This window comes from Mycolicibacterium frederiksbergense (assembly GCF_012223425.1).
Lineage (GTDB): Bacteria > Actinomycetota > Actinomycetes > Mycobacteriales > Mycobacteriaceae > Mycobacterium > Mycobacterium frederiksbergense.
Window position 1 is genome coordinate 288,243 of sequence record NZ_CP038797.1, and the last position, 53,195, is coordinate 341,437.

Consider the following 53,195-nt stretch of genomic DNA (forward strand, 5'->3'; position numbering starts at 1 on the left):
TGGCCGTACACCGTGCCGGCCAATGCGAGTCCCAGGCCCAAGGTGCCGCTGGTGGATTCGATAATCCTTGCCCCCGGGAGCAGGTCACCGCGGGCACGAGCGCGCTCGACCATGTGCATCGCGGGACGATCCTTCATGCCGCCGGGATTGAAGCCTTCAAGCTTGGCCCAAAAACCACGATTATCAGCGGTGAATGGGGCGGTGATGCGCAGCACCGGAGTGTTGCCCACCATCGTGCCCGGCCTGTCGTAACGGCCGAGCTGCTGTGAGTATGAAGTGTGTGCATGACGGGTAAGAGCGGACAGGACGTTGTTCATGGTGGCGTCGCTTCTCCAGGGATTGCCGCGACACACCAACGCGCCGGGGCTTACGGATACAGGGCGGCTATCAGCCGACCGACTTCACACACGGTGAAGCGGTCTACTGGTGACACCCTCAGCAGCGCGCGATACACAACCGGATCAGCAGCTGCTGTCCGGGAACGATCCATGGATGCGGACGCGGTGGCCCTCGCACCGCCGCCCAGACCCCCGGCCAAGACGCCATGGCGGCACCGGCAAGCACAGCGGCCAGCCCGATGGCTACCAATGGAAAGGCAGCTCGAGACAGCACAGCCTCGGCAAAGGTGTCAGGCAGCACCGGCGCGGAGGAGTCCTCCAAATGCGGGTGATCCAACGGGACAGCGAACTCGCCGTGCGCGCCGTCTACGGTCGCATGCGAGCCGTGTGCCGTCGCGTCGCCGGCCGCAGACCACGCCCACTGGGCGCCGACAACGCCTACCCACAGCGCCAACACCAGCGCCACGCAGGCGCGGTGTCGTTTCACTGCAAGAGCGTCGTTGTACCTCACAATGTTGCCGACTGTAGCAGCGAGCACCGGCACGAACGGGCGCCTGTGGACTTGACGCCATGTTGTTATCGCGCCGAAACGGGCGGTTGGGCAGTTGGCAGACTGGCCGTGCCCCGTCCCACCCATCAACGAAATGAGCTGCAAGACAGATGGTTCAAGGATTGTCCGGCAAACCGTGGCCAGACATAAGCGCTGCTCACCTACGGTCAGCCACGGAGATCGGAACGTCTAAGCGTCCCAATCAATGCGCGCAAGGACCAAGGGGCTGCCGCCGCGCACGCTTCGCCAGCAGCCGTCCGGCCCGTCCCGCGACACAGTCGGCGGCACATAGTGATGCTCATCACAATGAGTAGATCGTGCGTCTGTTCGCGTGCTGCGATGGCCTTCATCTCGATGTCAGGCGTGCGCAGGCCGTCGCAGCCCAACTATGTCGGCAAACGCTATACAGACACCCCTGCATCAGTGGGGGATCAAAAGATCGATCAGCGCTTGGGGTGCACGCCGTCACAGTGATGGTGGCGGGCACCATGAATGTTATGGAGCACCCCACAGGTTCGCAGACGGCCCGCACGATGGGATATCGCGCACTAGTCGTTGACGATGAAGTGCCACTGGCCGAAGTGGTTGCCAGTTATCTGGAACGCGAGCAGTTCGAGGTCGTCGTGGCCGATAACGGTGTGGACGCGATCGCCGTCGCACGCGAACTCGACCCTGATGTTGTGGTCCTCGATCTGGGCCTGCCAGGCATCGACGGTTTGGAAGTGTGTCGGCAGTTGCGCACCTTTTCTGACGCCTACGTGGTGATGCTCACCGCTCGTGACGCCGAGATCGACACCGTCCTCGGCCTCACCGTCGGAGCCGACGACTACATCACCAAACCCTTTAGCCCGCGCGAACTCGTTGCGCGCATTCGAGCAATGCTCCGCCGACCTCGTATCCAGCAGATTGTTCCCGCGAGTGCCGAGCGCATAGCTCCAGCACCTCGGTCCTTCGCGGCGCTGAGCATCGATGTCGCTGCTCGCGAGGTACGCGTCGATGGCGATCCGATCCTGTTGACCCGTACCGAATTCGACATTCTCGAAGCTCTGTCTGCGCGCCCGGGCATCGTCCTCAGCCGCCGTCAACTGCTCGAAATCGTTCGCGACGGCCCATGGGTGGGCAACGAGCACCTCGTAGACGTCCACATCGGACATCTTCGACGCAAGCTCGGCGACGATGCGGCCCAACCACGCTACATCGCCACGGTGCGCGGAGTGGGTTACCGGATGGGCACCGGCCAATGACCGCACCAGGACCACCGCCGCCGCGCTCACGCCGCCCCGGCATCGGGCTGCGACTGCTGGCCGCGCAAGCGATCGTGGTCATCACCGGCGCGCTGACCACGACCGCCGTGGCGACCATCGTCGGTCCCCCATTGTTTCGCGAACACCTCCACCGTGCCGGAGTTGCGGCGAATTCGATGGAAGAGGTACATGCTGAAGAGGCTTACGGCTACGCCACCGTCATATCGATTGGGGTCGCGGTAGCGGTATCGGCCTTGGTCGCTTTAGCGGTCAGCTTCTACGTCAGCCGGCGTTTGCAGCGATCGGTCACCGAGGTCGCTTCAGCGGCCAAGGCAGTCGCCAGAGGGCAATACGACACCCGAGTGTCACCACCAGACCTTGGAGAAGATTTCGACGCACTCGCGGTGGCCTTCAATCAAATGGCTTCCCAGCTGCAAACTGTCGACTCGACGCGACAGCGATTGTTCCGTGACCTGGCACACGAGATCCGCACACCCGTAGCGGTATTGGAGGCCTATATCGAGGCACTCGAAGATGGCGTGCGCACCCTGACACCGGAGACCGCGGCCATGCTGCGCGACCAAACACGACGGCTCGTGCGCTTCTCTGAGGACGTCGCCGCACTGGCCAAAGCGGAAGAAAGCTCATTCGCGCTGGCCCACAACGTGATCGACGTCGGCATTGTCGCGCGCCGCTGCATCGCCGCAGCCCAAGAACGATACGACAATAAAGGTGTAGCAATCAGGTTCAACCAGACCCACGAACTGCCGGCGCTGTGGGCAGACGAGCAACGACTGGCCCAAGTACTCGGCAATCTTCTCGACAACGCGCTCCTGCACACCCCAGCCGGCGGCTCCGTCGAACTCAGATGCGCCCACAACGGCGACAAGGTGACCATCGTCGTGACCGACGACGGCGAAGGAATCTCAGCAGAACACCTGCCCAGAATCTTCGAACGGTTCTACCGTGCCGACGCCGCTCGCGACCGTGGACACGGAGGAGCTGGCTTGGGTCTGGCCATCGCCAAGGCCCTCGTCGAAGCGCACGCGGGCACCATCGCTGCTACCAGCTCAGGGCCGGGCACCGGCACCACTTTCACAGTAGAACTACCTGTCACACCGCGTCCCGGTGCGACAGTTGGCGCCGACACCGACCTTTAACTGCGCTACCTACACAGTCCTACTTTTCCAACAGTGCACGCATCTCGTCTATCTCGCCCTGCTGAGATGTCACAATCGTTCGCGCCATGCCGACCGCGTCCGGAAACTGGCCCTTGTCAATCTCCTGCTGCGCCATGGTGATCGCACCCTCATGATGCTTGATCATCTGCTCAAGGAACAGCTTGCCAGCTTCAGCGCCTGGGGCGTTTTGCAGCGCGGCCATATCAGCTTCCGACATCATGCCGTGACCGCCGCTGCCCATGCCGGGCATGTCGCCCATGCCTCCGCCGGACATGTCATGACCAGGCATGAAGGTTCCAGGCGTGGAGGTGCTGCTTGTCGCAGGTGCGGAGGATGCGCCCCACTGCTGCAACCAGCCCTGCATTTTCTCGATCTCGGGTGCCTGCGCAGCCTTTATTTCCTCGGCCAAAGACAGCACGGCCGGATCCACACCCTGCTTACCGAGCAGCATGTCACTCATCTCAATCGCCTGCTCGTGATGGGGAATCATGCCCTGAGCGAAAGCCACGTCGGCCTCATTGTGGGAACTGGCATCAGCCGAGGTACTGACCGAGGTCGATAATGCCGGCGACGAGGCCGCCGACGAGGACTCGCTCGTGGTTGATCCGCCCGAACAGGCCGTAAGAACCACGGCGGACGCAGCCAGCGCCACAAACCCGTACCCATATCGATTGCGCTGCATCGCACACCCTTCCTCGAACTCTATTTGACAACGCACGTTTGCAGAGCACCGATAGGCACCCGCTGCTCCAGCGTGAGACTTGCGAGTATGAGTCTCTTCGACTTCCCATAAAGATCTGATGAAGACACGCTGGGGCTCAGGTCATACGTCGATGCAAGGACGGGAGCTGACAGAGGAACGATTTCCCGAGCGATCCTTTTTAACTAACTCATAGCCATCGGCCAGGCTCCCCGCTGCCGCCTGCTGATAGGTCCACAGCTCCACTGTGGTCGTCATTGGCGGGGGCGGCGGCTGTCGATCGCGTGCGCTGCACCTGTTCGTGTCACCCTCAGTTACCCGACAGCGACCGCCACGACTACGGCTTCGACTGCGTCTGCAGGCGAACCCTCGAGCACCGACGCGACTCCCTCCAACGAGCGCTCAACGAGATCCGCGACGCCGGGCAGTCAGCGGAGGACGAACAGGCGCGGAACGCCAGCCAGGCTATCGTCCAAGACTGGGTGGCCGAGCACCCAGGAGTCGCCGTTCGAAGTCACGGTGGCCCGGTGCCCGAACAATGGCGCGGCGACGTCGACGGGCACAGTTTTTACTTCCGCGAACGCCACGACGTCTGGCACATCGAAATCGACCTACGCCCCACATTGATCGACGTGCTCGACGGCCACAACGACGACGGCAGAAGCCGCCTCCGGCAACGTCTGATCGAGCAAGGCGAGGTAATCGCCACCGGCACCATCGACGCCGCGGACTACGGAAGCACCGTCGTGCAGCGAGCACAGTTCATCGTGACCACCATTCGCGATCACCTCAGGCGGAAAGCATGCACGCACCACCTCGATAACCTTGATGCGATCACCGCTGCCCTTGGAACGACGATCGACTGGTGTCCAACGTGCGGAATCCGCCTGCCCGCGAGCTGATCCTGGTACCGCCAAACTTGCCGCCTGATCACTGGGACCGTGCAACAAGCCGCAGAATGCCGCCGCGAAAGGGCACCCCCTCCCCGCGGCTTTCTGCAACGTTGGGATCGATGTGCCGATGTTGTCGCCGGCGCGTCGCACGAGCCGGCCTATGACTGCGGCTTGTTCCGAAGCGGGCTTGAGTACCAGCGACCAATATCACCGCAGCACCAACGCAGCTTGCGGTGGCGGCCCCACTGGCGAGCAATCTTTCCGTTCCTCACCTTGCTGGAAGAAACTCATCGGCACGGCCGGGTCTGCTGCACGAATAGGTGACATCTGAGTTGGCTTCCCCAGACGGGCGAGCTGGAAGGATGTCCTTGTGCCCAGGCCCTACCCCCGTGAGTTCCGCGACGATGTTGTGCGGGTCGCTCGCAACCGCGATGACGGTGTGACGATCGAGCAGATCGCCAACGATTTCGGTGTACACCCGATGACGTTGCATAAGTGGATGCGCCAAGCCGATATCGACGAAGGCGCCAAGCCCGGCAAGAGCACTGGCGAGTCCGGTGAACTGCGTGAGGCGCGGCGTCGGATCAAGTTGTTGGAGCAGGAGAATGAAGTCCTGCGCAGGGCCACGGCGTATCTGTCGCAGGCCAATCTGCCGGGAAAAGGCTCTACCCGCTCGTAAGTGAGCTCGCCGCCGACGGGATCCCCGTCGCGGTGACGTGCCGGGTACTCAAGCTCGCCCGCCAGCCCTACTACCGCTGGCGGGCCAATCCCATCACCGACGCGGAGGTTATCGAGGCCTATCGCGCCAACGCCCTGTTCGACGCGCACAACGACGACCCGGAGTTCGGCTATCGCTATCTGGTCGAAGAGGCCCGCGAGGCCGGCGAATCGATGGCTGAGCGCACCGCCTGGCGGATCTGCTCGCAGAATCAATTGTGGAGTGTGTTCGGCAAGAAGCGGGGTAAGAACGGCAAGGTCGGCCCGCCGGTACATGATGATCTTGTCGAGCGCGACTTCACCGCCAGCGGCCCAAATCAGCTGTGGCTCGGCGATATCACTGAGCACCGCACCGATGAAGGCAAGCTCTATCTCTGTGCAATCAAGGACGTGTTCTCCAACCGCATCGTCGGGTACTCGATCGACTCCCGGATGAAGTCCCGGCTGGCCACTACAGCGCTCAGTAGTGCGGTGGCACGCCGCGGTGAGGTGGCCGGTTGCATTCTGCACTCCGACCGCGGGTCTCAGTTCAGGTCAAGACGATTCGTCCACGCCCTCAGCCGTTACGAAATGGTCGGATCGATGGGCCGCGTCGGAGCGGCCGGCGACAACGCGGCCATGGAGAGCTTCTTCGCGCTACTGCAGAAGAACGTGCTCGATCGCCGCCGCTGGAGCACCCGAGAAGAGCTGCGGATCGCGATCGTCACCTGGATCGAACGGACCTACCATCGACGCCGGCGCCAAGCCGGACTCGGGCGGTTGACCCCGATCGAATTCGAAGCGATTATGACCACACCGGCCAGTCAGGCCGCGTGACCGAAACTGTCACCTGATCGTGCAGCAGACCCGTCCCGATGATGTGCACTTTGGATGCAGAGCCGGATGAGCGATCTACGGAACAGTCCAGTCGCACCGCTGACAGTTCTGCGCTGCAGCCGCCGCATCGCAGTGACCCGTCCCGGCGTTTCCGGAGACTTCCGATCTTGGGAGGATCTGGGTTATGGGACGTGTCAGCAAGTACCCCGAGGAGCTTCGTGAGCGTGCGGTGCGCATGGTCGCCGAAGTCCGCCCGCAGTACCCGTCGCAGTGGGCGGCGATCACCGCGGTCGCGGGCATGTTGGGAATCGGCACCCCGGAGACGTTGCGGACCTGGATACGGCGTTCGGAGGTCGATACCGGCCAGCGGCCGGGGGTGACGACTCAGATCGTCGAGGAGAACAAGGCGCTGCGCAGGGAGATCGCCGAGCTGCGTCGGGCCAATGAGATCTTGAAGGCAGCGGCGATTTTCTTCGGGGCCGAGCTCGACCGGCCCGGGAGACGGTGATTCGGTTCATCGCCGAACACAAGGACCAGCAGGTGGCCGGCCCCGACGGCGGGGCCGGACTGCGCTGGGGTGTCGAGCCCATGTGCGCCGTGCTCTCCGAGCACGGCATGCCGATCAGCCCGTCGACGTTCTACGAGTGGATCGCCAAGACACCGACACGGCGCCAGGTCCGCGACGCCGAGTTGGTCGAGATCATCACCGCGGCAAGGGAAGACCGCAAGACCGGGAAGTTCGTGCAGACGTTGGGATCGCGCAAACTCTGGATCTGGTTGCGTGGTCGAGGTCACGATGCGGCGCGCTGCACCGTGGAGCGGGTGATGCGTGAAAACGGTTGGGAGGGTGCGCGTTACGGATCTAAGCACCGTACGACCGTCGCCGACGACACCCACGTCCGATACCCCGACCTCGTCGACCGCCGGTTCTACGCGGCTGCACCGAATCGGTTGTGGGTAGCCGACTTCACCTACGTCTCGACCTGGACGGGGTTCGTCTACGTCGCGTTCGTCATCGACGCCTACAGCCGTCGGATCCTCGGGTGGCGGGCCGCCCGGACGATGACCACCGACCTGGTCCTCGACGCCGTCGAGCACGCCTTCTTCACCCGCGCACAGGACGGAACCACCAGCCTGCACGGGCTGATCGCCCACAGCGACGCGGGCAGCCAGTACACCTCGGTGGCCTTCACCCAGCGGCTCATCGACGAAGGCGTCGATCCCTCGGTCGGCTCGGTCGGCGACGCGCTGGACAACGCCTTGGCCGAGACCACCGTCGGGTCCTTCAAGAACGAGGTCATCCGGCGCCAAGGCCCCTGGCGTGACGTCAACCAGGTCGAGTTGGCGACCGCCGAGTGGGTGATGTGGTTCAACACCGAACGCCCGCACGAGTACCTCGACGACTTCACCCCCGAGGCCGTCGAGAAGCTCCACTACGATCACAGACGCATCCCACCGAAGGCGGGATGAATCAACGAATGCAGTCTCCGGACTCGCCGGGACGGGTCACGGTGCTCCGGCCGTGGGCCGCGGCTCTGACCGAGACAGAGGCACACCTGCTCGATGATTCAGACTTCACCGAAGGATGCGCGGTGCTGCTCGTCACCGCCGTTACCCGGACCGCCGGTCGGCTTGCCCAGCTTGTCGCCGCATCGTTTACCACCGACGAGGTAGCCCGCGGCCTTGGCGCAAGTACAACGCAGGTTCATCGCAAGCGGCGCACTGGCGAGCTTTGGGCTGTCCCTCGCGGGCACACATGGGGATTTCCGGTGGTGCAGTTCGACGTGGACATGAACGGTGTTCCGCGTCGGCAAGTACACGGGCTGAGTCGGGTGTTCGCAACGCTGCCCCGGGATCTTCATCCGGTCGCCGTAGCGGAGTTTTTACACACGCCGCAGCTAAGCCTGTTCACCGACCACGCGGTCGCAGCTGTGGAGTGGCTGCGCGGCGGAGGCCCGGTTGAACACGTTATCGCTGCGGCCGCAGGCTACGACTGGCACTCCGCATGACCGCGGACGATTCCAGCGATATGAGGCGAATGACTGAACTCTATGTCGTGGTGCCTGCGGCGCCCGATGAAGCCTGCGGCCGGATTCCTGACAGCCTGACGGTGAACGATCCCGAACGCGCTCTGTTGGAGCGTGCCCTCCGCGAAGCCGGCCTGATATGTAGGGAAGTTTGTCAATAGGCAGGGTGAGGCGCCGCCGGGAAAGTTATCCCCGGCGGCGCCTCGTTGCTTCCTGGGTCCGTGTGGTGAGCGTGTCGGTTGGCGACGCGCGGTCAGACTGATATGCGCGGATTGGTTACCGCAGGACGGTGTTTCGGCTGGATCGTATCCGCGTGTCTAGAATCGAGCGTCGGCCCCCTTTCAGGGGTCTGCTCATAGGCCGGTCGCGGGTCGATCCACGCGCTGCCACCACCGTGACCAAGGAAGCAGCTTGGGTGGCGGTTAGTCGTCCATGACCGCCAGCGACCAGCACCAGCCGGCCAGTTCGCGGGCGACCGCAACATTGGCCACCGTGGACCGCTTGCGGCGGGCCAGAAAGCCCACCCACCGGTGATGCAAGCGTCGGTTGCCCTCGTCACCACGGGCACGGGCGGCGACCGGGGCCAGGTCCCACCGTGACCGCATCACCGGTCCGACACGATAGCGAGGTCGGTGATGCCAGGCTGCTTCGACGAGCAGGCGGCGTACGTGGGTGTTGCCGGTCTTGGTGATCGGTCCCTGCACCCGTGCCGAACCCGACGAGTGTTCCGAGGGCACCAGTCCGACGAAGGAGCCGATCGTGTTGCCGGTGAATCTGTTCCAGTCGCCGATCTCAACCGCCAGTGCGAAGCCGGTCAAGGTGCTTACGCCGCGAAGACACGACACCCGACGCACGATGGGGGTGAACTCGCTGTCGGCGGCGACTTCGTGGATCGCTGCGTCCAAGCGGTCGCGTCGGGCCTGCAGCATCAGTACATGCTCGTAATCGGCGTCGAAGGCCATCCGTGTGGCTGGCATCTGCAACCGGGTCACAGCATCAGTGCGCAGCCAGCGATCATGGGTACCCGTCCAGGCGTGGCCGCCGTAGTAGACGATGCCGTGGCGCAGCAGCAGCTTGGACAGTCGATGACGGGCCCGCATCAGATCACCGCGGCAGTCTTCGCGAGCGCCCACCAGATCGCGGCATGCTTCCTGGTTCAGGCTCGGGATCGCCACCGAGGTGACCTCGTCTAAGCGCAGCAGCCGGGCCAAGTGCAAGGCGTCGCGAGCATCGGTCTTCACCCGATCTCCGGCGGGTTTCTGCAGCTTCGATGGTGCGAGCACCTCGCACCGAATTCCTGCACTGGTCAGTGCGCGATACAGTCCAAAACCCGTGGGGCCGGCCTCGTAGGCAACCGCCACCGGACCAGGCATCTGTTTGATCCAGTCCTGGATGTGCTCGTAAGACGGCGTCAACCGGGTCTGGGTCACCTGACCGGTCATCCCATCGATTGCTGCCGCCGCGACCGAACGTGCGTGCACGTCCAGCCCAATACTCGTACGCTCAGTGAACACCGGGGCCTCCCACCACTGTTGGATAGACCGGGCGGGCCCACTACCCACCCGGTAACCCACGAACATGGGTGAGCGAGGCCCCGGCCCGCAACCCCCGACAACAGCCGACGGTCACCTCATACCGTCTAGCGATTCTGGCGGTGGACTCTCACATCCCCCCATCGGCATCCGTCGACGATCGCCCGCCTTCACGGGAGGTGATAACTGCGGTGGTCAACGCTGCCACCGAAGACGAGCTAAACAGGCTGTGGCCCGCGGTGGCAGACTTGAACGACGACGATTTGGACTCGACGTTCTGGGGGCTGGCGCCGGACTCTGCCACAGTCGCCCATGCTGCATTCTCAGACCTGCAGGATCAGTTCGCGGGGCGCCGCGTTCTCTCGGACGCAAGCATCAGTCGGGAAGAAGCCGCCCGGTTACTTGACGTGGCGCCCCAAACGATTACCGCCAAGCTGGGCGCACACAAACTGGTGGGCATCAAGGTCGGGCGGGAATGGCGACTGCCACTGTGGCAGTTCGATCCCGACTCCCCTTCCTGCGTTCTGCCCGAACTCGACGTGCTGCAATCGGTATTTCCCGGCGGAGTCGTCAGCCTGTCGGTCTGGATGCAGCGTGAACAGCCTGAGTTTGGTGGGCGTCGGCCTCGGGATGAGATGGCGCTGTGCGGCGCCGCCGCCGTGATCGCTTTCGCACAGTCACTGACCGCCGCCGCGCGCTGAACCAACTCGACCCGTCCACCCGCCGGCGGCGTGGGGATCCCATGCAGGCCGCGTGCATGTCAACACACTGGTCGTGTGGCCGCGCCTTAAACGCCGCACCAGAAGAACGAAAGGTTCCTACTGAAGTTCTCTGCAGAGCAACATATTTGGATTCGGCGACGATCAGAGTCACTACGAAGGCGCGGCGACCGGTTGGTGCTGGCAGCACGAAGGCGCAGCAACCGCAGCCTACCGAGCGTGTCGGTCTGACGACCCCAAGGTCAGCTACATAACTTGTCATCCAGATGGCAACGTTGCCATCGGTTGCCATCTCAAATGACAAATTGCCAACCACTTTGACAATCGACAATCAGATTTGCTGCTACCCCCTTGACAGGGGGCTTACGCTGGCTGTGCAGCGGAGCGATAAGGCCAGCGTAAATCACCGATGGGACCGTTGCTGGCGCTATTTTCGCAGGTCAACCGTGTGAATGTGACCTCACAAGCCGCGCCAATAGCGTCTACGCAGGTCGTGCACATGAATTGTGCGTACCCGCTCACGGGCCGCGCACATCTCACGTGACCAGCTATCGGCGGACGCGCGCACGTTCCGCGCACATGCCGCGCGCGCCGCGGCGCACATCCGCCGTTCATCGCCGCGCACGTTGCGCGCACGTTCCGGACAGTGTGCTGCGCACGTGAGATCTGGCCGAAATTTTTTCCGTCGCGTGAGAACTCAGATCGCCAATCGCGCACCCCTCAGGCAAGCGATGCACGCAGGTCCAGCGCGTGTGACGACTCAGACTGTGATGCAGGTCATAGTCGTGAGGATTGGATGGTTGAGGGTTTCACACCCCTTCTCACGTAGTAGCTGACGGGTAGCTCACAACCCATTCAGAAGCTGTGGTCATCAGCTGCGCCGCACCGGCGCCCCACGACTCCTCCAGGAGACCGGCGATGACCATCGAACCTTCCAACCTCCCCCGGCCGGCCGCTGCGCTGCGCGAGCACGCGCTCCGCACGGCCGCTCAGCCCTCGCACCGTGTTCAGGTGTCGGCATGGATGCGCGCCGCGAACGTGACATCCGTTGAGCAACTCTTCGACGCGATCGGGGGCCGCGACGCCATCTCGACCTCCGTGCTGTTGGCCGATCACCGGCGCGGGGTGGCCCTGGCGTCGACCGTGCTCCTGGGCGCCAAGGCAGTGATGTTGTCCTCGGTCGCGCGGCACGCCCCGGGCGATTCGCGGGATGCGCAGTACGTAGTCACCGACGAGCGCTTCCAGGCCACGGTGGATGCGTTCCTGTCGCGCGCTCTGCCGGCGGTGAAGCCGAACCATAGACACGCCGATGCGCAGCTCTACTGGATCACGCTGCGGACGATTACCAAGCTCCATGAGGCGCCGCTGTATACAGCGGAGCCGTCGTTCGATGATGTCGCCGGCGAGGACGTGTGCGCTGAATCCGACGACTACTTGACGGGTGCCGTACTGCTGGATTGGGCACTGTCTCGCGGCGTTATTGCCGAGCAGGATCACCGGGCGTTGAAGATCCGCTTCGGTGGTGACACCGCTGTGCCCGTGCGCGAAGTTGCGGCCATCTTGGGTGTCAGCGAGGACAAGGTGGAGTCGCGGCTGCGGCGCGCCGTGAAGCGGATTCGCGATGCAGTGACGGCCGACCGTGCCGACCTGGAGCGTGCATGCATCGACGCCCGGTGGGCCTCTGGCGATCGCCGCGGTCTCGCCGGTGCGATCGCTGAGAATGGTGCAGCCGCGTGAGCCAGTTCCCTCCCTCTGACGGGCTAAAATTTACCGAGGCTGGTAATGCCCTCGACTCGGAGTGGCGCGCAGCGCCGCACGCGGAAAGTGATGTCGACATGTCCGATCTGTATCACCGTCACGCAGATGAGATCGCTGACGACTTGCTCGCCGACCCGGAGCTGTTTGAGCCCGTGAGTGAGGACTTCGCGGTGAACTCCGACGAGGGCTACGGCGCATGGATGCCCAGTGGCGACGACGGAGATGGCAACGAGTTCGACGCGGACTACGACGCGGCCTACGACGTCGACGAGCACCGCGGCCGGACCCTGACCGACGACGAGCGCTCCGACCTCAATGAGATCGACCGCGTCCTTTCCGGCCCTGCCAATCACAGCCTGCTGGCCGGCACCGGGCGCGGCGCTTATGTCCACCGCGACGACGACGACCTGGCCCCCGATGTTGATGTTCCCGGCGCCGATTTGGGTGCGCTCGGTGCGGACTTGGACAAGCCGTGGTGGCGATTGGGGTGGGTCGACATGAGTCGACGGCCGCACCGATTGGCCGCCATCGGCGTCGCGGTCGTCGTCGTTCTTGTCGTCGTCGCGTTGGTGTTGCCCTCCGGTGAAGACAAAGACCCATCGAGCACTGCGGCCTCGACTCCGGCGTACACGGTGCCGACAGTGGTGCAATCTCAGCCACCTTCGGCGCCCCCGGGGAACCCCGCGGCGGCAGCGGACGGGCCCATCGGCGTCAAGCGTGCCGACAGCCGGTGCACAGCGGGATCGACAGATCCGATGCAAGCCTTCGACAACGACGTCAACACTGCGTGGATGTGCCTTCCGGCCTACGGCGTTCCGGGCACGGTGCTGCGCGTGGAATTCGACAACTGGTACGTCGTCACCGGCATGTCGATCGTCCCAGGGTGGAACCGCGTGAACCCCGATGGATCCGACGAATGGCTCAAGCACCAGACGGTCGCGGTCGTGGAGTACCAGTTCAACGATCCCGAAGAAACACGGCTGACACAGCAGACGAACAACGCCCGCGACGAAGTCGTAACGCCCGTGCAGCCGCCGGTCCTCGCCTCCGCCATGACGATCACCATCACCGAATTCGGTACGCCGACCGGACCGGTCGCCGACACGACGACCATTCCGGGCCAAGGCGGTGTGATCGCCTCCGACACTCCCAAGACCGGCGACCTGAAGGACTTCGCGGTCTCCTCGATCAGCATCATCGGCCACCGCGCCGCATAGTCGAAGGCGTCGGGCGGCCGGTTCTAGTGTTGTGGGATGCGCCGCGCATATGTCGAATCTCATGAACCTTTTACCGAGGCTTTGCGGCTGGCTCTGCGTTGGGCCGGCGACACCGCCACAATCCATGCACCCGATACCGGCAGCATCAAAGAGAACCGCCTCGACCAGCTCGGCGTCCCGCTCACGTGTGCCTCACCGCGGTCGAAGTTTCACGGCCGCCCACAGGGAACCGTCGTGGGGACCTTCCTCAATCTGACGGAAGTCCTGGAGGTCGAGCGCGCCTCGGGCGTGGACGGTCTGGTGGTGGTCCAGGCACACGGCCCGTCACGCTTTCCCGGCGTCTCCCATCACGGACCGTGGGTGACAGCCTTCGGCGCTGAGCACCTCGGTGGTCAGGAGATCGCGGCAATCGCGGCGGCGGAACCGGCGCTGCGCGCGGCGATTCGTGGCCTCACCGGCTTGGCTGTGGGCAACCAGGGACTTCTCGACAACCGCGAGCGCTCTGAAGTGATCCACGCGCTGACCTTTCTGCGGAGCCGCGGCTTTGGACTAGATCCGGACGCGTTGATGGTGGAGGCGCTGCGCAACGAGTGGGGCGGCACCGGCGCCGAGGACCTGCGCAAGATCGCCATCGACCTGAACAAGGGAAAGCAGTTGCGCTTCGACAAGGGGCGGCTTCGGCCGGAGCGACTCGAGGAGTGGGCCGCCGCCGGCAACTGAGTGCGCGGGGCTGGGCTGGAAGAATTGAGGGCGATGTCGGCATCCAGTCCACCCATGCGACACGGTGATCGCGCGGCCGAGGTAGCGGCGGGGAAGCCGCCGAGTGCCCGCCCGGCGACCCAGCTTGCCGACGCCGACGCGTCCGTGTGGTGGCAGTCGGTACACCAGCTGATCGACCGCCCTGTGCGCGACCTTCTCGACGGATTCGACGAGATCGCCGCTGCTGCTATCCCCTATGACTGGTTGCCTGGGCGCGCACGTACGTTCTACGGCCCAGACTTCGCCACCTGGTCGGATCTCGGCCCCGAGACGATCTACTCGTTGGTCAACCGGCCCAAGGGAGGAATCGGCACCGTCCGCGCCATTCTCACCGCCGGGTGGGAAGCCGTCAGGAATCGGCGGGCTCTGGACATCGCCAGCTCCGACGCTCCGAGCGCTGTGGGTCGCCTGTTGGATCGCCTCACCGCCTACGACCGCGCTGCGCTGGCCGGATGCAGCTGGGCGCTGCAGCCCATGACCCGCGCGGCGATGGCCGAGCTGCTCGGCGTCCACCCCATCAACTTGCAGCGCAACTATCCCCGCGCCGCCGCCCGATTTCAGGGCTTGCTCGCTGATCCCTCCCACGCCGCGGTGCGCCGACACGCCGCGGAGCTGCGCTACCGGCTGGGGCCGTTGACGCAGATGTCCAGCGCAGAAGCTGCTCTTGCGGATCTCGATTTGGCGCTCTCCGATGACACCGCGACGATGCTGCTTCACCTGGCCGGCCCGTACACGCCGGCCGATCACACGTGGCTTGAAGACGCCTCCGCAGGGGGTCTGCAGTCTGCTGAGACCGCACTCGAGACTGCGTTCACCCAGTGGGGAGCCCCAACAACGGCAGTGCTCGCCGAAGCCCTGGCCGAACTCGGAATTCCGTACCCGACGGCTGTTGAATTCGTGGCAAGCCGGCCGGGCCTACGCCGTTTCGACCAGAAGTGGGTGCGGTGGGGAACCACGATGCTCGACAAGGTGGAGGCGGCGCTGCACCTTTCGGGTGCGCCGGCCACGGGCTCGTTGATCGCTGCCCTCATCGGCGAGGATTGCTCTGAATCGGCGGTGCGCCACGCCTTGAGTTACGACTCCCGCTTCGTCCGGACCACGCGCCAGACCTGGGCACTCAAGCAGTGGGGGCTGTCCGAGTACACCGGCCTGTTCGGCGAGATCGCCACCCGCATCGACGCTGCCGGCGGGATAGTCGGCACCGGGGCCGTCATCGCCGACATCTGCAAGATGTTCCCCGACGTCTCCGAAACATCGGTGCGCTCCTATCTGGGTGCGCCGGCCTTCGTCGTGGACAAGCAGAAGGTGCGCCGGCGCACCGACGCTGACGGGTGGCCGCCGGTGGGCCCGGCCGCGTCGGTGCGTGGCGTTTTCCACAAGGGAAGGCACGAGATCCGGGTTGCCCTGCCGGTGACCGTCGATCATGTGCGTGGTTCCGGTCAACCGCTGCATCCTGCCGTGGCTACGGCTCTGGGCCTCACACCCGGCAGCGAGCGGCTGTTCATTGGCGCGGCCAGCATCAATGCCTACTGGAGGACTTCGTCGATCACTGGGGGCAATGTTGGTTCCCTGCGCGCGGTGGCCGCCGGCGTCGGGGCGGAGCTGGGCGACACCTTGGTGCTGTCCTTCAATGTGTCGGATTCCACGGTTGCTGCTGTGCGGGTTCCTTCGGATGCTGGCCCGCGGCAGCGGATGAAGGGGCTGGTGGGTCGGCTTGGTGCTGTTCCACGCCTGGATGTGGCCCGGGCGCTGCGTTGTCACCCCAACGAGGTCGACGCGCTGCTGAGGAAGCGTGGCGACGAGGCGGTCCTGGTGCTGCTCGACGACATCGGGCCGTGACCCCGACAGGCCGGTCTCTCCCCCGCTCCCCCCTGGCTTCCCGTGTACGCCCCTCAGCGGCCGGTTTTGAGGTCGGCGGTGATGAGGTCGGGCTCCAGCCACAGCTGCATCGTCACCGCTGTCTGTCCGTTGGGGCTTGAGGCGGTGCACTCCAAGACGGCCAGCCATCCTCCGTCGCTTCGTCTGACCCAGGCGGTTTGACGCGCGGGCATCCATGGCTCCAGGCGCACTCCGAAGGCTCGAACCCACAGCGGCAGCTCGTCCTGGCGACGGGTGGTGCTGCCCAGCCCCGGGAAGGCGCGGGCCATGTCGATCAAGACCGGCCGATCAACGGAAAAGACCACCGGCGGAGTCGCAGGGGATGCGGGCCAGTTGCTAGGCATCGCCGGCCTCGGCGCCTCGGCCCGGGGTGCGGGTCGATCGGCGGCCGTCGAAGGCGCTCAGCTCGCACCGGTCGGTGAGGTCTGGGCTGTAGATGGTGTACCAGCAGGCTGCTGGTGGAGTGTACGTATTTCGTGCGTGCACTATTCCTTGCTTCTTAGGGCAGTCAGTTTCCTTCGAGTCCGCAACTATCGACGACTAACGAGTTTGTGCGAAGTACCTCTTGTGCTGTGAGCCTTGATGCGCGGAAGAGTTGCCGATCGAGGCCGCCTTGGCCCGCCGTGCTCCGGCGTACTCGACTGTCCTAGGTGAAGGACCATCTCACTGTCCTCCTACATCGAGGATTCGAGACGCGCGGTATCAGACAGGAAATGAGGCACGGCAAACCAGGCGCGAAGTAACCGCAGCCGGGCCGCGTGAGGAGTCTCGTTTCTCTAGAAACGAGACGGCGGGCTCGTGCAAGGCAAGGCCCCGTCTCGGTCTTGTCTCATTGGCTTCGTTAGTCGTTGACCTGCGAGTCTGCGGGCATGGGCAGTTGGTCATTGACCACGGCTGCGCACAGTGCCTGGGCGAGGCTGTATTGGGTGGGTAGCCCAGCTGGTGAGGGATGAACACGACAAGCTAGTCCGGGTTCGCTGCCAGATTGCGCCCAAGGATCGACGCCGTTGATCCTGATGGTGGGCGATCCCACGAAGGTCTGGTGAATCGCTTCGGCGGTGGTCTCAATCATGTTGATGTATACCGGTGTTCGAGTGAGACCCAGTTCGTCGAGCGTCACCCTCAGCAGTGCCTCGGCGAGCGTGGCGTGAGGGCAACCGGCAATCACGAGCAGCTCCACCCGAGGGCCGAGGTAGGTCGCTCCACCGTCGTGTTGTGTCGTCTCGTTGGGTGTGTTCGACGCGTCCCGAACAACGCGCCCCTCGTTCGCATCGCTGAACGCTGTTTGGTCCGACAACTTGGTCACCCTCTTTCTCGTTGGCCGATCCGGGCGCGCCGGGCCCCGGAGCATCATCTACTATCTCGGTACCGACATAGTAGATGCTTGATGCTCGGCGGGCCGATCGGTCGGCGGCCGCAGCAATGTGAAAGAAGGAGCAAATGTGTTTCGCGGACTCGGTGTGATGGTGGCGCTGGTGGCGGTGGCGGCGCTGTTTGGTGTGGGACTCGCCGCGACGGCGTCGGCTTCCGATGACTGTATGCACCGCTTTGGGTCTCAGCAGCAGGCCGAGATGGGGGGTGGCGTACAGGAGTGGTCAGTCACCAACCTCACGAAGAGCGCGGATCCCGCGCCTGGATATCCGCTGGCCGGACAGCTATGGGAGGCGACCGCGTCGGTCACGGCGACCTCAGGGGGATCGACGCCCATCATCCCCAATTTCAACGCCTCCACTGCTGATGGCGGCAGCTATCGCGTGCTGTGGCAAATGGCGAGCCCGCAGGGGATTTCTGGCGCCGCACTGGCTCAGGGCCAGACCGCTACGGGCAAGATCTACTTCGACGTCACCGGTGGCGACCCCGTCGCCGTGAGCTACGACGCTGGAGGTTCTGAACCGCTGATGTGGTGCTGCAGCGAGGCGATGATGTGCTGTAGCGGAGCGATGATGGCGATGCAGCCAATGCCGATGGATGACTGCGCCTGTTGTACCGATCCGGAACCGTGCCCGTGTTGTGCAGGAAACATGTAACCGTCAAACCCAAGGAAACCGGCCCGTCAGAACATGACGTGGTGGACGCATCGTCGGAGGGTCATGCCGCCGTCGGCGCGCAATGTCGGTTCTCCGTACCGAGGCCGTAGGCTGGTGCAGGAGGTGTGCTTATCGCACGGCAACCCCGGCAAGGACCGAAGACGAGGTAGGTGAGAGTAGCGGTGCGGGTGTTCGGTGAACTCGAGACCGTAGTCATGGCGCGGTTGTGGGAATCCGGCGGCAGCGGTACCGCCCGGGAGGTGGTCGAACAGCTTCGCACCGATCGCGAGATCGCCTACACCACAGTGCTGTCGACCATGGAGAATCTCTACCGCAAGGGTCACCTCCTGCGGGAACGGGAGGGCAAAGCGTTCCGCTACCGCACCGTGCTGAGCCATCCCGAACACATCGCCGCGCTCATGCGCGAAGCGTTGAGCGGCGGTGGCGAACACGACACAGCCGCGGTTCTGGCGCATTTCGTCGGGGAGATGAGTGCCGACGAGCTGGCAGGGCTCAAAGAGGTCATCCGCCGCCGGGGCCGGACATCGCCGAAACCATGAGCATGGCCGTCTGCCTCGCGGTTTACGCGCTGGCCTTGAGCGTTTTGGCGCCGCCATTGCTGTTGCGTGCCAATCTCCACGGTGCTGCCCCCCGCCTCGGTGTCAGCGCCTGGCTCGCCGTGATGGCCTCCGTGCTCGCGGCCTCGATCGGGGCGTTCACCCTGCTGGTGACCCATGTCCTCACCTCGGAAGGTGACATTGGTCTGATGGTGACCGGGTGCCTGGCCGGCTTGGGTTTCATCGTCCACGGCGGTTATGGCGAGTTGTTGCAGGTCAGCTTTCTAGCGCTGGCCGCGATGAGCACCCTGACGGTCGTGGTTCTGGGCAGCCGCGTGGTGCTCGCAATACGCCGTTCGCATCGGGGCAGTAGAGACCACGTCAGCGCCGCCCGGATCGCCGCCGGTGACACCTTGCCGGGGCCTGGAGGCGCCCTGATCATCGACAGCGCTCAGCGCGGGGTGTATTGCCTTGCTGGGCGACCCCACACCATCGTCATGACCCGCGGCGCGCTCGACGCCCTCGATGGCGCCGAACTGGCCGCAGTCCTCGCTCATGAACGCGCCCACCTGAGCGGACGCCACCATCATGTCCTGGCCGTCACCGCCGCTCTGGGCGCGATGCTGCCGCGGGTGCAGCTCTTCGCCAAGGGCGCCAGCGAGATCGCTCGCCTTTTGGAGATGTGCGCCGACGACGCCGCCGCCCGACGACACAGCTGCGACACCATCGTCGACGCACTTGTTGCCCTCAGCCTTCCAGGCCCCACCTCGACATCACCGATGCCGGCCGCGGCGCTTGGTGCGACGGGATTGGCCGTCACTCAGCGTGTGGAACGACTTCTATTTCCGCCGAACCGGATTCGCGCCCGCCTTTACCTCACTGTGGCGACGGGCGCGGCCCTGCTCGGACCACTCCTGGCCGCCGCGCTGATGCTTGCGCCATCGATATGCCTCTGACCCGAGGCGCAACCCGAACAGCTGCTGCGGCAACCCCAACGAGCCGACGAGCGGATCGGGTGGTCGCTGGAAGCCAGCCGCATGTAGACACCCTTCAAACGAAAGAGGTGGCTCCACTCGTCGTGCGCCTGGGTCAGTCGTCGTAGTTGGCGCGGCGGGTTCGCCCTCCTTCAGGTTGTTTGCCTTCATTAATGGCCAAGAACCGTTCGGCGCATCGGCCGGAGCAGAACCATATGTCTTGATCGTCGTGCCGCACATGGTGGCTGGTTGTGCGCGGATCAATTCGAACCCCACACACGGGGTCAACGGGATATCGGGGCGGTGGGAGCGACACGCGATACACCGCCATAGGAGATGCGATATTGCGGAGCGCGGTGGCGCCCAAAGAGTGGCTGTGTCAACCCGATCTGGGACCACGATGACGGCCTGACTGGGACCCACCTGGCACCGGCTAATCACGCCCTTGGTCTCGGTGGTCACTGCCGAGTGGCGAGGGCTATAGGTATCTGCAGACCTGATCGGGGCTACAGGTTTCGGGCTCTGGGAGGGCTGCATCGTCGCGGAGCGCAGCCACGTTGTCGCGAAGTGTTGTGAGGTCGGCGATCTGCGCGTCGATGTCGGCAAGGCGCGCGTCCAGCAGGTCACGTACGTGGCCGCAGGGAGCTTGGCCGTGGTCGCGGATGTCGAGGATCTGCTTGATCTGGGCGAGGGTGAGCCCGGCCGCTTGGCCGCGGTGGACGAAGTCGATCCGGCTGACCGCGTCGGGGGTGTAGTCGCGGTAGCCGGCCGGTGTGCGTTCGGCCGGGGGCAGCAGCCCTTGCTCTTCGTAGAACCGCAGAGTCTTGGTGGTCGTGCCTGCCGCCTCGGCGAGTTCTCCGATCCGCATCCCGGCCTCCATCGTGTCGCAGGTCTCGCTTGACCTTCCCCTTTACTGGAAGGTCCAGTATCGCTGCATCAGGAGCGTTTCCCAACAGTTCTGGGAGGAATCGGGATGCAGACCAGGTACGACCTCGCGATCATCGGATCCGGCGGCGGTGCGTTCGCGGCGGCCATTCGTGCGACCTCTCTGGGCAAGTCGGTGGTGATGGTCGAGCGTGGCACGTTCGGCGGCACGTGTGTGAACACCGGCTGCGTGCCGTCGAAGGCACTGATCGCAGCCGCGGAGGCCCGGCACGTGGCCGCGGACGCGCCGACCCGGTTCCCGGGCATCGCCAGCGTCGCGGGCGCGGTGGACATGCCGGCCCTGATCGGCGGAAAGCAGGATCTCGTCGAGGCCCTGCGGGGTGAGAAGTACGTCGACGTCGCCGACTCCTACGGTTGGCAGGTCCGCCGCGGCAACGCCGCGTTCGCCGGCACTCCGGATTCGCCCCTGCTCGAGGTCGCCGCGGCGGATGGCAGCGTCGAGACCATCGAGGCAGCGCAGTACCTGGTGGCCACCGGGTCCCGTCCCTGGGCCCCGCCGATCCAAGGGTTGGAGGAGGCCGGGTACCTGACCTCGACTACGGCGATGGAGTTGACCGAGGTCCCCGACTCGCTGCTGGTGCTCGGTGGTGGCTACGTGGCCCTGGAGCAGGCGCAGCTGTTCGCCCGGCTCGGGTCGACGGTGACCCTGCTGGTTCGGTCCCGGCTCGCGTCGAAGGAGGAGTCGGAGGTCTCCAAGGCGCTGCAGGAGGTCTTCGCCGATGAGGGCATCCGGGTGGTCCGCCGAGCGGTCCCGACCCGCGTGACCCGCGACGCCGCCACCGGCCAGGTGGTGGTGACCGCGGACGTCTCCGGTGGCGCGCAGGAGTTCCGCGCCGACGAGGTTCTGGTCGCTCTCGGCCGCCGACCGGTGACCGACGGGCTCAACCTCGACGCGGTCGAGGTGAAGACTGGCGAGGTCGGCGAGATCGTGGTCACCGACCAGCTGCAGTCCTCCAACCCGCGGATCTGGGCGGCCGGTGACGTGACCGGGCACCCCGAGTTCGTCTATGTCGCCGCCCACCACGGCACCGTGGTCGCCGAGAACGCCTTCACCGACGCCGAGCGGTCGGTGGACTACATGCGGCTGCCCCGGGTCACGTTCACCAGTCCCGCGATCGGCGCAGTCGGGATGACTGAGGCCCAAGTCCTCGCGGCCGGGATCCGCTGCGACTGCCGGGTGCTCCCGCTGGAATACGTGCCGCGAACGCTGGTCAACCGGGACACCCGCGGCTTCATCAAGATGGTCGCCAACGCCGACACCGGCGAGATCCTCGGCCTGACCGCGGTCGCCAAGGACGCCGGCGAACTGGCCGCCGCGGGCGTCCACATCATCGGCAAGACCATCGCCGAGGTCGCCGACGCCTGGGCGCCTTACCTGACCATGACCGAGGGCATCCGGATCGTCGCGAAGGCCTTCACCACCGACGTCTCCAAGCTCTCCTGCTGCGCCTGACCCGCACCCACCCCACTCAACGAAGGAGGCATCCGCGATGTCGGACCTCAGCACCCAACTGCCCCAACGACTCACCCGACCCGAGGAGACCGGCCTTGACGCCGGCCTGCTGATCCCGCTGCTGCGGCTGCTCGTCGACGGCGACCCCGTCACCGTCGAGCAACTCGCCGCGGCTGCGAGCCGCACCCTCGATGACGTACGGCGCGGTCTCGCGGCGGTGCCGGACACCGAGTACGACGATCAGGGCCGGATCATCGGCCAGGGCCTCACCCTGCGCCCCACCCCGCACCGGTTCACCGTGGCCGGTGAGGAGCTCTACACCTGGTGTGCGCTGGACACGCTGATCTTCCCCGCCCTGCTGGACCGCCCGGCAAAGGTGGAGTCGGCCTCCCCGGTCAGCGGCGAGCCGGTTCGGGTCAACGTCGACCCCACAGAAGGTGCAACCAGCGTCGATCCGCCCACCGCGGTGGTGTCGCTGGTGAACCCGGAGCAGATCACCTCGATCCGTTCCTCCTTCTGCAACCAGGTGCACTACTTCACCTCCCCCGAGGACGCCGCGGGCTGGCTGGCCGAGCACCCCGGCGCGGAGGTGGTCCCGGTGGCCGAGGCGTGCCGGATCGGGGCCGCCCTCGCCACCGGCCTGCTCAACCGCCTCCAGGCGCCCGCCGCGGCCGACGACAGCCACAGCTGCTGCTGACCCATACCCACTGAAGGGAATGAGAACACCGATGATGTCCAACCACGACGATCGCCCGGGAGGCAGCGGCCTGCTCCTCGGAGCCGGCGCCGCGCTGCTCATGGTCGCCTGTTGCGCCTTGCTCCCCATCCTCATCGCCGGTGGCGCGATCGCCGGTATCGGCGCGTTCCTCCGCAACCCGTGGGTCATCGGCGCCGGGATCGCCCTGGCGATCCTCGCGCTGATTGCCATCTCCCGCCGCGGCGGCGGCACCGCCGGCCACGGCTGCTGCCCGCCCATGCCCACCAACGAAAACGTCGACCCGAAGGACGAGCAGAACCGATGAGAATCACCCGCCGCCACCACGCCGCGCTCTCGATCGCCGCCGTACTCGCCGCCGGATCGCTGACCCTGACCGCCTGCGGCAACAGTGCCGACCCCGCGACCGCCGGTTCCGGTTCACCCGCCACCGTGACCAGCGTCGATGGCCAGCAGATCAGCCTGCCCGCCAACGGGAAGCCCACCGCGGTGTTCTTCTTCTCCGTCGGGTGCGGCGAATGCGTCAACGGCGTCCGGTCCCTCGGCGAGGCCGCCACCACCGCCGAGAACGCCGGCACCGTGGCAAGCTTCCTCGCCGTCGACATGGACCCCGGCGAATCCAAGGCCCTGATCGGCGACTTCATGGAGTCCGTCGACGCCGAACACGTACCGGCCGCAATCGACGATGGCGCGGCACTCTCCCGGCGATTCGAGGTGGCCGCTCTGTCCACCCTGATCGTCGTCGACGCCGACGGCACGGTGACCTTCCGCGCCACCGACCCCGACGCCGCGACGATCACCGCCGAACTGGCAAAGGCCGGAGCCTGACCCATGGGCGGACTGCTCACCCTCGCCTTCGCGGCCGGCATGGTCGCGCCCGTGAACCCGTGCGGGTTCGCGCTACTCCCGGCCTGGATCACCCACACCCTCGGCGACACCGATGCCTCAACGGTCCCGGTGCGGCTGCTGCGGGCGCTGCGGGCCGGTCTCGTGTTGGCGGTGGGGTTCGCCGGCACCCTCGCGGCAGCTGGCCTGGTAGTCAGCGCCGGCGCCCGAGGGCTGATTCGCGCCGCGCCGTCGCTTGGCCTGGCCGTCGGCATCCTGCTGGTGGTTCTCGGCCTGTGGATGCTAGCCGGACGCTCGGTCTCGGTGCGGGTGCCTCGGATCCCCGGCCGGGCAGCCGCGGGACTCCCACCCACTGCCCGGATGGCTGCGTTTGGGGTCGGCTACGCGCTGGCTTCGCTGTCGTGCACGTTCGGGGTGATCCTCGCGGTCATCGCGCAGGCGCAGGCCACCTACAGCTATGCCGGGCTCCTGCTCGTCTTCGGTGTCTACGCTGCTGGCTCGGCGACCGTCCTGCTGCTGCTCGCCCTGGCCACCGCCGCGGCAGGCAGCGGACTCACCCGCCACGTCGCGCGATTGGCCCGCCATGGCCCACGGGTCACCGCTGTCGTCCTGCTGCTCACCGGCGCCTATCTGGCCTGGTACTGGTACCCGGCGGCCACCAGCGACGCCCCGGTCGCCGCGGGCCGTGGTGGCGGACTCACTGACGTCTCCGCGGTGGTCTCCAGCTGGATCCAGACACGGGCGACACTCATCGGCGCGCTCGCTGCCGCGTCTGCGCTGGTAGTGCTGGCGCTCGGGGTTCTCCAGCGACGCCGCCGGATCCTTCGGGGGCGCCCGATGACCACGCGGGACAGCACGCAGTGACAGCCCACCGGGTGCGGCGTGCGCACGAAACAGGCTCGGTTGATTGCGTCACCGCGACGCGTTCCCTGACCGGGTCGACGCCAGCCGGTAGGAGTCGGTACCAGTTTCGATGATGTTGCCGCCGAAGGTGAGGCGGTCGACGATGGCCGCGCACAGGCGCGGGTCCGTGAAGGTCTTGGTCCAGCCGGCGAAGCCCTCGTTGGACGCGATTGCCACGCTGTTCTTCTCCTCTCGCTCGGTGAGGACCTGGAAGAGGAGTTCGGCGCCGCGGCGGTCCAGTTCCATGTAGCCGAGCTCGTCAATGCAGAGCAGGTCGACGCGGCCGTAACGAGCGATCGTGCGGGCCAACTGCTTCTCATCGGCTGCTTCTACAAGCTCGTTCACCAGCCTCGTGGCGAGGGTGTACTTTACCCGGAATCCCTTTTCCGCGGCTGCGGTCCCCATGCCGATGAGCAGGTGAGACTTGCCGGTGCCGGAATCCCCGATCAGGCACAGCGGCTGGCCCTTCCGCACCCACTCGCCGGTCGCCAACTGGTGGATGGTGGCGGGGTTGATGTTCGAGTTGGCGTCGAAGTCGAAGTCCGCGAGGAACTTGCTCCGCGGGAACCCGGCGCCGTTCACGCGCCGGATGGTGGACCGACGGTCGCGGTCGTCGCACTCGGCCAGGAGCAGCTCGGCGAGGAATCCGGTGTAGGTCAACTGGTCCTTGTTCGCCGCCGCGACCGCGTCGCCAAGCAGGGCCCGCATGGTCGGGAGCCGGAGCCTCCGGCAGGCCTGGTCGACCGCCGCTACGGCGGCTTCCTCGGTCAGGCCGCGGCGGCGGCGCAAGGTGGTGGTCACGCTGGTGACTGTGCTCATCGGGGTGCTCCGCTCTCATCGGGACTCATCGGGTCGGGGTGGTGGTCGGTGCCGGTGCGGCGGCCGAGCAGTTGCTGGTATTTCTCCATCGACGGCAGCGGCCGGGTGTCGGGCGGGAGGCCGGCGATGACCGCGGCCGGGTCGAGCAGCAGGCGTTCGGTGAGGGACACGACCTTCCGGCTGCGCTTGGCGTCGCCATCTCGTCGTTCGCCATCGCTGGGCTGCGCAACGGGATGACGGTCTGAACTGGCCCCGGTGGGCGCTGCGAGGGTGGTGTGCAGGCGTGCTTCGACCGCGACCACATCAGCTGAGACTGCACCGACGCTCACTGCGGCGAGCAGCCCGGCTTCGACTTCGTCGGCGGCCATGGCGCGGTGCAGTAGGAGCACGTCGATCAGTTCCCGGGTGCCGACCGCATCCCCGAGCCGCCTGCGGGCGTTCGCCCAGAACGCCTCATGCGCAGGCGTGAACGCCCCCGATTCGCGGGCCTGCGCCAACGCGGTGGAGCCTGGCAATGCGCCCGGCTTACCCTTGAGCACCTCGAGGTAGTGGTCGAGGTTCACCGACTGGCCACCCCTTGTGATGACGCGGGCGTGCCGGGCGATCTGGAGTCGGCCGTCGAACACGACGACCTCGGATGCGCGCAAGGAGACGCGGACGCGGCGGTGGATGAACCGCGCCGGGACGGAGTACCGGGCCATGCGGACGGTGATCATCGCGGAGCGGTCGACCATCGGGTTCAGCATCAGCCCGGGGTCGAACCCCTCGACCGGGAGCGGCGCGAGGTTCTCGCGTTCGGTCGCGAAGTCCTCGCCGACGGTCCGGATCCGCGACGAGATCCGTCGGCGGTCGTCGGCGGCGTCCAAGGCACGGACCTTCTCGTTCAGCTCGTCGAGCGAGTCGACGACGGGCATGGGCACGAGGTGCTGGCGGCGGAACCGGCCGACGTCGCCTTCCACACCGCCCTTCTCATGTGCCCCGGCGATGCCCGGCTGGCAGTAGAACGCGTCGAACCCGAAGTGAGAGCGGAACAGCACCCAGCGGTCGTTCTCTACCCGCTCACGACCGCGCGCGTTGACGACCCGGGTGACTGCGGCGGTGAGGTTGTCGTACCGGACGTGCCGGGCGGGGATGCCGCCGATCTCGTTGAACGCGGCGATGTGGCCCTCGAGGAACGCCTCTTGGCCTTGGGTGGCGTAGATCCGGTGCACCGCCTTCCCGGAGTAACTCAACCTGAATGTGAAGAGGAAGACCTTCGTCTTCACCCCGGCCAGGATGACGTAGAGCTCGCCGAAGTCGACTTCTGCTTCTGCGCCTGGCGCGTGCTCCTGGGGGATCATGACTTCGACCCGGCGGCCAGCTTCGAGGCCGATCTGCGTGCGGCGGATGCGGACGTAGTCGCGAACCGTCGAGTACGACACCTCAATGGCGTCGTGTTCCTCGATGAGGCGGACGTGGATCCGGCGGGCGGTGTGCCGTTGCTTCCGCGGCGCCTCAAGGTCGGCGCGGAGCATGTCGTCGATGGCCGACTTGAACGGATCCAACCGGGGCGAGGAACGCACCGGGGTCTTCCGCGGCGGTGGTTCCGCGGACGTGAGGGCCCGGCGAACGGTGCCGCGTCCGACTTGGTGCTTGCGTGCGAGCGCTCGGATCGACATGCCCTCGACCCGGGCGTCCCGACGGATCGCAGCGAACAGTTCCACACGCACCCTCATCCCGAAACCCACTTCCGGTGCCGCGAGGACCGCTGGATGCGGGTCCTCCTGACGCCACGGAAGTGGGTCCAGATCAAGCCGTCACGACGCCACGCCGAAGCCCGGGTGGGTCCCGAATCAGACCGTCACACTGGTCCCGAATCAGACTGTCACCGCCACCCAAAGAGCGGACCGCGAGACCCAACCCTTCGCATGCGGGCAGTATCGGATCGGTGACTATTGCCTGGCCTGCGCCGGCCAGCGCTGTCACGCGTGCGGCGGTGTTAACCGCATGCCCGAAGAAATCGTTGTCACGTTCGACGGCGCTCCCGTGATGGATTCCGACTCGGAGCACGAGGAAGCCGTCTTCGGCAGCGGCGCGATCGGCCAGCGCCACGATCGTCGCCATCATCTGTTCAGGACCAGGGGCGCGCAGCATCACCGCGTCCCCCATGCTTTTCACCAGGCTGACATGAACGGTGAGCGAGTCTCGCGCGAGGTCTACCAGCCGCCCGGCGAGAAGGGCGGCTTCCTCGTCGCCGCACATCTCAGTCAAGGCCGTAAAGCCGGACAGATCGACGAAAGCGAACGTTGCGTCCGCTGCAGCGGCCTCACCCATGGTTGGCCATTCTCACTCACGTCGCCCGTCGTTACAGTCGATCTGTGCGCTTCAGGCCTACCGCGGCGGCGGCCATCACCGTGCACCACCGTTGACGAGCGGCTTGGTGGCGACACCGAGCAGATAATCGCCCCGAATGCGGGTGACAGAGCCGAGGATGAGCAGGCCGTGCCGGCGGAGTTCGTCAACAAACTGTTCAGCGGTGAAGCGGTCGTCGGTGGGATGGTCGAACAGTCGCCGGTAGGTCGGGCGGTCGAGGGCGTGTTTGGTGACCTCTTCGAAGTAGAACCGTCCACCGGGGGCGAGCACCCGCGCGGCTTCTGCCACCGCGGTACGCCACTGCGGAATGTGGTGGATGATGCCGAAGTCGAACACCGCGTCGTAGCTGTCGTCGTCAGCGTCGAGCGCGGCCCGCAGGTCCGTGGCACTGCCACGGACCAAGGTGACCCGATTTCCGCAGGGTGCCAGCCGCTTACGGGCGCGATCGATCATCGTCGGATCCAGATCGAGGGCATCGATCCGGTCGGCGCCGAAGCGTTGTAGCACCAGCTGTGAGCCGTAGCCCGGTCCACAGCCAATCTCGAGGGCTGTACTGCCCGGCGGGATACGGCCCCCTAAGCGCAGCAGTACCGGCACTTCGTAGAAACGTTGCAGCCACCGCCGGGGCGGCGAATTGATCAGGGCAGTCTCGACCCGATTCATCAACACCTCAGAACCCTTTCCCTTCACGGCAGCCATCGCTCTATAAGGGTGCGACATCGCCAGCTAATAATCTACATACGACGCTATCATCGGTGTTTGACGATGAAAAGGGTGTGCGACGATCGGTCTTGTCCGGCACGCCGTCATCGGAGGTGATTCTGTCGTTCAGCTTGCGGATCGACCGAACCAGCGGTGTCGTCGGGTGACGGCGAATTCGGCTTTCTCGTCGGCCAGGTCGGTGGAGGGCCCGATGAAGGGGGCGGTGGGTTTGGACCCGGAGAGGAAGTCGGCGTCGACCTTACCGACCCGTCCATCGCCGAACTCGATGTAGCAGACCCCGCGCCCGGAATACTTGGCGGTAAATGGTGTCCCGTGCAGCTGTGCGGCGATGTGGGCGGCAACGGTGCCGGCAGCGTCTTCGGCGTAAACCCCGGCGCGGGGTACGGGTGCGTCGGCGCAGTCGCCGATGGCATACACACCAGCATGTTTGGTGGCGAGCGTGGCGGGGTCGACGGCGATCCATCCGTCGTTGCCTCCAGCAGTCAGCCCGGAGGCGTCGATCACGTCGGGGACGCGGTGTTTGGGGATGCCGATGAACAAGTCGTAGGGCTCGGTGTCGGTGTCGGTGTGGGCTAGGTGTTGGTTCGGGTCCAGTGAATGGATCTTGGTCTCAGGCCGGTAGATGATGCAACGTTCGGCCATGGCGGTGATCAGCGCTTCGGATGTTTCCGGGGAGACCGGGATCGGAGAGGGCATGGGGCTGATCACCTTGATGGTGACGGCGTCGCGGATGCCCCGCTCGACCAAGTGGGCATGTAGCAGCAGGACTGCCTCGTAGGGTGCTGGCGGGCACTTGAAGGGGACGCTGAGGACGCCCAGCACGATGGTGCCGCTGGTGAATTCAGCGAGGCGGTCGCGCAGTCGAGCGGCGCCATCCACCGTGTAGAAGTCGTAGCCGTCCTCGGTGAAGCCAGGGGTGGCTTCGGGCTCGTAGTCGGCGCCCAGGGCGATGACGAGGAAGTCGGGCTGATAGTCGGATTGGTCGGTGACGACGCGACGGGTGGCCGGGTCGATGGAGGTGATGCGTTCCTGGCGGAACTCCACGCCGGGCCTGGTCAGCTCGGCATACGGAATGCGGACATCCTCGGGGGTGCGATTCGTGAACAACACGTCGAGCTTGGAAAAGCCGAAGGTAAACCCGTCGTTGTGGTCGATCAGGATGACGTGCAGGTCGGCGAGGGTGTCGGAGAGTTGGGCGGCTAATTCCAGGCCGCCAAATCCGGCACCCAGGATCAGTACGGTCTTCTTCATTGGAGCGTCCCTCTTTCGTTGTAGTCGGACAATTGTTGATTCAGTCGGGGTCGGTACCGCACCCGAATGGGGTGGGCGCTGACGAGTGGTCAAATCTCGATGGGCCGGATTGACGTCACCCCCATTGCGTCATCCCGCCCACACCTTGGTCGACACAGCGTTTCGGGCCGAAGAATCCCAGGCTTCGCGCGCCGTGAACCGGCTTCCCGACCTGCAGACGACGTAACGCAGTGTCCGGGATGTCGACGAGACGCGCGGCCAGCACCTTTGATAGGCAGCGCGCCAAGGAAATGATGCACTGGTATTCCTAGGGCTTCGCGGGCATCCGCCACCCGACTGGCCGGCCGCGCCCCGCCTGGCAGCCAACTCGTCGACGGTGACTTCACAGGTTCATTCACCCTTCCTGTATACCCCCGCCGGTATACCCTGTCGATGGGTGGCGAAGTCACGGTCCGCCCTGATTTATTGAAATGCAAGGGCGGCCCGACCCTGCCTCTCCGACCACGGCGCGCCCCGTTTGCACCGAGCGCCACGACTGGCGTCGCAACGATCGGGTAGATACCCGGTGGGGTATACGATGGAACTACTGTTACGGAAGGGGTTTGGCGATGGTCGGCGATCAGGACAGCATCGTAGTGGTGCTCAATCGGTTGCGTCGTGCGCATGGTCAACTCGCGGGCGTGATCGCGATGATCGAGCAGGGCCGCGACTGCAAGGACGTGGTAACCCAGCTTGCCGCGGTGTCGCGCGCGCTGGACAAGGCCGGTTTCAAGATCGTGGCCACGGGTTTGCGAGAGTGCCTGGCCGGGCAGGTCGAAGGTGGGGCAGCGCCGATGACCGAGGCCGAGTTGGAGAAGCTGTTCTTGGCGTTGGCATGAAGGATGCGTGCAGTGCCTGGTATCGGCGTCGGAGACCGTGATGACTGACCTGCGGTGTGCTGCGTGAGAGCGTGCGTCCGGGCGTCGAAGCGGTGTCGCCGGTGACTGTGGTCATCACCTTGGTGCTGGGTGCGGTGATCGGGGTGCTGTTGGGGTTGCTCGGCGGCGGCGGGTCGATCCTGGCGGTCCCGGCGCTGGTCTATGCGCTCGGCCTCGGGGTCGAGCAGGCGATCCCCATGTCGCTCATCGTGGTGGCGGTGGCCTCGGCGGTGGGGGTGTTGCCCAGGTTGCGCGCTGGACAGGTGCAGTGGCGCCTGGCCGCTGTCTTCGCGGTGGCCGGCATACCGGCCGCCCTGCTCGGCAGCGCCATCGGCGAGCGCCTGCCTCAGCGGGTTCTGATGATCGGCTTCGCGATCCTCATGATCGGCGCCGGCCTGCGAATGTTGACCGATTCCACCGACGCCGGCACTGCCTGCACCGTCGGCGATGGCGGCATCAACTGGCGTCGCTGCGCACCGCGGTCCATTCCGGCGGGCTTCGCGGTCGGCCTGCTGACCGGGCTGTTCGGTGTGGGCGGTGGATTCGTCATCATTCCCGCCCTGGTGCTGTTGCTCGGTGTGCAGATGTCCGTCGCGATCGGCACCTCGCTGCTGATCATCGTCGCCAATTCCGCGGCCGGGGCGCTCTTTCACCTCGATGGGGCAAGCATCGACTGGTCCATTACAGCGGCGTTCGTTGCGACTGCGATCGGCGGCTCACTGGTCGCCGGGCACTATGGCGCCAGACTCGACACCGGCCGGTTGCAACACTGGTTCGCTTACCTGGTCTTCGCCGTGGCGGCATATGTCCTGCTGGACACGCTCGTCCTGACCTAACTGATCCCACCTTCATCAGCTGCCCCGTCCAAGAGGCTTCGATCCATACTGGCGGGGGTGAACATACTTTCAGCAATCCAGAAACCAGAAGGGAGTCTTTTCGTGGACGTCACGATTATCGACACCTCCAGTCTCGGCGACCGTAGTTACTTGGTCAGCAGCGGTTCGACGGGGGTCGTGATCGATCCGCAGCGTGACATCGACCGAGTGCTGGGCCTGGCCCAGCGGCGTGGGGTGCAAATCACCCACGTGCTGGAAACCCACATCCACAACGACTACGTCACCGGCGGATTGGAACTCGCCCGCACGGTGAGCGCCGAGTACGTGGTGCCCGCCGGCGACCAGGTGGACTACGAACGCCGCCCGGCGTGCGACGGGGATGTCATCGACGCCGGACCGATCCAGTTGGAGGTGATGCACACTCCCGGTCACACCCACCACCACGTCAGCTATGTGCTGCGCGACATCACCGGTGCGGTGACCGCAGTGTTCACCGGCGGATCCATGCTGCACGGCACCACCGGGCGCACCGATCTGTTGGGCGCCGAACACACGCACGAGTTGACCCGTGCCCAGTACCAGTCGGTGCACCGACTGGCAGCGGTGCTCCCCGATGCCACCTCGGTCTATCCCACCCACGGGTTCGGCAGTTTCTGCTCGGCGACCCCCGGCAGTGGTGATTCCTCGACCATCGCCGAGCAACGCCTGAGCAATCCGGCGCTCACCCAAGACGAGCAGGCCTATGTCGCGGAGCTGCTCGAGGGACTGTCGGCCTATCCCGCGTACTACGCCCACATGGGAGTGATTAACCAGGCTGGACCAGCTCCGGTGGACCTCTCGTTACCCGAACCGGTCGATCCCGAGGAGGTGCGGCGACGCATCGACGCTGGCCAGTGGGTAGTCGATCTGCGGAATCGCACCGCCTTCGCCGCAGGGCATCTCAGCGGCACGCTCGGGTTCGAACTGTCTGGCAGCTTCGTAACCTACCTGGGCTGGCTTCACCGGTGGGGCGAACCACTGACCCTGATCGGGGAAACACTCGATCAGATCGCTGAGGCCCGCCGCGAACTGGTCCGCATAGGCGTCGACCACCTCGACGGCGCCGCCACAGGAAACATCGACGATCTACGCGCCGGATCAACACTGCGCTGCTATCGGACCGCCGGTTTCGCCGACCTCGCCGAAACCCTAGGCAGTGGCGAGGATTTCGTCGTGCTCGACGTGCGACAACGCCAAGAGCACGACACCAGCCGCATCCCCGGCGCGATCAACATCCCGCTGCACCTACTCGCCGACCGCCTTCACGAACTGCCTGACATGCCGATCTGGGTGCACTGCGGCTCCGGGTACCGAGCGTCGATCGCCGCCTCCATCATCGACCGGGAAGGGGGCGTCGTGGTGCTCGTCGATGACGAGTACAGCACCGCGGACACCCTGGGCCTCACCTCCACACGACAACCCACCGACTCAACGTGACCATGGGAGGCCAGCAGCCCCGATAAGTGCCACCTGGCTGAATTGCATCAGGCGCAAGGCCAACAGATCGCCCTCAGCGTTCCATTGATGGCGGCGGCTTCACACCTTCCGCTCAGCCCCCTGGGACCGCAGCCGGCGTAAGCGGACACTCCAGGCGCGAAGTATCGCCGGGGACCATGTATCATCGTCAAATGGCGATGAATGTGTCGGATGATTGCGCGGCTGTCGGCTCAGCAGGTGGAACCTCTTCGAATCTGAATGCTGCGGTAGCGCTGTTTCATAGTCTCTCCGATTCCGCCCGGCTGGCGATCGTGCGCCGCCTGGCCGACGGTGAGGCGCGCGTGGCTGACTTGATCGGCGAGCTGGGGTTGGCGCAGTCCACTGTCTCAGCCCATGTCGCCTGTCTGCGGGACTGCGGTCTCGTGATCGGACGCCCCGAAGGCCGGCAGATGTTCTACTCGCTGACCCGACCGGAACTCATGGATCTGCTGGCCTCAGCGGAGACGCTGCTGGCCGCGACCGGCAACACGGTGGCGTTGTGCCCTAACTACGGAACCAACGCCCACACAACGACGACGATCGATACCGAGGAGCCCCGCCGATGAGTGACGCCTGCGGATGCGGCAACGACGAGCCCCGCGACACCGACGAACGGGACGGTGAGCCCGAACGGCTCTGGCAGATCAAGGAATTGCAGTTCGCCGCCATCTCCGGAGTCTTCCTGCTGGCTTCCCTGATCGCCGGAGGAGTCGATGCCGCCGAGTCGGTCGTGCTCACTCTGGAAGCGATCGGGCTGCTGGCCGGTGCCTACACCTTCGTGCCGTCTACCCTCAGACGGCTGGCCAAAGGCAAGATCGGCGTCGGCACGCTGATGACGATCGCCGCCGTCGGCGCGGTGATCCTCGGGGAAGTCGGCGAGGCCGCGATGCTGGCCTTCTTGTTCTCGATCAGCGAAGGGCTGGAAGAATATTCGTTGACCCGCACCCGCCGCGGGCTGCGCGCCCTGTTGTCACTGGTGCCCGACGAGGCGACCGTTCTACGCGATGGCGGCGAAAAGACCGTTGCGCCTGCGGAATTGCGGATCGGTGACCGTATGGTGGTCAAGCCCGGTGAGCGTCTCGCCACCGACGGCATCATCCGTCATGGCCGCACCGCGCTCGATGTTTCGGCCATTACCGGTGAGTCGGTTCCCGTGGAGGCCGGTCCCGGAGACGAGGTGTTCGCCGGGTCGATCAATGGCACCGGTGTGCTTGAGGTCGAGGTCACCACCACGGCCGAGGACAACTCGCTGGCCCGCATCGTGCGCATCGTGGAGGCCGAGCAATCCCGCAAGGGTTCCTCGCAGCGCCTGGCCGATCGCATCGCCAAACCACTGGTGCCCGGAATCATGATCGCCGCGGCGTCGATCGCGGTAATCGGCAGCGTGTTCGGCGACCCGGCCACGTGGATCGAACGCGCCTTGGTGGTGCTGGTCGCCGCGTCACCGTGCGCACTGGCGATTTCTGTGCCAGTCACGGTCGTCGCCGCCATTGGCGCCGCCAGCAAGCTGGGATCACTGGTCAAGGGCGGCGCCGCACTTGAAGGGCTCGGCAGAATCCGCGGGGTTGCCTTGGACAAGACCGGCACACTGACCGCCAATCGGCCCGCCGTCATCGAAGTCGTCACAATCAACGGATCGACCTCGGAACAGGTGCTGGACCTGGCCGCAGCGTTGGAGTCGCGCAGCGAGCATCCCCTCGCCGCTGCGATCCTGGCCGCCGTTAAAGAGGTCACCCCAGCCACTGACGTCGAAGCCGTCACCGGAGCCGGACTCACCGGACATCGCGATGGGCACGCCATCCGGCTGGGCCGCCCCGGCTGGCTCGACCCAGGCCCACTGGCCGGTGACGTCACCCGGATGCAGCAGGCCGGTGCCACCGCCGTCCTCGTCGAAGTTGCCGGTCAGGTGGTGGGCGCCGTTGCCGTGCGCGACGAGCTGCGCCCCGAAGCCGCCGAAGTCATCGCCCAACTGCGCCGCGACGGCTACCACGTGGCCATGCTCACCGGCGACAACCACACCACCGCAGCGAGTTTGGCCCGCGATGTCGGTATCGAGGACGTGCACGCCGAGCTGCGCCCCGAGGACAAGGCCCGACTGATCGAACAGCTTCGCAGCCAGCGTCCCACAGCGATGGTCGGCGACGGGGTCAACGACGCTCCCGCGCTGGCCACCGCCGACATCGGCATCGCCATGGGAGCGATGGGCACCGACGTTGCCATCGAAACAGCCGACGTGGCGTTGATGGGCGAAGACCTGCGCCACCTTCCTCAAGCGTTCCGGCACGCCCGCCGTGCGCGGCGAATCATGTTGCAGAACCTCGGTCTATCCCTCGGGCTGATCATCGTGCTGATGCCGCTGGCGCTGTTCGGCATCCTCGGACTGGCCGCCGTCGTGCTCGTCCACGAACTCGCCGAGATCATCGTCATTGCCAACGGGGTGCGCGCTGGGCGTACCAAACCGCTGGCCGATGCGGCACTGCACGAGGTGGCGCGACCGATACGCGCGGCCGTCGTGGGTGCGCCGTCGTGACCACCGACCACACCGACACCGACACCCGAGTGAGACGGGGGCGGATCGCCCTTGCCGCCACGGTGGTCACCGTGGCGGCACTTGACCTGGGCTTGAAGGCGTGGGCCGGTCGCGCACTGACCGGCGGCAACTCAACAGATCTCGGGCTGCTAGATCTGCGGCTGGCGTTCAACCCCGGTGTGGCATTCAGTCTCGGGGACACCCTGCCGCCAGCGGCCCTGCTCGGCGTCACCGGCCTGATCGTGGCCGGTTTGGCAGTGTTCGCGGTACGCCTCACGCGCACCGCGGCGCTGCCCGTCGTGCTGGCACTTGCGGCGATGCTGGGTGGGGCGGTGGCCAACGTGATCGACCGCGCCGCTGATGGGCAGGTCACCGACTACCTACACACTGGCTGGTTTCCCACCTTCAACCTCGCTGACGTCTTCGTCGTCACCGGGGCAGCCGCCCTCGTTGTGGCTAGTTGGCGGGCAAGCGATACCGCAGACTCGGAGGTAAACGGATGATCTTGTCCTCAGTGCTGCCCGCAATCGGCCTGTTCATCGTCACCAACATCGACGACATCATCGTGCTCTCACTGTTTTTCGCCCGCGGCGCAGGACAACGCGGAACCACGGCCCGGATCACCGCAGGCCAATACCTGGGATTCGCCGGGATTCTGGGTGCGGCTGTGCTCGTGACGCTGGGTGCCGGAGCGTTCCTTCCCCCAGAAGTGATCCCGTACTTCGGACTCATCCCCCTCGCCCTGGGACTGTGGGCGGCGTGGCAAACCTGGCGCGGCAACGATGATGATGATGACGACGACGGCAAAGTCGCTGGCAAGAACGTCGGCGTGTTAACCGTCGCAGCAGTCACCTTCGCCAACGGCGGCGACAACATCGGCGTCTACGTTCCGGTGTTCTTGAGCGTGGGACCGGCGGCCGTGGTGGCTTACTGTGCCGTGTTCCTCGTGCTCGTCTCGGTGCTGGTCGTCGCCGCCAGATTCGTCGCCACCCGCCGGCCGATCGCAGAAGTCCTCGAACGCTGGGAACACGTCCTCTTCCCGATCGTCCTGATAGGCCTGGGCATCGTGATCCTCGTCAGCGGTCTCGCCTTCGAGAACTAGGCAGCCACGAACACCAGCGGTGCACTCCGGCGCCAACATGAACCATCGAGAGGACTCCTCGTGACTAGCCTTAGGCAAATCGTCGCCGTCGTGGCAGCCCTTATCGTCGCAGCCACGGTTGCCGGCTGCACCACCGGCGAGGGCGCCGTCGCCCAAGGCGGCACCTTTGACTTCGTATCGCCCGGCGGACAGACCGCGATCTTCTATGACCCTCCCTCCACACGAGGCACGATCGGGGATCTAACCGGACCCGATCTGTTTACCGACGCACCGATCCGGTTGTCGGATTTCACCGGGAAAGTGGTCCTCATCAATGTGTGGGGCTCCTGGTGTGCGCCATGCCGCACCGAAACTCCAGAACTGGAAACGGTTTACGCCGAATACCGTGACCGCGGCGTGCAGTTCCTGGGTATCGACGTCCGCGACAACCGCGACACCGCACGCGATTTCGTCACCGACCGCGACGTTCAATATCCCTCCATCTTCGACCCATCGCTGCGCAGCCTCATCACGCTGGGACGCACCTATCCAACCAGCGTCGTACCCACCACCATGGTCCTCGACCGCCAGCACAGAGTTGCAGCGGTGTATCTCATGGCACTACTGGCCGAAGACCTACGGCCGCTACTGGACCGGCTGACCACCGAGCCCTGACATATTGCATAGTGGCGAACCGGCCGCAGTACCCGCAGCACTCGCATCGTGGGGGTATCTGACCACGCCGCTAGGGATGCCTGACACGTTCGGCCAGCACCGCGCGGAAGCGCGGACAACTGGCGAGGTCGCCGTGTTCACAGCCGAGCGCGGTGTCGATAAGGGCGAGTGCGGCTTGGGCTTCGACGACGCGCTGGCTCAGCGCGTCGTACTGGTGTTGCAAGACCCTGTTGCGCTCGGCTGGGGTGGCTGCGGTCAACATCGCACGAATACTGTCAAGACTCATCCCGGCCGCCTTCGCCTGCACAATCGCGGCCACTCGATAGCGATCCGCAAGGCCGTACATTCGGTGACCCGTCGAGGTGCGGCGCGGAACCACCAACCCCATCTATTCCCAGTGACGCAGCACATGGGTAGCCAGCCCGAAATGTTCGGCCAACTCGCCGATCGAAATTTCTCGGCCCTCACCGCTTGACTTCATGTCGACATTAACGCGCACGCTGGCGGCCGTGTCTACAACCCTTCCCTTCTGCGGCCGCGGCACCGGCGTGGTCCGCGAGAACATCAACTTCGAATCCGGCGGCCAACGATGCGAGGGGTGGCTGTACCGGCCAACGAGTCCCCCACCGCATCCCTGCGTGGTGCTAGCCCATGGCATCGGCGGTATCCGAAGCGCGGCCTTGCCCGATTTCGCGATCCGCTTCGCCGCCGTCGGCATAGCCGCCCTCACCTTCGATTACCGCCACCTGGGCACCAGCGCCGGTGAACCCCGCGGCCTGATCGACATCAGGCGACAGCGCGCCGATGACCGCGCAGCCATCTCTCTCGTCCGCCGCTTCAGCGGCATCGATCATGACCGAATCGCCCTGTGGGGCACTTCTTTTGGCGGTGGACATGTACTTGCCACCGCCGGCCGCGACCACGACATCGCCGCGGCGATCATACAAAATCCGTTCGTCGACGGGCGCGCCGCAGCCGCCGCGGCAATCCGCTACGCCCGCCGACGGCATGGCTATCGGATGGCATGGCGAGGGATCCGCGACAACTTGCGTGCACGATGCGGCCGCGAACCCCTACGGATCGAGCTGGCCGGAGCACCCGGCTCAATGTCGATGTTGACCACACCCGATGCCGCCGCCGGATTTGCGTCGATCATGCCCGCCGACCCGGTCGGCTGGGAGCCCACGATCCCCGCCCGGATCGTGCTGCAGATGCGCGCCGACCGGCCGGCGCGCCGGGCCAATCTGGTGTCATGCCCGCTTCTGGTGTCCGTCTGCGACGGCGACGCCATTGCACCGCCCCAACCCGCGATCGAAGTGGCCAAGCACGCGCCGCGCGGAGAGCTACAACGCTACCCCATCGGGCATTTCGACCTATTCAATGAACCTTGGATAGATCGCGTCGTCAACGATCAGATCGCATTCTTGCGCCGCACCCTTCTACAACCCCATACCGAACAGAGGTGACCAGCATTGACATCGACGATGCTCGCCCCTACGCCCCGACTACCTCGGGTACCCCTTAGTGTCGCCGGTCGAGCACCCGATGCAGCCATCCCAACACTTGTCCTGTTGGGCTAAGCAAGCTGAATCGGGCTCGGGACGATGCGCAGGTAAGCCCGGGGTGCTTGCCACCCGTTCGGATAGATCTGGCGGGCTTCCTCGTCGCTGACCGAATTGGAGATGATCACATCGTCGCCTTGGCGCCACTGCGCCGGAGTGGCGACCTTGTGGGTGGCGGTCAACTGCAGCGCGTCGATCACGCGCAGCACCTCATCGAAGTTGCGTCCGATGGTCATCGGGTAGATCAGCACCAGTGCGATGGTCTTGTCGGGGGAAATCACAAAGACGTTGCGCAGCGTCGCATTCTGCGCGGGAGTTCGGTCAGTGGGGTCCCCGGCGGCGTCGGCGGGCAGCATCCCGTAGGCCTTGGACACCGCGAAATCGGTGTCGGCGATCATCGGATAATTGGGCGCGACGCCCTGGGTATCGGCGATGTCTTGTGACCAGCTGGCGTGGTTGTCGAGCGGATCGACCGACAGCCCGATGATCTTGACGTCGCGCCGGTCGAATTCGGTTTTGATCTTGGCCATGTAACCCAGTTCGGTGGTACACACCGGGGTGAAATCGCGGGGATGGGAGAACAGCACCGCCCAGCCATCGCCGATCCAGTCGTGAAACCGAAGCCGACCTTCGGTGGTATCGGCCTCGAAATCCGGGGCGGTGTCGCCGATCGTCAGAGTCATCGCAAACCTCTAATCTCAGGGAGAGGCACGTCCCCCTCCTTCTACTGTCTACGTACCTGAACAGTAGAAAGTTATTTCCATCTGCGCCACTACGGCTGGTACAGGCGATAGTGGAAGTAAACGAGGGTGACGATGCGGTCCGGCCGGTCGATGGTGGGGCGGCGATGGAGGCGCGGTAGACCGACGCGCAGCGCATGCGCACGTCGCGCCGGGGACGTGGCCAGCCAAGACTGCGGGCGGCGGGGCCAAAGGCACCGGGACCACGGTGCCGAGTTGTCGCCCATGGGCTGTCGTGGCGACAGGACAGGCACCGACACACCTCCCCCGGCTTGGATGACGCGCTGCCGTATTGTGCATGGCCGTTGAGTCACCAACGATTTCGGCGCAGACGGTCTACGGCTGAAGCCGCATCTGCGCATTACACGCCCGTCAAACGAGGGGTTGCGTGAGCGTCTCGAAACCGTTCCCAGCTATGGTACTAACCTCTGTAGTAGATACGTAGGTGATGACATGATGCAGATGGGCGTGGGCGGACCCAGTAGCTGGAGTGCAGAAGCGGTCGCAATGCGCAGCCGCCGATGAACGGATTCACCGAGATCGCCATGTCAGGGCACGTGCTGCTGGCGGTGCTGGTATCGGCATTGGCCGGATTGGTGTCTTTTGCCTCGCCCTGCGTGATTCCCCTGGTGCCGGGATACCTGTCCTACCTTGCAGCGGTCGTCGGGGTCGACGAGCAAAGCCAATCGACATCGCGAAGTGCGCGGCTGCGAGTAACTGCGGCCGCTGGATTGTTCATCGCCGGCTTCACAGCGGTGTTCCTGATGGGCACCATCGCGATCCTGGGTCTAACGGCGACGGTGATCACCAATCAGGTGTTGCTGCAGCGTATCGGCGGCGCCGTCACCATCCTGATGGGCCTGGTCTTCATGGGCTTCGTGCCCGCGCTGCAACGCCAGGCCCGGTTCACCCCGAAGTCGATGTCGACCATCGCGGGTGCGCCGCTGCTGGGCGGGGTGTTCGGCCTGGGCTGGACCCCGTGTCTGGGGCCCACACTCACTGGCGTGATTGCGATGTCCTCGGCCACAAATGGATCGGCCATCGCCCGCGGGGTAGTCCTCGTCGTGGCCTACTGTCTAGGTCTGGGCATTCCCTTTGTCCTGTTGGCGTTGGGATCTGCACGCGCGGTGCACGCGATGGGGTGGCTTCGTCGAAATACCAGGGAAATCCAGATCTTCGGCGGTGTACTGCTGGTCGCCGTGGGACTAGCGCTGGTGAGCGGGCTGTGGAACGAATTCATCTCTTGGGTCCGTGACACCTTCGTCACCAACACCACGCTGCCGATATGACACCAACTTTGCCCTGAGAGTCAGGCGGCTGGGCTGGCTCGCACCGACAACGCCAGATGGAGTGAGGAATTCGACCGATTGGGTCGCGCGATTACCTCACGCGCCCGGAAAGCAACGGTGCAACGCAGCAAACACTCACGTTGCGCGTGGAGGGCGACGTTGAAGGCGGTCGCGGGCGATATCACAGCCGTTTGAGTCGTTGGGGGTGCAGACTGCCATAGTTTCGGCACCCGGCCGAAGGTACCGGCTGCGGCAGTGCCGATGGGCCTAGTTTGCCGTGGCCGGTTTCGTGTCCCCCAAGGCACGGGCCAGACAAATCTCGCCTCGGCCGGCAACCAGAGTCCGCACCGTTCACAGCGGTGGGAGTGTTACCAGAGTGGGCTTCGAGCCTCTTATTTGCCGCCGAACCCCGCATCGGCTGACCATCCGAGTCGCCAGCGGATGGCTCTTACCCGTTGTCGCCGGAGGTTCGTGCTGCGATGTAGTCGTTCCATTCGGTCTTGGCGTAGGTGGCCCACCGGGTGGCAGTGCCGACGTCGATGGCGAGCAGGTCGGCGAGAACGGCTGCGGGAAGTTCGGCGGCCAGCCCGAGCAGGGCGGTGTTCTTGCCGGCTCGGATGGTCAGGCCGCTGCGTTTGAGTCGCTTGCCGAATCCGCCGGTGTCGACGGGTCGATCGGGAGTTCGGCCGGGAAACAGCAGCCGATCCGAGGCGTCGGAGTCCGGCAATGTGGATCGTCGTGTGGAGCGCGGTAATTGAGCCATCAGGTCGGCCAGCTGGGGTGGCAGCAGCAGTTCGTGGTCGCGCAGGACCAGGAAGGTCTCGCCGTCACGCGTATGTACCTGGTTTCGTCGTAGGTTGAGCACTCGCCAGGTGGCTATGCCGTAGAGCAGGATGAGGGCGCCCGCGGCGCGCAGATCGACGTCGATACCGTCGTCGTGCAGGCAGCGGTGCAATTGTTCGAGGTGCGTTGCTTCGTCGATGAAGACCGACGGTGGAGCGGGCTTGGGTGCCGGCGCGGAGACGGCGCCAGTGATGCGGCGTTGGGTCGTCCAGTGCAGAAACGGTCGCACTTCTGGCCGGCGCCAGTCTCCGGTGGCCAGCCAGGTGTCCACGTCGCCCTGATCGATGTCGGTCAGGGACCTCCCACGGGCGTCACACCAGGTGAGGAACTCGAGTGCGACGCGCACTCTGCGCCGGATACGAGCCGCCCCTGCCGTGACCAACGGTCGGGGGCTTCGCCTGGCACGATGCAGGAGATACCAGACGGCGTAGTTGCGGACCATCAGGGTGTGGTCGGCTGGCTGGTCGGCGAGGTAGCGATCCAGCCACGGCTCGAGTCGCTCGAGACGCTCGTTGCGCATCGGCAATACCGATGTGCGGACCAGGATTTCGCGGATGTAGTTGACCTGCCGTCCGGGCGGCAAGGCGTCGAGAAGGTCGTGGGTGACCGTTTCTCCGCATTCGGCAAGGGTTCTCAGTAGTCGCGCGGCGTCGCTTCGGGCGAGCCAGACGGCAACGCTGCGAGGATCGGGTGCGGCGGCCAACGCGTCGGCCAGCGGCCGCAACTGGTCAGGTATCTGGCCGTCGTGGCCACCCAAGGCGGCATCAAGGAGCTGGGCGGTGACGCAGCGGCTGCACCGACCGTTGGCGTGCATGCCGGCCTGCCCGCAATTGCGGCAACGGTAATCGAGCGAGGCGCCTGCACACGGTCCGCAGATCCGCCCACCATGGTCGTTGAGTCCGATGAGGACCGCAGACTGCTGACACGTCCCGCAGATCCCCGGGTAAGACCGCGCCCGCTTGGCGCACACCTTGCAAACCGGGCCTGCTGGCCATCGGTTCATTATCGGGCGTTGCCGCCGGCAGAAGACGCAGATCGGGGCAACTCTGGGTGGCCGCGACGCGGGTAGCGCTGTCCGCGTCGAGGCCTTCTGGACGTCGTTGCGTAGTGCGCGTCGGCAGATCCCACAAATATGTGGACCGACGTTGCCGCCGGATTTCCTTCGGCGGAGCGCGCCGCAGGCGGCACAGCTCCACGACATGTTGATTCGGCTGTAGCAGGTGCTACAGATCGGCCCGTTCTCGGTGATGGATTGCGCGGGTCGGTCTTTGCCGCACTCGACGCAGGTGTGTTGGGGCCTGGGAGCGCACGCTGGACAGAGCACGCCTCCGCAAGGGAGGCGACGCCGACGGTGCCCCACCCGCCCGCACCGGTGGCATGGCGCTTTCGAAGAGGGGTCCCGGCTATAACAGTTCGAGCAGACTACGCCGTCGGCGGAATTGCGTCGGTGCAGAGCTGGCTTCCCGCAGCGCGCGCAGAGAACTGTGGGGCGGTTGGCTCGAAGGCAGTGTTCGCAAATTCGCCCGGACGGGCCGACATTGGTCAGTGCCGAGCGCTGGCCGCACTGAGTGCACTGCGGTGGGTGAACCGTGGTGTATCCGGCGGCGAGCAGGATGTGGCTCAATCGCATCATGCCGCGGGGGCACGCGGAGTCTGGGTCGCACACGCCGCCGGGCGTGATTGCCAGGTAGCAGTCGACGGCGTTGAGCGTCTTGGGGCGGTTCACGCGGGCATCGGTGAGCAGGCGCTCGGCCGCCTCGACGGACAGGCCGTCGATGTCGGCGACCAGGCGGGCGGTGACCCGGGCCCACGCGTCGGGCCGAAAGTCCGCCGAACCCTTCACCGAGTGTGGTCCGGGCGGCGCACCGTGGTGCGCCGGACCGTCGGCGGCGACGGGGCGGCCCCACCGGCGACCTTCTTGGCTGCGGCATTGACCACGGTGATCTCAACCAAATCGTTGGGTGTGCAGTCGAGGATGTCGCACAACGCCGCCAGAACGTCCATCGAGAGCCGCTGCGGAGGCTGAGTCACCAAACGGAAGACCTGTTCGCGGGACAGCACGACGCCACGCTCGGCCAGCAGCGGCACGAGCTCCGTGGTTTGAAACATCCCCTGCTGCGCCATCAGTGTGCGAAGGTGCCACTGGCAGCCCATCTTTCGGATCATGGTTCACCTTCGGTGATGACGCCACGTTTGGTGAGCGCCGCGCGCAGCAGGCGGTTGCGGTACTCGTCGGACACGTGGCTGTAGATCGAGGTGGTACTGGCGTAGGCATGTCCGACTTGGTCTTGCACGAAGCGCTCTGGGTAGTCGAACTCGGTGAGATGTGTGACGTAGGAATGGCGCAGCGAGTGCAAATCGAGTTCCTTGGGCAAGCCGGCCGCATCCCGTGCCGCGGTGAACGCCTCGTTGGCGCTGCGCTTGGACAAGCGCCCCTGACGTTCAGTGATCCACAAGCCGGGATGGCGGCCGGGCTGAAAACACGGCCGTACCTCGGCGACGTAGTGCTCCAGGACGCCGACGATCCAATCCATTTCCGGAACGGTCAACACCGTGCGACGCTTCGGCGCGTCGCCATGCGACCCCTTGCCATGGCGGACGAACAACCCACCAAAGCGGCCGTACGCCGGAACCTTCGGATTCGATCGCAGATCGACGATGTCGAGGCCCACCACCTCTTGGCGGCGAAGTCCATACGCGTACACCGTCTTTAGCATGGCGGCGTCTCGCAACGCCGACAAACTGCCCTTGCGGTGACGACTACGCGCGGCCTCGACCAACCCGTCAGCTGCGTCGAACAACTCCTGCACCTCGTCGAAACTCAGCGGACGCCGACCGGCTCTGCCTTCGAACTCGGTGACATGTGTCACGGTGTTCCAGTCGTGCAAGATCTGAGCAGGCGGCTGCCCGAACCGCTCCAGGCACAGTGCGGCCCACCCGTATCGGCGGTCGGTGATGAAATCGCAGAACAATCGCAACGCGTTCTGATACCCGCGTAGCGTCGAAACCGCCTTCGGCGATGAACCCGACCTCATCGATGAGAAGAACGCGTCAGCGTCCTCAGCGGTCCACTGCCAGGGATGGGTCCCGGTGAAATCGCCGAACCGCCGAACCACACTCGCTCGCGCGAGGATCGTCGGCGGCAAGCACACCCGCGCCCGCTGCTGATCCGACCAGCCCGCCATCATCGCCCGAAACACCGCCTCCTGCGGATCCAACGACGCGACCTTCGACACCAACGACAACGCCGCAGAACCCGGCAGATCAACACCCACACCCTTGTTGTAGCAGATGCAACAATGATGCGATAGAGGAAGACGCGCAGTTGAGGCGAGCGCATCGATGTCACCTCGCCTAACGGGACGGGATTTCACCAGGGACAACGACGCTCTAACGAGCGCCGAACTGTTGCAACAAATGCAATTCCGCTCAGTGGGTGCATGTGTGCGTTCGATGCGATTGTCCGCAGCCGCTGCATTGGGCCGTTCCGACCAGCACCCGGCCGCTGCCCAGCGCCGCTTGGCAGTCAGGACAGTGGCTGGGCTGTGTTTCCGCCCAGCCGCGGCGGGTTCGCCGAAGCTCCACAAGCGGTGATCGTACATGTGTTCGGAACGAGTGTTGATACGGCGGGATTCAAGTTCACCGCTGTCGGGAAATTGCGGCCCATGGGGTGGGTGCGAGATGCAAAGCGTGACGCCGTCGGGCACGCCAAAAAGGCGGCACGCGCCCGGGGGAGGGCACGTGCCGTGGTGGGTGTCCGGGGCTTAGGCGCCGATGAGGTGCTGCGTTGCCGGCTGCGTTGCCGGCTGTGCGACCTTCACGAATTCGAAGGGCCGTGCGACGGGGTGGCGGCGGTGGGTCTGCGACCGGCGGATGGCCTTTGCTAGAAGCTCCTCATCGAGGTTGAGGTGCTCCTTGAGCTTGTCACGCACCTGCGGAGGAATGGAGCTGCGCCCAGCCTCCATGCGGCCAAGGTGCACCGGACTCGCGCCGATCAGAGGGGCCAGCTGAGCGAGGCTGTAACCAGCAAGGACGCGATAGTAGGCGAGGTTACGCGCCGTCTCGGTCACGACGTACAGCTCACTGGGGTCGACCCCGAGCACCTCGGCCAGGCGGGCGATGAACTTGGGAGAAGGGGCGGCTTCACCCTTTGCCCAGCGGCTCACCGTGCCCTGGTTGACGTGTACTGCAGCGGCAAGGGATCTGTTCGTCAAACCCTGCTTCTTGGCGAGGTCCTGCATTTTGCGGTACTTGAAGACCCCGGGCATGGCTGCCGGCGTGGAACGCATGATGCGTCTCCCTTCCCTGACCCGACGATCTCGCTGTTTCACGTTGACTATAACCGTCGCAATGTTCCCAAAGACAGATGCCGCGGCGACACAACACGCCGACGGTTAGGTATTTCACTCCTGCCACAGCGGCAAATACGCGCAGGTCAGGCGCATCAGATTTGCGACCGTCACGTCTACACGGGTGGGTGTGTCGCATTGATGAACATTGCCTGTGGTGGTAAACCGTGGCACGATTTGCGTTCATCGGACGCCTGGCAGCGTTCGGACAACTGCATGAAAGACCCCATAAAACCAAAAACCGGTTGGTAGCTGGCACTACCAACCGGCGGGCTCCCCCGAAGGGAAGCGGATGTCTTGGAGACACCGCCATTTTAGCGTGCTACCAGCACGTTTGGCAAACGTTGTTGGCGACGAAATCGCCACCGCGGGATCACAGGACGGTCACACGTCCGCCTTCGCCACGCAACGTTGTGAAGTGCGCTCGACCCGGCTCGGCCGGGCCGAGTTCCGCCGCAGTCGTCGGCGCTGGATCGTCACCGCGGGCGTCGTCGCCGCTACCACCCCGATGTGGATCTCCCGCACTTCCTGGACCTGCGAAGTCGCCGCCTGGGCGGCCACGGCGACGGGAACTCAGGCTTTGCGTCGCGTCCACCTCGGCCAGAAGTTGTTCGCACGGGTCAGCGCCGCCCTGGCCCGGTTCGCCGATGGATCCAGCGGGCGCCACTGCGCCGTGACCAACGCCCGCATCGCGCGAGCCGCCAGCTGCAGCCCCCGCACCGTGACCACCGTGCGCTCCGTTCTCGCCGAGGCGGCATTCGCCGTGGAGATCCGCCGCGGGACAGGATCGAGCAGCACTCCCGCCCACCTGCGCAGACCGTCGGTCTGGCACCTGACGTCGCGCCGGCAGCCTGTGGATAAACGAGAAATTTGCGACCTACCCCGTCCCCGAAGGGTTACGGGGTCTGTTCCATTGGGTTCACCATCTCCAAGCGAGGCGCACAGCGCCCCGCAGCAAGATTCTTCGACCACAAGACGCCGCAAGCGGCGGCCCAAACGCCGGCAGGGACCCCGGCCGCTGCACACTCAGCGGCTCGCAGGATGGCTGGCATCGACCTCGACGGGCCTCGGAGCACGCACAGGGCATCACGTTGTGGGACAGCTCTGCGATGCGCTGCACAACAGCCACCTCGATCTACCTTCCTGGACAGGCCCGCAGCTCGTCCAGGCGCTCAACGAGGACATGAAGCGCCGCGGCTGCACCTGGCCTGACCAGGTCACAAGCCCGGGCCCGTTCCTGGCCCAACGTCTGCGTCACCTACCCGCCCGCCCGGCCGTCAGCGCGAGTAGCGCCAGCCCCTCCCCTGCCCCGTCAGCTGCCGTGCCGGCTGATCAGGCCGGCGCAGTCGATAGACCTGGTTCTGCGCCCTCAGCAGTGCGCGCCGAGGCGCAACGCCGAATTCGTGAAGTCCTGTCGCGAAACCCGCGCCGTCCAACACGCATCTAGGCCAGCATTTACCCAGCTGGTGGCCGGTTTCGCGGCCGCGACCAGGCATGATCTCTGGACCGCCAGGCGACCCGTCCGCCCGGATCCCGGGAAAAAAGAGGCCCTGAGAGCCCCGGAGAGCGACTAAAACCGGTGGGTCCATACATCCGGACCCCCGAGGGCCGCCGCGGGCTCTGTGGTGGCGTACAGAGGCCCGCACGAGGCTACGCAACTCGACGGCAGCTAACTGCCGTGAGCTCTATCGCTGCAGTTCAAACGGTATGACAACCTATCCGCAGCATACGTAGATTGTGCCTCAATTGTGCGGATAGTTAGCGCACAATCGGCGCAGGATGCATGGGCAATGTGCCGCCACCGGTCGCCGAAACCATATGAAGTTGGCATGACGCTCATATCAAGCGTGAGCAGGCTGTTGAGGGTTCGTGAATCAGTTATGAAAGCACCGGCGGGCGCGGCTACGGGCTGGCGCGCCGCCCCACAACATCTGGCCAGCTAGCCCTGGCCGCAGTGAGCCTGCAGCGCTGCAGTCCGTTCCACCGCCCTCTCCAGTGGCGTCAACACCTGAGCAATGCAGCGAAGATTGACAGGACTCGCCGGCTACTTTGACAGTCCGTCGTCCTGTCCCGCGGGGTTTGTCAAAGTTCGTTGCACAGTGATTTCCGCACTGTGCGCGCGGTTTTCGCGTTTGCGGAGGCCCTCGACAGTGTTGTTAGACAATCCGCGCCCGGTTGTTAATCCTCGCTGCATCTCAACGGAAGCGCCGCCGGCGGCGGAGGACACGCAGCTCCTCGCTGTTGACATGCAGGGTGCTCAATGTGTGATGAGAATGCTACCCACACGTTCTGAGAACATTCCGTGATAGCAGCATTGGGCCGACGTGTGGCCGATGTGGCGTAGATATTGATCCCACGCCAGATCAACGTGGAACTGTTGTTCCACCGATGCTCTGATGATGTGATCCGATCGTCGCTACTACGTGCCATAGACGTGGCGAGAACATTTTGCGAACGTGCTTACTTTGTGTGTCGAACGTTCGCTCCATGTCGGCTCCATGTCCGTCGAACGTTATTAATACGTGTATATCACGCAGTCAGCACATACGAAGAATAATGCTGCGATGTACCCAATGCATGCCGTCCATGTGATCCAGACATCGGATCGGTGTGAATCTGGCGTAACCGGCCTGTTGGTTGCGCGTGAAATCGTTGTGCGACATACGTGACGTTCATATTCAGCAGTTGTGAGACCTCCTGCATGTTCGATTCACAATGTTTGTGAATGCAATGTGCATCCCCGAAGGCCCAGGTTGGGGCAGTGGCGCAGGCAGTATCTTGTCCCTGCAGGGGCAAGATAGGTGACATGGCTCCTACGCTACAGATCCAGCTGGCCGAGGTGCGCGACGTCGCTTTGACCGTCACCGGCGTGGCGGGACTCATCGCCGGCCACGGCTTCCGACTGCGGATCCCACCCGGAGCGCCCGCATCTGACTCAACAAGCCTGTACCTGAGTCGGGTTCTTCAACGAGCTGACCTTCAGCTGGCGTATGCCGCAGACAGTGCCGCTGACGAACTGACCCGTTCGATCGAGGCCCTAATGGCTTACACGAGTGAGGCCGCCACCCTCGCGCGTCGAACCGAACTTGTCATCACGGGCCTCGACGTCGACGACCTGGCGCCCAGTTACGCAGTGAGCGCCCCGCGGCTACAACGCGAGATTCCCGACGAGCCTCTCCCCCAGCCGGCACTGGATGTCACCGATCACCGCACTCTCAGCGATGCGGTACTCCTCGGCAGTGGCGTCCCCATGGAGTTCGAACCCACCGACACCGCGCAGCTCCGCGCGGCCGCGGTCACCCTGCGCGACTGCGCGCGCAGATTGCGCACAGCGATGAGCAGCGGAGAGCGCCCTGCCGCCATGTTGGAGCGCTTTGGGATCTGGGTCGACGAGGAGTTCACTGACGCCGTAGTGGCCCGCGACGAGGCGAGAGCGAGCTGGGCGACGGCATACAACGCCGCCCGCGAAGAGGTCGCGGAGCCCGCGCGCCTGTATTTGAGCTGGTTGAGCGCCGCCGCCAGGGCCGACGAGCAGGAGAGACCAGCCCTTCAAGACGCCGGCGCGCGGGCACGCGCAGCCGTGCGCGCGTACCGCGACCTTCCCCTGACGGCGGTGGCGTGCGGTGAACACCCGCAGCTCGGCGGTGGCGCTGGATAGGTCCCGCGGGCGACGGAATCGGCTCGCGCGGTCGGTACTTCCTATAAGAGCACTCCAACTGCGGGGTGCGTTCTGGAAGGGAGTCGGACGTGTGTAAGGCAGCCCATGAGGCCGGAGGGCCACAACGGTGCAGTGGTGATGCGCGCGCGAGTTTTCAGCGGTCGACTGCGGATGTGTCGGCGCTGCAGCGGGTGGAAGAGGCGTTGCGCATCGAAGCAGATGAATCCTTGTTCGAACCTCTGACATCGACGCCGGGTCACACCCTGCAGGTTCTGAAGACGAAGTGGTACGGAGTGCGCACGTTCGGCGCGCACTGCACAGGCTGCGACGGGTTCGTCACTCCGCAGGGCGGATTCACCAGTCCAGCCGACGCCCGCGAGTGGGCGCAGGCTTACGCAGAGTCGGGATGTCAGCCCAATCCTGCGGCCCTGGTCGCGATCGGACCGAAGGAGGCGTACTCCTCGATGTCGCTGGCCGAGGCGGACCAGATGAATAGGGAGCGCGCGGCGGGTGTGCACAAGCCGCGGGTGATTCCCACGCGGTATCGCGGGCTGCAGACATGGATGGTGTTCTGCCCCGGCTGCGATGCATCCTTGGGGCCAGAGGGGGGCTACGGACAGGCTGGGGCTGCCTTGCAGCATGCCAATGCGGGTTGCTCCTCGAGTTGATGCCGGGCACGGTGCTTGGCCAATGCTGGACGTTGCACCACTCCCCCGTCGCTAGCGCCGTCTTTGGGGGTCGTCGGTGTTCCGATTTTGAGGCGGGCCAACGAGTGCCGCGGCGCGCCTGGCATTTCATCACTGTGACGAACGGCGATCCGCAACGCCCGGTGGCGGTGTTCTCCGGCAAGTGAGTTGGTCGCCCGGCTTGACGCCCCGGTGCCCAGTTTTCCGCGGAAAACTGGGCACGGTGGGTCCTGTCACTGACGGCGGTTTGCGAGCGCGGTGGATCTTCTAGTTTTCCGCGGAAAACTGAGAGCCGTGCGCGGTAAACCGCGTGTCAATGACGCGGGGTGGACAGCTGCCGATCTAGGCTTTGACCGCGCTCTTCTGAGTAGGCCGCGCTGCGGCAACAATTAGATCGAGGTCACTCCCCCATGACTCGTGTATTTACTGTCTTGAACCAAAAAGGTGGCGTCGGCAAGAGCACAGCAACTGTGAATCTTGCTGCCGTCCGCGCCGAGCGACTCTCGGCGGAACTACCCCCCGACGCTCAGTCACCTGTGGCGGCGGTGTCGATCGACCCCCAGGGCTCCGCTAAATGGTGGGCTGACAGAGTCGACGATCTCCCCTTCCACCTTGTGCAGGCTCATGACGACCCGCTTGAGTGGCTCAGCCAGCTCAACGACCTCCCTGGAATTCAGGAGGTCTTCGTCGACACCGCGGGCTGGTTCGACCTCGACCCAGAAACCTCTGGGGATGGGCTTGGTGACGCCTATTCCGCCGATGCGTTGCGGACAGTGCTCGAAGTGACAGACGAAGCGCTCATTCCGATGCTCACCGCCCCCATGTGCTTCGACCCGACCGCGCGCACCATTCGCAAGCTGCTTGATCCACGACAGATCCCCTATCGCGTTTTTATCAACGACTGGGATCCGCGGGACGGTGGATTCTGGCTGTCGCAGACCAAGGACTTCATCAGGGCGCAAGGATGGCCTATGGCTGAGACGGTGGTGCGGCACTACAAGATCCACACCAACGCATCGAACGAGGGCGTTGTGGTTACGCAGTACGGCGGATCCCGGTCTGCCACCAATGCAGCGTCTGACTTCTACAGTCTGGCCGACGAGCTGTCGCGCGTGGAGGTGGCGTAAATGGCTAAAGGTGGTGTCAAAGGGTTCGGCGATCTCGTCGCAACGGTCGGAGATGATTCTCCCGTCGACGGACGGACCCAGACCGCTGCAGTGGCACCGCGGCCGAATCTGTCGCGGACGGTGGCGCTCATCGAACTCGTCGGCAACCCTTACAACCCGCGGGACTCGGTGGGCGATCTGGACGAGCTGGCGTCGATCGCCGAGTTCCAGTTGCAGCCCGTTGTAGCCGTGACTCGGCCGGCGTTCTGCAAGCTCTACCCCGATGCCGACATTTCAACTAAATGGGTCGTGATTCTCGGCAACCGGCGCCTCGCGGCCGCGCATAAATTCGGCCGCTCAACTCTCGATATCGTCGTCAGAGATGAACTGGCGAAGGACCGGGCGACGTTGCTCGCTGCAGCCATTGCCGAGAACGTCGACCGATCGGGATTCGACGTGATCGAAGAGGCGAAGGCGGTTGACAGTCTGGTTCAGGAATTGGGCAGCGCCGACGCCGCGGCGGCGCAGCTGCGTAGAAGCAAGACGTGGGTGTCCCAACGGCGAGCACTCCTCAAGTTGGATCCGGCTCTCCAAGAGGCGACTCGGCGCGGCGACCTCGCTATCCGCGAGGCACGCGCCCTCGCCCAGGTTCCTTTGGAGGAGCAGGTTGCTCGGTGGAATGCCGCGCGAGAGCGTGGCGACGCCGAGAAGCCAACCCAACCGGGGGAGGGCGGTCCTCCAGATCCGCCGAGGCGTGATGGCGCTCCGGGGGTTCGCTTGGTGACGCGCGCCCTTCGTCGGTTCGATCACGAGCCGGATGCGCTGGCTGGCGCACTGCATGAGCACCTTGGCCCCGCCGGGGCGCAGGAGTTGGTCGCGCGACTACGGAAGCTCATCCAGCAGTAGTTCGCGGGATGTCAGTTTTCCGCGGAAAACTGAGGTCCCAAGCCCCTGGGCAGGGTGGCGCCCGCTGCGGCGGGTGACTTGTCCGAGATCGCCATCGCCCTGCAAGATTCCAGTGCTATCCAGCCTGTGGCTCACTGCGGTCATTTGGCCTTGCAACAGCTACCTGGCTGCGGCTCAGAATGACCCACAAAGCGGTGCTGCGCGGGCTGGGGGGCGCTTGTCGGGCGCCTGGCTCGGCTGCGGGTAGGCCTGGCCACCAACCCGATGCGGCTACGGCTACTACGAACCGTCTTCGCCCTGGTGATCCAGCAGTGTTCTGGCATTGTCAGGAATGTTGTGTTGGGTGAGAGCGTCGCTATACGAGTCAACGACTGCATTGAGTTTCGTATTACTGGCGTGCAGGTTGGCCGCGGCGTTCTGAAAGTGAGCGGCCGCATCACGGAAAGCTGTTGTGCCGGAAAGAAGATCATCGACCGACCGTTGGTAGTCGGCGAGCGCCTCTCTCATCGTCGACTGAGAGGCCAGCAGCAGTCGAACCGTTTCCTCACTACTGGCCAGCCGGCCGCGAAGATCGTCGATATCTGCGCGTAGGCGATCATCAGTGGCAC

General features: G+C 65.1%; 53 protein-coding genes (1 of these 53 only partly in view). 33 read left to right on the plus strand and 20 right to left on the minus strand.

Annotated elements, in window-relative coordinates; translation table 11 throughout:
* Both EXE63_RS01505 and lpqS read right to left on the minus strand, forming a co-directional pair.
* Window positions 1-317, minus strand: partial view of a PLP-dependent cysteine synthase family protein gene (locus tag EXE63_RS01505; protein WP_168140507.1) — the start only. Its footprint begins 793 nt before the window's first position; 317 of the gene's 1,110 nt are visible here — the first part of the coding sequence; the start codon lies at window positions 315-317; the stop codon falls past the left edge of the window.
* A 118-nt stretch (window positions 318-435) separates the two neighbouring features.
* Window positions 436-825, minus strand: coding sequence for a putative copper homeostasis (lipo)protein LpqS (gene lpqS / locus EXE63_RS01510; protein ID WP_234904118.1), 390 nt, complete (start codon window positions 823-825; stop codon window positions 436-438).
* 551 nt (window positions 826-1,376) lie between these two features.
* Between lpqS and EXE63_RS01515 the strand changes: the two genes are divergently transcribed.
* Window positions 1,377-2,132, plus strand: coding sequence for a response regulator (locus EXE63_RS01515; RefSeq protein WP_436277459.1), 756 nt, complete (start codon window positions 1,377-1,379; stop codon window positions 2,130-2,132).
* Entirely contained in the window at window positions 2,129-3,292 is a 1,164-nt protein-coding gene (locus EXE63_RS01520) for a HAMP domain-containing sensor histidine kinase (protein ID WP_168140510.1), read from the plus strand. The genes EXE63_RS01515 and EXE63_RS01520 overlap by 4 nt, the downstream gene beginning before the upstream one ends.
* 19 nt (window positions 3,293-3,311) lie before the next feature.
* Here the strand turns inward: EXE63_RS01520 and EXE63_RS01525 are convergent, their stop codons facing one another.
* A complete protein-coding gene (locus EXE63_RS01525; protein WP_168140511.1) occupies window positions 3,312-3,995 on the minus strand; it encodes a DUF305 domain-containing protein in 684 nt (227 codons plus the stop codon).
* Between the two features lie 545 nt (window positions 3,996-4,540).
* On the opposite strand from EXE63_RS01525, the gene EXE63_RS01530 reads away from it, so the two are divergent.
* From EXE63_RS01530 to EXE63_RS01545, 4 genes are all read left to right on the plus strand, one after another.
* Window positions 4,541-4,915: a hypothetical protein gene (locus EXE63_RS01530; protein ID WP_168140512.1), complete on the plus strand. Its 375-nt coding sequence runs from the start codon at window positions 4,541-4,543 to the stop codon at window positions 4,913-4,915.
* Between the two features lie 361 nt (window positions 4,916-5,276).
* Window positions 5,277-6,439, plus strand: a protein-coding gene (locus EXE63_RS01535) for an IS3 family transposase (RefSeq protein WP_168140513.1) whose coding sequence is annotated in 2 segments (ribosomal slippage) — window positions 5,277-5,561 and window positions 5,564-6,439 — 1,161 coding nt in all. Because the reading frame shifts where the segments join, the coding sequence is not laid out codon by codon here.
* 184 nt (window positions 6,440-6,623) lie between these two features.
* A protein-coding gene (locus EXE63_RS01540) for an IS3 family transposase (protein WP_168140504.1) occupies window positions 6,624-7,909 on the plus strand; the annotation gives its coding sequence in 2 pieces (ribosomal slippage) (window positions 6,624-6,906 and window positions 6,906-7,909; 1,287 coding nt in all).
* A gap of 122 nt (window positions 7,910-8,031) precedes the next feature.
* Window positions 8,032-8,448, plus strand: a complete 417-nt coding sequence (locus tag EXE63_RS01545; protein ID WP_168140514.1) for a helix-turn-helix domain-containing protein — start codon at window positions 8,032-8,034, stop codon at window positions 8,446-8,448.
* A gap of 440 nt (window positions 8,449-8,888) precedes the next feature.
* Here the strand turns inward: EXE63_RS01545 and EXE63_RS01550 are convergent, their stop codons facing one another.
* Window positions 8,889-9,980, minus strand: coding sequence for an IS110 family RNA-guided transposase (locus tag EXE63_RS01550; protein ID WP_168140515.1), 1,092 nt, complete (start codon window positions 9,978-9,980; stop codon window positions 8,889-8,891).
* A 209-nt stretch (window positions 9,981-10,189) separates the two neighbouring features.
* Here EXE63_RS01550 and EXE63_RS01555 point away from each other — a divergent pair, with 209 nt between their 5' ends.
* From EXE63_RS01555 to EXE63_RS01575, 5 genes are all read left to right on the plus strand, one after another.
* Complete coding sequence (locus EXE63_RS01555; protein WP_168140516.1) at window positions 10,190-10,699, plus strand: helix-turn-helix domain-containing protein; 510 nt, start codon at window positions 10,190-10,192, stop codon at window positions 10,697-10,699.
* Window positions 10,700-11,635: 936 nt separating this feature from the next.
* A complete protein-coding gene (locus tag EXE63_RS01560; RefSeq protein WP_168140517.1) occupies window positions 11,636-12,454 on the plus strand; it encodes an RNA polymerase sigma factor in 819 nt (272 codons plus the stop codon).
* The gene (locus tag EXE63_RS01565) at window positions 12,451-13,692 is read left to right on the plus strand and encodes a hypothetical protein (RefSeq protein WP_168140518.1); all 1,242 of its coding nucleotides are present in this window, start codon (window positions 12,451-12,453) and stop codon (window positions 13,690-13,692) included. The genes EXE63_RS01560 and EXE63_RS01565 overlap by 4 nt, the downstream gene beginning before the upstream one ends.
* A gap of 36 nt (window positions 13,693-13,728) precedes the next feature.
* Window positions 13,729-14,412, plus strand: a complete 684-nt coding sequence (locus EXE63_RS01570; protein ID WP_168140519.1) for a DUF1889 family protein — start codon at window positions 13,729-13,731, stop codon at window positions 14,410-14,412.
* A 54-nt stretch (window positions 14,413-14,466) separates the two neighbouring features.
* Window positions 14,467-16,290 (plus strand): hypothetical protein, encoded by a 1,824-nt coding sequence (locus EXE63_RS01575; RefSeq protein ID WP_234904119.1) that lies wholly within the window; start codon window positions 14,467-14,469, stop codon window positions 16,288-16,290.
* Window positions 16,291-16,343: 53 nt separating this feature from the next.
* Here EXE63_RS01575 and EXE63_RS01580 read toward each other — a convergent pair whose 3' ends face one another.
* Both EXE63_RS01580 and EXE63_RS01585 read right to left on the minus strand, forming a co-directional pair.
* Window positions 16,344-16,634: a hypothetical protein gene (locus EXE63_RS01580; RefSeq protein WP_234904120.1), complete on the minus strand. Its 291-nt coding sequence runs from the start codon at window positions 16,632-16,634 to the stop codon at window positions 16,344-16,346.
* Window positions 16,635-17,170: 536 nt separating this feature from the next.
* Window positions 17,171-17,635 (minus strand): hypothetical protein, encoded by a 465-nt coding sequence (locus EXE63_RS01585; protein ID WP_234714048.1) that lies wholly within the window; start codon window positions 17,633-17,635, stop codon window positions 17,171-17,173.
* 157 nt (window positions 17,636-17,792) lie between these two features.
* Between EXE63_RS01585 and EXE63_RS01590 the strand changes: the two genes are divergently transcribed.
* The 3 genes from EXE63_RS01590 (at window position 17,793) to EXE63_RS01600 (ending at window position 19,869) form a co-directional block, all read left to right on the plus strand.
* Window positions 17,793-18,356 carry an MPT63 family protein gene (locus EXE63_RS01590; protein ID WP_048471209.1) on the plus strand — a complete coding sequence of 188 codons (564 nt, stop codon included), beginning with the start codon at window positions 17,793-17,795 and terminating at the stop codon, window positions 18,354-18,356.
* A 170-nt stretch (window positions 18,357-18,526) separates the two neighbouring features.
* On the plus strand, window positions 18,527-18,916 hold the full coding sequence (locus EXE63_RS01595; RefSeq protein ID WP_013470257.1) for a BlaI/MecI/CopY family transcriptional regulator: 390 nt from the start codon (window positions 18,527-18,529) through the stop codon (window positions 18,914-18,916).
* Window positions 18,913-19,869 (plus strand): M56 family metallopeptidase, encoded by a 957-nt coding sequence (locus EXE63_RS01600; RefSeq protein WP_006247294.1) that lies wholly within the window; start codon window positions 18,913-18,915, stop codon window positions 19,867-19,869. Before EXE63_RS01595 ends, EXE63_RS01600 begins: the two co-directional genes overlap by 4 nt.
* Before the next feature lie 496 nt (window positions 19,870-20,365).
* Here the strand turns inward: EXE63_RS01600 and EXE63_RS01610 are convergent, their stop codons facing one another.
* On the minus strand, window positions 20,366-20,755 hold the full coding sequence (locus tag EXE63_RS01610; RefSeq protein ID WP_006246584.1) for a heavy metal-responsive transcriptional regulator: 390 nt from the start codon (window positions 20,753-20,755) through the stop codon (window positions 20,366-20,368).
* Between the two features lie 105 nt (window positions 20,756-20,860).
* Between EXE63_RS01610 and merA the strand changes: the two genes are divergently transcribed.
* Genes merA through EXE63_RS01635 form a run of 5 tightly spaced genes read left to right on the plus strand, consistent with a single transcriptional unit; the run spans window position 20,861 to window position 24,710 of the window.
* On the plus strand, window positions 20,861-22,285 hold the full coding sequence (gene merA, locus EXE63_RS01615; protein ID WP_006246583.1) for a mercury(II) reductase: 1,425 nt from the start codon (window positions 20,861-20,863) through the stop codon (window positions 22,283-22,285).
* A gap of 37 nt (window positions 22,286-22,322) precedes the next feature.
* Window positions 22,323-22,982, plus strand: coding sequence for an organomercurial lyase MerB (merB, locus tag EXE63_RS01620; RefSeq protein ID WP_006246582.1), 660 nt, complete (start codon window positions 22,323-22,325; stop codon window positions 22,980-22,982).
* Between the two features lie 19 nt (window positions 22,983-23,001).
* Window positions 23,002-23,307, plus strand: a complete 306-nt coding sequence (gene merT, locus EXE63_RS01625; protein ID WP_040538777.1) for a mercuric ion transporter MerT — start codon at window positions 23,002-23,004, stop codon at window positions 23,305-23,307.
* Window positions 23,304-23,828, plus strand: a complete 525-nt coding sequence (locus EXE63_RS01630; protein ID WP_006246580.1) for a TlpA family protein disulfide reductase — start codon at window positions 23,304-23,306, stop codon at window positions 23,826-23,828. Before merT ends, EXE63_RS01630 begins: the two co-directional genes overlap by 4 nt.
* A 3-nt stretch (window positions 23,829-23,831) precedes the next feature.
* Window positions 23,832-24,710 (plus strand): cytochrome c biogenesis CcdA family protein, encoded by an 879-nt coding sequence (locus EXE63_RS01635; RefSeq protein WP_048472691.1) that lies wholly within the window; start codon window positions 23,832-23,834, stop codon window positions 24,708-24,710.
* Between the two features lie 48 nt (window positions 24,711-24,758).
* On the opposite strand, the gene istB is transcribed toward EXE63_RS01635, so the two are convergent.
* The 5 genes from istB to EXE63_RS01660 all read right to left on the minus strand — a co-directional run bounded on the left by istB (window position 24,759) and on the right by EXE63_RS01660 (window position 29,894).
* Window positions 24,759-25,568 (minus strand): IS21-like element helper ATPase IstB, encoded by an 810-nt coding sequence (gene istB / locus EXE63_RS01640; RefSeq protein WP_006246577.1) that lies wholly within the window; start codon window positions 25,566-25,568, stop codon window positions 24,759-24,761.
* On the minus strand, window positions 25,565-27,283 hold the full coding sequence (istA, locus tag EXE63_RS01645; RefSeq protein ID WP_008720624.1) for an IS21 family transposase: 1,719 nt from the start codon (window positions 27,281-27,283) through the stop codon (window positions 25,565-25,567). Before istA ends, istB begins: the two co-directional genes overlap by 4 nt.
* A gap of 73 nt (window positions 27,284-27,356) precedes the next feature.
* On the minus strand, window positions 27,357-27,881 hold the full coding sequence (locus EXE63_RS01650) for an adenylate/guanylate cyclase domain-containing protein (protein WP_234904121.1): 525 nt from the start codon (window positions 27,879-27,881) through the stop codon (window positions 27,357-27,359).
* Between the two features lie 75 nt (window positions 27,882-27,956).
* Window positions 27,957-28,583 (minus strand): class I SAM-dependent methyltransferase, encoded by a 627-nt coding sequence (locus EXE63_RS01655; RefSeq protein ID WP_013470258.1) that lies wholly within the window; start codon window positions 28,581-28,583, stop codon window positions 27,957-27,959.
* Window positions 28,584-28,748: 165 nt separating this feature from the next.
* On the minus strand, window positions 28,749-29,894 hold the full coding sequence (locus EXE63_RS01660) for an NAD(P)/FAD-dependent oxidoreductase (protein WP_006247291.1): 1,146 nt from the start codon (window positions 29,892-29,894) through the stop codon (window positions 28,749-28,751).
* 608 nt (window positions 29,895-30,502) lie between these two features.
* Here EXE63_RS01660 and EXE63_RS01665 point away from each other — a divergent pair.
* The 8 genes from EXE63_RS01665 to EXE63_RS01700 all read left to right on the plus strand — a co-directional run bounded on the left by EXE63_RS01665 (window position 30,503) and on the right by EXE63_RS01700 (window position 37,448).
* The gene (locus EXE63_RS01665) at window positions 30,503-30,772 is read left to right on the plus strand and encodes a metal-sensitive transcriptional regulator (RefSeq protein WP_006247290.1); all 270 of its coding nucleotides are present in this window, start codon (window positions 30,503-30,505) and stop codon (window positions 30,770-30,772) included.
* Between the two features lie 101 nt (window positions 30,773-30,873).
* Complete coding sequence (locus EXE63_RS01670) at window positions 30,874-31,647, plus strand: sulfite exporter TauE/SafE family protein (RefSeq protein ID WP_027332155.1); 774 nt, start codon at window positions 30,874-30,876, stop codon at window positions 31,645-31,647.
* Window positions 31,648-31,749: 102 nt separating this feature from the next.
* Window positions 31,750-33,123, plus strand: coding sequence for an MBL fold metallo-hydrolase (locus tag EXE63_RS01675; protein WP_006247288.1), 1,374 nt, complete (start codon window positions 31,750-31,752; stop codon window positions 33,121-33,123).
* 191 nt (window positions 33,124-33,314) lie between these two features.
* Entirely contained in the window at window positions 33,315-33,728 is a 414-nt protein-coding gene (locus tag EXE63_RS01680; RefSeq protein ID WP_027332154.1) for an ArsR/SmtB family transcription factor, read from the plus strand.
* Window positions 33,725-35,692 (plus strand): heavy metal translocating P-type ATPase, encoded by a 1,968-nt coding sequence (locus EXE63_RS01685; protein WP_006247286.1) that lies wholly within the window; start codon window positions 33,725-33,727, stop codon window positions 35,690-35,692. Before EXE63_RS01680 ends, EXE63_RS01685 begins: the two co-directional genes overlap by 4 nt.
* Window positions 35,689-36,195, plus strand: a complete 507-nt coding sequence (lspA, locus tag EXE63_RS01690; protein ID WP_006247285.1) for a signal peptidase II — start codon at window positions 35,689-35,691, stop codon at window positions 36,193-36,195. The genes EXE63_RS01685 and lspA overlap by 4 nt, the downstream gene beginning before the upstream one ends.
* Window positions 36,192-36,794 (plus strand): cadmium resistance transporter, encoded by a 603-nt coding sequence (locus EXE63_RS01695; RefSeq protein WP_006247284.1) that lies wholly within the window; start codon window positions 36,192-36,194, stop codon window positions 36,792-36,794. The genes lspA and EXE63_RS01695 overlap by 4 nt, the downstream gene beginning before the upstream one ends.
* A 60-nt stretch (window positions 36,795-36,854) precedes the next feature.
* Window positions 36,855-37,448: a TlpA family protein disulfide reductase gene (locus tag EXE63_RS01700; RefSeq protein ID WP_006247283.1), complete on the plus strand. Its 594-nt coding sequence runs from the start codon at window positions 36,855-36,857 to the stop codon at window positions 37,446-37,448.
* 70 nt (window positions 37,449-37,518) lie between these two features.
* Here EXE63_RS01700 and EXE63_RS01705 read toward each other — a convergent pair whose 3' ends face one another.
* Entirely contained in the window at window positions 37,519-37,836 is a 318-nt protein-coding gene (locus EXE63_RS01705) for a MerR family transcriptional regulator (RefSeq protein ID WP_006247282.1), read from the minus strand.
* A gap of 121 nt (window positions 37,837-37,957) precedes the next feature.
* Between EXE63_RS01705 and EXE63_RS01710 the strand changes: the two genes are divergently transcribed.
* A complete protein-coding gene (locus tag EXE63_RS01710) occupies window positions 37,958-38,914 on the plus strand; it encodes an alpha/beta hydrolase (RefSeq protein WP_158022687.1) in 957 nt (318 codons plus the stop codon).
* A 110-nt stretch (window positions 38,915-39,024) separates the two neighbouring features.
* Here the strand turns inward: EXE63_RS01710 and EXE63_RS01715 are convergent, their stop codons facing one another.
* Window positions 39,025-39,693, minus strand: a complete 669-nt coding sequence (locus EXE63_RS01715) for a peroxiredoxin (protein ID WP_006247280.1) — start codon at window positions 39,691-39,693, stop codon at window positions 39,025-39,027.
* A 578-nt stretch (window positions 39,694-40,271) separates the two neighbouring features.
* Here EXE63_RS01715 and EXE63_RS01725 point away from each other — a divergent pair.
* On the plus strand, window positions 40,272-41,039 hold the full coding sequence (locus EXE63_RS01725) for a cytochrome c biogenesis CcdA family protein (RefSeq protein ID WP_006247278.1): 768 nt from the start codon (window positions 40,272-40,274) through the stop codon (window positions 41,037-41,039).
* 448 nt (window positions 41,040-41,487) lie between these two features.
* Here EXE63_RS01725 and EXE63_RS01730 read toward each other — a convergent pair whose 3' ends face one another.
* From EXE63_RS01730 to EXE63_RS01750, 5 genes are all read right to left on the minus strand, one after another.
* Window positions 41,488-42,696: a hypothetical protein gene (locus EXE63_RS01730; protein WP_006247693.1), complete on the minus strand. Its 1,209-nt coding sequence runs from the start codon at window positions 42,694-42,696 to the stop codon at window positions 41,488-41,490.
* A 1,025-nt stretch (window positions 42,697-43,721) separates the two neighbouring features.
* Window positions 43,722-44,048 carry a helix-turn-helix domain-containing protein gene (locus tag EXE63_RS01735; protein WP_006247692.1) on the minus strand — a complete coding sequence of 109 codons (327 nt, stop codon included), beginning with the start codon at window positions 44,046-44,048 and terminating at the stop codon, window positions 43,722-43,724.
* A complete protein-coding gene (locus tag EXE63_RS01740) occupies window positions 44,045-45,157 on the minus strand; it encodes a tyrosine-type recombinase/integrase (protein ID WP_013470135.1) in 1,113 nt (370 codons plus the stop codon). The genes EXE63_RS01735 and EXE63_RS01740 overlap by 4 nt, the downstream gene beginning before the upstream one ends.
* A 489-nt stretch (window positions 45,158-45,646) precedes the next feature.
* Window positions 45,647-46,171: a helix-turn-helix transcriptional regulator gene (locus tag EXE63_RS01745; protein WP_168140521.1), complete on the minus strand. Its 525-nt coding sequence runs from the start codon at window positions 46,169-46,171 to the stop codon at window positions 45,647-45,649.
* A 633-nt stretch (window positions 46,172-46,804) separates the two neighbouring features.
* A complete protein-coding gene (locus EXE63_RS01750) occupies window positions 46,805-47,029 on the minus strand; it encodes a hypothetical protein (protein ID WP_168140522.1) in 225 nt (74 codons plus the stop codon).
* A gap of 2,008 nt (window positions 47,030-49,037) precedes the next feature.
* Between EXE63_RS01750 and EXE63_RS01755 the strand changes: the two genes are divergently transcribed.
* The 4 genes from EXE63_RS01755 (at window position 49,038) to EXE63_RS01770 (ending at window position 52,587) form a co-directional block, all read left to right on the plus strand.
* Window positions 49,038-49,889, plus strand: coding sequence for a hypothetical protein (locus EXE63_RS01755; protein ID WP_168140523.1), 852 nt, complete (start codon window positions 49,038-49,040; stop codon window positions 49,887-49,889).
* 173 nt (window positions 49,890-50,062) lie between these two features.
* Complete coding sequence (locus tag EXE63_RS01760) at window positions 50,063-50,557, plus strand: hypothetical protein (RefSeq protein ID WP_168140524.1); 495 nt, start codon at window positions 50,063-50,065, stop codon at window positions 50,555-50,557.
* A gap of 428 nt (window positions 50,558-50,985) precedes the next feature.
* The gene (locus EXE63_RS01765) at window positions 50,986-51,702 is read left to right on the plus strand and encodes a ParA family protein (RefSeq protein ID WP_168140525.1); all 717 of its coding nucleotides are present in this window, start codon (window positions 50,986-50,988) and stop codon (window positions 51,700-51,702) included.
* Complete coding sequence (locus tag EXE63_RS01770) at window positions 51,703-52,587, plus strand: ParB/RepB/Spo0J family partition protein (RefSeq protein ID WP_168140526.1); 885 nt, start codon at window positions 51,703-51,705, stop codon at window positions 52,585-52,587.
* 279 nt (window positions 52,588-52,866) lie between these two features.
* Here the strand turns inward: EXE63_RS01770 and EXE63_RS01775 are convergent.
* Window positions 52,867-53,195, minus strand: a 329-nt coding sequence (locus tag EXE63_RS01775) for a hypothetical protein (RefSeq protein WP_168140527.1), incomplete at its 5' end; no start/stop codon positions are given.

Bases quoted from the DNA above. Each gene is read 5' to 3' on its own strand.
- EXE63_RS01515 (WP_436277459.1), top strand. From the start codon at position 1,377: ATGAATGTTATGGAGCACCCCACAGGTTCGCAGACGGCCCGCACGATG.
- EXE63_RS01520 (WP_168140510.1), top strand. From the start codon at position 2,129: ATGACCGCACCAGGACCACCGCCGCCGCGCTCACGCCGCCCCGGCATC.
- EXE63_RS01525 (WP_168140511.1), bottom strand. From the start codon at position 3,995: ATGCAGCGCAATCGATATGGGTACGGGTTTGTGGCGCTGGCTGCGTCC.
- EXE63_RS01560 (WP_168140517.1), top strand. From the start codon at position 11,636: ATGACCATCGAACCTTCCAACCTCCCCCGGCCGGCCGCTGCGCTGCGC.
- EXE63_RS01570 (WP_168140519.1), top strand. From the start codon at position 13,729: ATGCGCCGCGCATATGTCGAATCTCATGAACCTTTTACCGAGGCTTTG.
- EXE63_RS01575 (WP_234904119.1), top strand. From the start codon at position 14,467: ATGCGACACGGTGATCGCGCGGCCGAGGTAGCGGCGGGGAAGCCGCCG.
- EXE63_RS01590 (WP_048471209.1), top strand. From the start codon at position 17,793: ATGGTGGCGCTGGTGGCGGTGGCGGCGCTGTTTGGTGTGGGACTCGCC.
- EXE63_RS01600 (WP_006247294.1), top strand. From the start codon at position 18,913: ATGAGCATGGCCGTCTGCCTCGCGGTTTACGCGCTGGCCTTGAGCGTT.
- EXE63_RS01610 (WP_006246584.1), bottom strand. From the start codon at position 20,755: ATGCGGATCGGAGAACTCGCCGAGGCGGCAGGCACGACCACCAAGACT.
- merA (WP_006246583.1), top strand. From the start codon at position 20,861: ATGCAGACCAGGTACGACCTCGCGATCATCGGATCCGGCGGCGGTGCG.
- merB (WP_006246582.1), top strand. From the start codon at position 22,323: ATGTCGGACCTCAGCACCCAACTGCCCCAACGACTCACCCGACCCGAG.
- merT (WP_040538777.1), top strand. From the start codon at position 23,002: ATGAGAACACCGATGATGTCCAACCACGACGATCGCCCGGGAGGCAGC.
- EXE63_RS01630 (WP_006246580.1), top strand. From the start codon at position 23,304: ATGAGAATCACCCGCCGCCACCACGCCGCGCTCTCGATCGCCGCCGTA.
- EXE63_RS01635 (WP_048472691.1), top strand. From the start codon at position 23,832: ATGGGCGGACTGCTCACCCTCGCCTTCGCGGCCGGCATGGTCGCGCCC.
- istB (WP_006246577.1), bottom strand. From the start codon at position 25,568: ATGAGCACAGTCACCAGCGTGACCACCACCTTGCGCCGCCGCCGCGGC.
- istA (WP_008720624.1), bottom strand. From the start codon at position 27,283: ATGAGGGTGCGTGTGGAACTGTTCGCTGCGATCCGTCGGGACGCCCGG.
- EXE63_RS01650 (WP_234904121.1), bottom strand. From the start codon at position 27,881: ATGGGTGAGGCCGCTGCAGCGGACGCAACGTTCGCTTTCGTCGATCTG.
- EXE63_RS01655 (WP_013470258.1), bottom strand. From the start codon at position 28,583: ATGAATCGGGTCGAGACTGCCCTGATCAATTCGCCGCCCCGGCGGTGG.
- EXE63_RS01660 (WP_006247291.1), bottom strand. From the start codon at position 29,894: ATGAAGAAGACCGTACTGATCCTGGGTGCCGGATTTGGCGGCCTGGAA.
- EXE63_RS01665 (WP_006247290.1), top strand. From the start codon at position 30,503: ATGGTCGGCGATCAGGACAGCATCGTAGTGGTGCTCAATCGGTTGCGT.
- EXE63_RS01680 (WP_027332154.1), top strand. From the start codon at position 33,315: ATGGCGATGAATGTGTCGGATGATTGCGCGGCTGTCGGCTCAGCAGGT.
- EXE63_RS01685 (WP_006247286.1), top strand. From the start codon at position 33,725: ATGAGTGACGCCTGCGGATGCGGCAACGACGAGCCCCGCGACACCGAC.
- EXE63_RS01695 (WP_006247284.1), top strand. From the start codon at position 36,192: ATGATCTTGTCCTCAGTGCTGCCCGCAATCGGCCTGTTCATCGTCACC.
- EXE63_RS01705 (WP_006247282.1), bottom strand. From the start codon at position 37,836: ATGGGGTTGGTGGTTCCGCGCCGCACCTCGACGGGTCACCGAATGTAC.
- EXE63_RS01715 (WP_006247280.1), bottom strand. From the start codon at position 39,693: ATGACTCTGACGATCGGCGACACCGCCCCGGATTTCGAGGCCGATACC.
- EXE63_RS01725 (WP_006247278.1), top strand. From the start codon at position 40,272: ATGAACGGATTCACCGAGATCGCCATGTCAGGGCACGTGCTGCTGGCG.
- EXE63_RS01730 (WP_006247693.1), bottom strand. From the start codon at position 42,696: ATGCACGCCAACGGTCGGTGCAGCCGCTGCGTCACCGCCCAGCTCCTT.
- EXE63_RS01735 (WP_006247692.1), bottom strand. From the start codon at position 44,048: ATGATCCGAAAGATGGGCTGCCAGTGGCACCTTCGCACACTGATGGCG.
- EXE63_RS01745 (WP_168140521.1), bottom strand. From the start codon at position 46,171: ATGCGTTCCACGCCGGCAGCCATGCCCGGGGTCTTCAAGTACCGCAAA.
- EXE63_RS01755 (WP_168140523.1), top strand. From the start codon at position 49,038: ATGGCTCCTACGCTACAGATCCAGCTGGCCGAGGTGCGCGACGTCGCT.
- EXE63_RS01765 (WP_168140525.1), top strand. From the start codon at position 50,986: ATGACTCGTGTATTTACTGTCTTGAACCAAAAAGGTGGCGTCGGCAAG.
- EXE63_RS01770 (WP_168140526.1), top strand. From the start codon at position 51,703: ATGGCTAAAGGTGGTGTCAAAGGGTTCGGCGATCTCGTCGCAACGGTC.